A 57,671-nucleotide genomic window follows, 5' to 3' on the forward strand; every position below is an offset into this window, starting at 1 on the left:
GTTAGGAGTTGGGATTCAATCAACTCTCAGCAAAACTTTTCATTATATCATAAAATTATTTTGCAAGAGGTCTAATATTTTGATTCGTATTCTTCGATCAACAGCCCCCAGAGACTCAGTAAAGTTTCTTCTTCTAGAGTTAATTCTTCCTGGGACATTAGGGATTCGACTTCTGCGAGGGCGAACTCATAATTTTCTTGATTCAGGATGGGCTTAGGCTGCGATTTCGCCAGTAGTTGACCGTAAGCTGTTCTTTCAATTGCGATATTCATGGTTCGTTCGATTGTTGAATTAGATCGGGACTTACCCATCAAAACCAAAGAAACCGGGTTTTCCACCATTTTTAATGCCTCAAAGGCAGTATTTAGGTGAAAAAACCCGGTTTCTGCGTTCAGGACTAGATTGCCGGGATCTGTCCCATCCCCCGCTATTTCCTTGTTCCATCCAAAATCTAAAATCCAAAATCTAAAATCCAAAATCGATCGCGCACCCTTTGACATTTCAAAAAATTTGGTTTACACTTAGCCGGTTGCGATCGCCAATGGTAAGATCGGCTCAAGCTAAATATTTTTTTAAAGCGCACAGGCGCAAAGTAATTTCATGGTATACTCTGGAACTGTTTGCTGGCTTCGCTCCACTGCCCGGATTACGATCGGGGCGATCGCAGCTTTTACCCTGTTGCAACCGCTCCAAGTCCAAGCACAACAACCTTCTGCGCCAGAGAACCAACCGCAAGTCGAACCCGCCGACGACCCCACAGACCCCAACAATCTCCGCCCTCTAACACAAGACAGCAGCCTGCTGAGTGTCCAGGGAGGTCAGCGTTTGATGACAGAAGCCAGCAGTGCTATTTCCGATCAGAATTACGCACTCGCTACTCAAAAACTCCAAGAATCCCGCCAAATTTTCAATCAACTATCCAACTTCTACCAACAACTGGGGAGCAGTTTTGCCGGAATTGACATCCGCTTGGCCGAAAGCCACCGCACCAAAGCTGTAGAAACAGCCCAAATGCGCGACGAAGCTACCTACCGCCTGGCGTTGGTACACCGGGCGCAAAATAAGCCCGAACTGGCTGTGCCCCTGCTGATTCAGATTATTCGATCGCAGCAGCCAACTCGCGACTTGGGCAAGAAAGCTTACCAGCAGTTACTGGAATTGGGTTTTGTGGATTCGCCCTTTCCCCGACCCGCCAGCAGTCAACCGAGTTCATCGACCAAATAGTTCCCCTAAAATCTAAATTACAGCCGTTTATCAGAGAAACCTATGGTTACACCGTCTCAAGTAGCAGAAATGATTAAGGCAGGGTTGCCCGACGCTAAAATACAAGTTGACGATTTGACCGGCGGCGGCGACCACTATCAGGCCAGAGTAGTCTCTGCAGCCTTTGAAGGAAAAAGCCGAGTACAGCAGCACCAACTGGTTTACGGCGCTCTCAAACAGGCTATGGCTAGTGAAGCCATCCACGCTTTGGGCTTGGAAACCTTAACTCCCGCTGAATGGGAAGCGAAAAGTCAAGTTGCTTAATTGTTGAGTCGCAATTGGGTATCGCAAGTTGGTGCTGGTGTCAAGAGTTGCTTGAGAGACAACTGCTGCACTTACGCACGAAAACCAAAGAAACCGGGTTTTTTAACCGGAATCTATGGCTGTAACGAAAGATTTTCGTAAAAAACCCGGTTTCTGCGTCAGTCAACGTTTAAAAATTTTCAAACAATATTAGGAGCTACCATGACTACAGCAGCACATGAAAGAATTGACGAGTTGGTTAAGCAAAACAAAATCATGGTGTTTATGAAGGGCAATAAGTTAATGCCCCAGTGCGGTTTCTCTAATACTGTGGTGCAAATTCTCAATACTTTGGGAGTGCCTTACGAAACTGTTGATGTTTTGGCAGACCAGGAAATTCGTCAAGGCGTTAAAGAGTATTCCCAATGGCCGACAATTCCCCAGGTCTATATCAACGGGGAGTTTATTGGTGGCTCGGATATTATGATCGAGATGTATCAAAAGGGCGAATTGCAAGAAGTTGTAGAAGTTGCTTTGGCTTCTTAAATACAAGGAAGGGAAAGGAGAAAGAAAGTTGTGAGTTTTGAGTTGTGAATTTTGAGTTTTAATTTTGGGGTGAAAGACTTAAAAAAATCTTAGTTCGGAACTCAAAACTTTCCCAAATTTCTAACTTTAACAACAGTAGGGCGGACACGGCCCGCCCTACTAAACATCAATTTTGAAACTACAGCTTGCAACTTCCTGACTGAACTTTTATACCAAAACTGGATTTTCTGAGCCCTTCAATCATTCTGGTAATAGCTGTGGGTATCAAAAAAGCTATTACCAATTACCCAATAATCAGCGGGTTTATTAAACCGAATTTGGTATTAATAGTAGTCTGATTCAGTTTGTGTCTGTGGCATTGCAAAATTGGATGGGTCGTGAATGTAACGCGCTGCTTCTTCCTCTAGTCTGTGAATCAGATAGGGTTCCAGACCGTTGGAATGCCGCAGGGCTGCTAAATAGCCATCTAAGTAAAGCCGCAGGTCATCAAAGCGATAACCTCTATTCCACATTTCGACGAGGGCGTCGGTGAGTTTTTGGTAGTGCCTGATTGTTTGGGTGTCTTGTAGCATGGTGTGAGGTTGAAATCCTTTGTGGTTTGTATAATGACGGCGGGATTTAGGAACGGCCTCGATTGATGCTGATTGGCTCAGCTTGAGGCTATTTCTAAATAAAAGTTTTTACCCTGCTCAACAGGCTACCCTCCATAAAAAATTTCACTCGCTGCAATGCAGTGGCTCGACTTTTTTGCGCGCACCTAGATAATCCGCCGTGCGTTTAATTGAGTCGGGATGTTGCTGAATTTTGCGGTCAAAGTGGGTGAGTCTTCCGGCTACCGAGCGAACGGTTGGAGGAATTTTAGTTTCAGTTGCGCGATTTGTCAACCTCCTATGGGTGGCGGCTGGGCCGGGGGGTTCGGTTGTAGCAGGCGGTTGGGGCATAAGATCGATCGGCTTTACACTGTCTTATTTTCATTGTAAGCTCATCGCCAGAATGATTTAACCTTTCTGCGGACTGACGAGTCCAAATTGACCAAATTTTTAAAATTCATCCCCTCGGTTTGTTCTCCGCTTTAAAGGCAGCTCATGCTTGAGTAGCGCTGGTTACAAAACCTTGACAAAAGCTCTGTTAACCTGGTAGCCATTAGTGATAAGGGAAGCTCGCCTCTGTGGAATCTGCAAGTATTTCAATTGTTGAAGGGAATCCGCACCTGCGATCGCTCTTGGGCTGGCATCTACAGCAAGTCGGTCACTGGGTGCACCAGTCAGCGGATATCAGTCACGCTAGGGAAATATTTTTCAGCCGCCAGCCAACCCTAGTCATTCTGGATGCCCAATTGCCTGATGGGGACGGTTTGGAATTTTGCCGCTGGCTGCAACAGCAGCAGCAGTCGCTGATTTTGATGCTGTCGGCGCGGAATTCGGAATCGGATATTGTTGAAGGTTTGAAGTCGGGCGCAGACGATTACCTGACTAAACCCTTTGGGATGCAAGAGTTTATGGCCAGGGTGGAGGCTCTGATGCGCCGCAACCGCACGATGATACCGCCGGCGACCCTGGAGTGCGGGCTGCTGAAAATTGATTTGGTGCAGCGCCGAGTGAGGTTGTACGAGGAACATATTGAGCTGACTCCCCAGGAATTTAGCCTGCTTTACGTGCTGGCTCAAGCTGGAGGAGTGCCGCTGTCGCGCTCTGATTTGCTGCGGCGGGCGTGGCCCGATGCTATTGATAACCCCCGGACGATCGACACTCACGTACTCTCTCTGCGTAAAAAAATAGAAATCGACCCGCGACAGCCGAGCCTGATTCAAACTGTACGGAATGTCGGCTACCGACTGAATCTGGAGTTGTTGAATGGGAGTCAACGGCATTTACCGCTGGTACCCGGAGCTGTGAGTTCTTAAACTATTATCGGGCTATAAGTCGGATTTTATGTTGGGAATTTATTGGCGATCGCATCGGTTTTCGCCGCCATAATAAAATCATTGCGGTGCAGTCCAGAAATCGCGTGAGTCCACCAAGTAACGGTAACTTTTCCCCACTCGGTTAAAAGTGCGGGGTGATGTCCTTCAGTTTCTGCTGCTTCGCCGACGCTGTTTGTAAAGGCGATCGCACTTTTGAAATCCGGGAATTTGTATGTGCGTTCTATTTGGGGAATGCCATTTTTTTCGATGAAATTCCACTCGGGAATGTGAGGTTTGAGTTGGACAATTTCGTAAGCTGTGACGCGGGGAGAGTTTGGGCGGCAGGCGGCACAGCGTTCTTTTGCTAAAGGTTCCATAAATGGCTTGTTAGCGAGAAGATGCTAAAAGACATTATAGACATTTCTAATCTGAATGACTTAGAACAGAGCTACAGTCCGTTAAGAGTTAAGTAGACATTGTGATGAAAATCGTTCATACAAAAGATGAGCAATCCTTGTATTTGAACTATTTGTTAGCAGAAGCATTCGCAGTTTTAAAGTTTCTAGTCGCAGCAAGTAGCTGGATGGAACGAAACCAGCAAAGGAGGCAGAGGCGATCGCTGGAATGACCAGAAATGATAATATTTTTTTTCACTTGAGATAATACTCAAATGCGATTTTGAGGATAGACTTAACTACAGCGATACTTTTTTGTCAAGTGAATAAGACTTACCCACAGGTAGCCAGACTGGTTAAATTATGAAAAATCCTCAAAGTTTAGAAGATTTACAAGATGTTATAGAATCTCAAAATTTGGCGTTTCACTTGGGCAATTACAGGAAAGCATATTGGTTAATCAAGTATAATTTGAATTACTATCTCAAAAGATGGGGATACTGGACTTTACTCCAAGAGTTGTACGAAAAAATATTACTTCATGTTGACGAGCGCGAGCGTTCCTATTGTTTAAAAAATATAGGTGAAATTCATCTAAATTTGGGGAATTGGGATTTAGCACAACAATATTTTAAAGATGCGTTATCAATTGCGCAAAAAGAAGATAATAAGAGCGACATGGCTACTTCATTAGGGATGTTGGGAGGTATCGAGCGACGTCGCGGCAATTGGGATGAAGCTGAGAGACTCTACCGGCAATGTTTGGAAATGATGACAGAAGTGGGCGATCGCTCAGGCATGACATATTCTTGGGGAGCGTTGGGGGATATCGAGCGATGTCATGGCCAGTGGGATGAAGCAGAGAGACTCTATCGACAATGTTTGGAAATGATGACAGAATTGGGCGATCGATCGGGCATGGCATTTTCTTGGGCATCGTTGGGAAGTATCGAGCGAAGTCGTGGCAAATGGGATGAAGCTGAGAAACTCTATCGGCAATCTTTGGCATTGAGAACAGAATTGGGCGATCGCTCGGGCATGGCATCTTCTTGGGCATCGTTAGGATATATAGAAAAATGTCGTGGCAAATGGGATGAAGCTGAGAAACTCTACCGGCAATCTTTGGCATTGAGAACAGAATTGGGCGATCGCTCGGGCATGGCATCTTCTTGGGGAAATTTGGGAGATATCGAGAAAAAGCGGGGCAATTGGGATGAAGCAGAGAAACTTTTTCGGCAATGTTTGGAAATGACGACAGAATTGGGCGAGCGCGAAGGGATAGCAAAGTCGATCGGTTGTCTGGGAGACAATGAACTCGGTAGAGGCAATCTAGATACAGCAGAACAACTGTTAACAGAAGCTTTAGGAAAAATGCAAAAACTGGGGATGAGTTGGCATATTGCCGAAATTAACTACGATTTAGCGCGACTTGAGCGAAAGCGCGGCAACACAGAAGTTGCTCAACAACATTACGATACAGCATATATAATTTTTCAACAATTGCGAGCGGCGAAGGATTTGGAGAAAATCGAGAGAGAATGGCACAGCACCGATTAGAACAGGGATATCGGATTGAAGGAGGCGATCTTTGCTAACAACAAACACGTCAAAAATTCAGTCCGGCAGGAGTTGAAACCCCTGGCGGACTTCGGGAGAAAGAAACAGCCCTGGGGGGTGAGGGGGAATCTGGTGCTTAGGCAATATCAACCGATAACTTTCTTAATCAAATCCAACTTACCTAGATAGGGAGCGTAGCGCCATTTTAAGTCAAGTAAAAATGACTTTTGCAGCACGCTTTTTTGATGCGAAAAGGTGTCAAAACTTGCTTTGCCGTGATAGGTGCCGATGCCGCTGTCGCCAACTCCGCCAAAAGGTAAACTTGTTACTCCGATTTGCATAACCGTGTCGTTTAGACAAACTCCCCCCGAAGAAGTTTCCCGCAAAACTCGCTTTTGTTTCTCTTTATCCTTCGAGAACAAATACAAAGCTAGGGGTTTGGGACGGGCGTTGATTTGGGCGATCGCCTCCCCGAAATCATCATACTCCAAAACTGGCAAAATCGGCCCGAAAATCTCATCCTTCATCACAGGCGCATCCCAGGAAACCTTGTCGATAACCGTCGGTGCAATATATTTATCTTCGGGGTTTGTTTGACCGCCGACGACAACTTCTCCGTCTTTGATAAACTCTGCCAAACGTCCTAAATGATGCTGATTAATAATTCGGGAATAGTCGGGACTTTTCTGCGGGTCGTCGCCGTAAAATCCGTGAATAGCTGTTTTAATTGCCTGCATCAAATCGGGTTTAACTTTTTTATCAACTAACAGGTAATCTGGGGCGATACAAGTTTGACCGGCATTGATGAATTTGCCCCACGCAATGCGTTTAGCAGTGTATTCAACTTGAATATCTGAGTCTACAATGCAAGGAGTTTTGCCGCCCAATTCTAATGTCACAGGTGTCAGGTGTTTGGCGGCGGCTTCCATGACTATTCTACCGATTTTTGTGCCGCCTGTAAAGAAGATGTGGTCGAATTTTTCGGCTAATAATTGTTGGCTGATTTCGACTCCTCCTTCGACGGCGGCTACGTAGGCGGGATCGAAGGTTTTGGCAATCATGTCGGCGACAACTGCCGACGTGTGCGAGGCGATTTCTGAAGGTTTGAGGATGGCGCAGTTGCCTGCGGCGATCGCCCCGACCAAGGGTGATATCATTAGCTGAAATGGGTAATTCCAAGGCCCGATGATTAAAACAACGCCCAAAGGTTCTGGGTAAATGCGGGCTGATGCTGGGAATTGGTCGATCGAAGTAGGCACTTTTTTCGGCTTTGCCCACGATTTAACATTTTTGATGGCATAATTAACTTCTGCGATCGTAGCAATTTCAAAATAAGCCTCGTACTCCGGCCTGTTCAAATCCGCCTTGACAGCATCCACAATCCGTGATTGATTGGAAACGATCGCACTTTTGAGATTCTTGAGTTGTTCGATCCGGAAATCCACATCTTTAGTTTTCCCAGTCGCAAAAAATTGCCGCTGCTGCTGGATAATATCGCTGACTCTGATTACCATATTTAGTCCTCCATGTCTATCAATAAATGTTACAACAAGAAAACGGAACTTGGGTAAAGTGCGATCGGTGTTATATCCCCAACTTCTTCAGTAAGTCGTGGATCTTGGCTTTACAAATCCTTGAGAAATGCTATAAATTAGAAGCTAATAATTGTGGAACTGACAACGGAGTTCGCTTATGAAAATATCTAAGAACGATTTTTTTTTCTATTCCTGCTGGCTGCTTTGTTTGTTTGCAGTAGCAGGATGTACCTCTAAGCCCCAAAAGCAAGTTGTCATCTGCTCGAAAGACTTTACCGAACAAGCCATTCTCGCAGAAATTTTAGCACAGCACATCGAAGCTAAAACAGATATCAAAGTAGAACAAGAACAGAATCTCGGAGGTTCGCTTTGCCATCAATCCCTAACCGCAGGTAAAATCGACTTGTACGTCGAATACACGGGTACTGCTTACGCCAACATACTGAAACAAAAACCGATTTCTGACCCCAAAAAAGTCCTTGATTACCTCAAACAAGAATATCCCAAACAGTTTAAAGCAGAATGGACGGAACCGCTGGGATTTAATAACAGTTTTGCGATTATTTTGCGGGGAGATCAGGCTAAAACACTCAATTTGCAAACTCTCTCGCAACTAGGCAAAGCTGCACCAAAATTGCGCGCTGGTTTCGGCCCAGAATTCAAAGATAGAGAAGATGGATTTCCCGGATTAGCTAAAACTTACGGGATTAAATTTGCGGAAGAACCGAAGGAATTGTTATTAGGATTGCTTTATCAAGCGCTGCAACAAAAAGAAGTAGATGTGATTGCTGGTAATACGACGGACGGTTTGATTCAAAGTTTGGGTTTAGTAGTGCTGAAAGATGATAAAAACTATTTCCCGCCCTACGAAGCAGTTCCGGTTGTGCGATCGCAAATTTTGGAAAAATACCCAGAATTGCGTCAAGTTCTCGCAGAATTGGGCGGCAAAATCTCCGAGGAAGATATGCGTAAACTCAACTATCAAGTTGACGGGGAACAGCAAGAAGCGGGACAAGTGGCGCGGGAGTTTTTGCAGCAAAAGTTTGGCGACTCAAAGCCAGTAACTCCGGCGAAATAAAGGGTTTCATTGTTCTGGCTGTTTGCTGAACGGTATTGTAGTTAGCTATATTATTAGTTAGACTCATATAAATAAATGAAGGTATAAAGCTATGAGAACTGTCAAAACTGCTATCTCATTGCCAGCATCTTTATTTGAACAAGCCGAAACATTAGCTGGCGAAATGCAAATTTCGCAGAGTTTTTCGATCGAAATAGCGCTTGAAGAATTTATCCGCCGCCGCGAAAATCAACAACTGTTAGAAAAAATTAATGCTGCTTGCGAAACACCTCTCTCTGAAGAAGAACAAGTTTTGCTTCGCAAGATGAGTCGTTCTCATCGCAGGCTGGTGGAAGGCGAATGGTAATCAATATTTTCCAAGTTGCAAAACAGCAGCTTTTATTGCTTCTATCTGCGACTCTGCAACTTCAACCGTAATTGCTTCGACATTGAAACTCTCTAAGCTATAGCCATCTTCTTCACCTTCAGGCATCTGGTAGTGTTCTACAACAGTTGCTGTAGCACCTTTTTTTAGACCGTACTTAGGGATGTCTTCTCGCAATGCTACCTGTGAAAACAGTTTAAATTTCATGGGGGCTTAACCTCTTGTCAGCGAGTGGTAATATCAAATCCGGCGGCATCGGAATTAATATTATCCACAGTCAGGAAACGGCAGTGCCGCTTCCCTACAATTAATCGGGCGATAGTTACATCGGGTGCGAGCACTCCGGGCGTTCCGCCCCGCAAGCTACGATTATTTTAGGGTAGGGAAACGGCATTGCCGTATCCTCCCTTACTTAAGTCCCTTCACTCAGCCTGCGCAAATTCAAAATATCGCTCATCTTTTTAATTTGCATACAAGTCCGCTCGAACTGTTCCTTATCCTCAATATCCATGCACAAGTCAATTAATGCGGGCAAACCGGGATAGGTTTTTACTTGAGCGCTGCGAACGTTTACTTTGTTGTCCTTCAAATGCGACAATACATCGTTTAGAACTCCGACTCGATCGAGCGCCTCAATTTGAATGTTAACTGCATAAGTATTCGGACGGCTACCATTGCGATCGCTAGAATTCCAACTCACAGGAACTAACCGATCGCCCGGTACGCTCTCAACATTTGAACACCCTTGCCGGTGAATCGAAATTCCGCGAGTGCGAGTCACAACTCCAATAATTGCTTCCCCAGGAATCGGACAACAACAGCCGGATAAATGGTACAGCAATCCCTCTACACCTGCGATCGGCGATTTGCTCGGAGACGAACTCGGTACTGGTTTCGGTGTCGTCGATGCAGGTATTAGCTGGGGCAATTCCTGTCCTCCTCCGGGAGCAGCTTCAATTTTTTGCTGCACTTTTACTAAATCTCGCAGTCGATTTACCACGAGATTTAGGGTAACTTCGCCGTAGCCCAAACCCGCGATTAAATCTTCGACACTGTGGTAGTTGCACCGCTGAGCCACAGACTGCATGGGTTCAGATTTCAGCAAAGATTCCAAGCCGTTTTTACCTAATTCTTTTTCCAGCAATTCGCGCCCGCGAGCGAGGTTTTCATCTCGGTGCGATCGCTTCAACCACTGACGAATTCGGTTTTTTGCTCCGTTTGTCTTGACAAAATTCAGCCAGTCGGAACTAGGATGACCATTTTTTTGGGTCAAGATTTCTACAATATCGCCGTTCTTTAAAACCTTGTCTAGTGTTACCATTCGCCCGTTGACTCTGGCACCGGTGCAGCGATTGCCAATTTCTGTGTGAATGCGGTAAGCAAAATCTACGGGAGTTGACCCGCTATTGAGAGCAATCACGTCTCCGTTAGGAGTAAAAACGTAAATATCTTCGTCGAATAAGTTGTCCTTAATGCTTTGTAAATATTCCTGATCGTCTTTGAGGTCGCTTTGCCATTCTAGGAGTTGCCGCAGCCAAGTAAATTTTTCGTCGTCGCCGGTGACTGTTGTGTTAGAACCGCCAGTTTCTTTGTATTTCCAGTGCGCGGCAATGCCGTATTCTGCAATGTGGTGCATTGCTACGGTGCGAATTTGTACTTCGATGGGGCGGCCGCTGGTTCCGATTACTCCGGTGTGCAAAGATTGATAGCGATTCGCTTTTGGTAAACCGATATAATCTTTAAAGCGGCCGGGAATCGGGCGGAAAGAATCGTGGACGATCGCCAAAGCACGATAACAGTCATCATTGCTTTCTACTATGATCCGCACCGCAGCAATATCGTACACTTGCTTAAACCCTTTTTGCCGGCGCTGCATCTTCCCGTAAATCCCGTACAAATGTTTGGGACGACCGCTAACTTCATAGCATTTAATGCCTAAATTGTCAAGTCTTTCTCGCAAACTATCTGTGACTTCTGCGAGTTGAGTTTCTCGATCGGCCCGCTTCTCGGCCACCAATTCCTGAATTTCGCGATAAGCTTCCGGTTCCAGGTATTTAAACGCTAAATCTTCCAATTCCCACTTAAAGCGCCCGATACCCAAACGGTTCGCCAGGGGAGCAAAAATCTCTCGGGTTTCTAGAGCAATACTGCGCTGCTTTTCCTCGGACAAATGCTCCAAAGTCCTCATGTTGTGCAGCCTGTCTGCCAGTTTGACAACAATGACGCGAATATCTTTAGCCATTGCTAGGAACATTCGGCGGAAATTTTCAGCAAGGCGCTCTGTTTTGCTGGAAAAGTTAAACTTAGAAAGCTTGGTGACACCTTCCACCAACTGTCGCACTTCCGCGCCGAACCGCTGTTCTATTTCTTCTAGAGTAATATCTGTATCTTCAACAATGTCGTGGAGGAAGCCGGCGGCAATCATGACGTTGTTGCCGCCCATATACCGGAGTATTCCAGCGACAGCTACCGGATGGCAAATGTAAGGTTCTCCAGATTTGCGGTACTGTCCTTCGTGCAAGTCGCGGGCAAATTCAAAAGCCCGACAAATTAAGCTGTTGTCAGTCGAGCAATTCGGGTTAGGGCCAGCATCAGGCTGCGATGGAGCATTCATGCATTCTTGCAGCCAATCGGGAACTACAGCAGGATCGATGGAATGAGAGGGAGTCAGAGTGTTCGCGTTCATGAGGTACACCTTTAAAACTTAGAAATACAAATGGTTAAAAGCCGGCTTTCGGTTGAATTGCCGAAATTATGTGTTTAGCTATACTAAACTAATTGAATGCCACAATTTGCAATTCAAAAAAATAGTCGATTTTTGTGTTAACTATACCTATCTAATTCCGAGTCGCCCCCCTCTCAGGTAGGAAAATATAGTGATACCACTGCCACCGCGGTCTGTCGATCGGGTAAAATAAGCATATTTTGGCGGTAGCAGTTGAGGTAGCTGGCGCTCGGCATTCACAGGCAACGCTAAACTAAAAGCATGAGCCAGAAGGGTTTAGTCAGGGAACTCTATCAGAAAAAGTTCTCAAAAAACAGGGAATTGCTGCAAAAACGCACGGCTTCCCTTAATACGAGCAAACCTTAAGCAAGAATCTACTTTGATTATAAATACAAATTTGTTTACAAAATCATGATATTGTCCGAAGACCGCCGCCAGTGCTACCAAGAATTACAGCAAGCACTAGAACAACTACAAAGAACTGCTGCACAGGATAATCTGGATCGGGCAGCGCTGGCGATCGAATACAGAAAAGTGCAACAATTTTTCGGAAACCAAATTATGAGAGCCGAAAGCGATGAGTTAGACGCCTCAGACACACCCCCAGAGCAGTCCTATTTGACTGAAATTCACAAGCAACTGCGGTTATTGGGGACAGATGTCACGTTTTTGCAAGCGTCGCGCCAGCCAGCGACAGCAGAGGCGAGGCAAACTGCGGCGATCGCGCGGCTCAACACGCTAATTGGCTACTGCGGCGCGCTGCTGCAAAAAAATTCTGGTTCTTCAGGGCCCGCCCAGATACAGAATTAATAATTGAATTAACAGGGAATTGAGAAGGCAAGGAGAAATAAAGCGGTGGAATGTCCAAAATGTAAACATCCCAACTTAGAAGGCGGCACCTTAGCCGGCAGTATGTCGGTGCAGTGGTGTCCGAACTGTTACGGTATCTGGATTCCAGGCAGAGAATACGAAGCTTGGCAGAAAGAGCAGAGCCAGTGGTACAACAAATCCCAGAAGCCAGAGGCGGCAGGCACTCTCGGCATAGAATTCACGCCGTCTCCCTACGACAGCAAAGCAGCGCTGTGTCCCGAAGACGGTCACTATCTGTCGCGGGCGAAAGTTCCCTTCAGCAGAGTGCCCTTTTACATAGAGCGCTGTATGTTGTGCGGGGGCATTTGGTGCGATAACGGCGAGTGGGACATTCTCGAAAGTCTGGGATTCCACACCGAGATTGACAAGATGTTTTCTCCCAATTGGCAAGCTAAGGCTCGGGTTCAAGAACTCGCCTCTCGGGAACGTCAAGTGCTGACTGAGAAGCTGGGGCCGGATATCGCCGGATATGTGTTGGAACTCGCGGAAGTTTTAGCAGACCATCCTCACGCAGATTGTGCGGCTACTTACATACTGCGGAGAGCTGAGTTGAAGCGAAGGGAAATTTAGTCAGTTGGCTGTTGACAGTTGACTGTTGACGGTTGACTGTTGACTGTTGTTAGTAAGCGGTTGGTCGGTTAATGATGTAGTGATAAAATCTTTGTTTGTAGCAATTTATATTGGTATTTACAAACAGCATATCGGTTTATTGCCAATAACTAATAAGTCCTGAACAATACTAATAACTAACAACTAACCGCCAGTATATTGATAAATAATAAATAACAACAGACAACAGTCAACAGTCAACAGTTAACAGTCAACAGACAACAGACAACAGACAACAGACAACAGACTAAGGACTAATGACTAATGACTAATGACTCTTCTCTATTTTCAGTTGACAATCTGCGAGTAGCTTATCCTCAGCGGCGGGGCCAATCCGGTTGGGCCGTTGACGGGGTTTCCCTGACGCTGAAACCCGGGGAAAAGCTGGGATTAGTTGGGGAGTCTGGGTGCGGTAAGTCTACTTTGGGAAGGGCGGCGATGCGGTTGCTGCCGGATTCAACGCTGATTGAGGGGCGAGTTAGTTTTGCTGGAGAGTCGGTGTTTGACATGAATGCTTCGCGGCTGAGACGGTTTCGGGGCGAAGCTGTGGCATTGATTTTTCAAGATCCGATGACTCGTCTCGATCCTTTGATGACTGTCGGGGAACACTGCATCGAGACTTTGCAAGCTCACATACCGAATTTGGATCGCAAGCAAGCTAAGAAACGGGCGATCGACATTTTGGAAGCTGTGAAAATTCCGGCGTCTCGCTGGTCGCAATTTCCCCACGAATTTAGCGGCGGAATGCGGCAAAGAGTAGCAATTGCTTTGGCTCTTTTGCTCGATCCTAAATTAATTGTGGCGGACGAACCGACTACAAGTTTGGACGTAACTGTCGCCGCCCAGATTTTGCAAGAATTAACCAGACTTTGCGCGGAACGGGGAACGGCTATTTTGTTGATTTCTCACGATTTGGCGATGGTGGCTGAGTATTGCGATCGCATTGCGGTGATGTACGGCGGCAAAGTGGTAGAAACAGGGCCGGTGAAAAACGTTTTTGAACAGCCTCAGCACGAATATACTCGATCGCTCCTCAAAGCAGCTTTGCACATTCAAGCTGATTCGGACAAAGGGTTAGCATTCGAGGAAATCAGGACTGAAGTCGTTACTGCCAACTTAACAAATTCTCCTCTTTTGACAGTGACGGATTTGCAGCAACACTACAATTTAGAAAGCAATTTATTAGATCAGTTATTTGCCCGGAATCGCCAGGTAATTAAAGCAGTAGACGGCGTTAGTTTAGAGCTACAACGGGGAGAAATCCTAGGGCTTGTGGGGGAGTCCGGCTGCGGCAAAAGTACCTTGTCACGCACGATTTTGCAGCTAATAACCGCGACTGGCGGCAAAGTTGAATTTCAAGGGATAGATATAACTGCCCTGAACCGCGATGCTGTGAGGCAGCACCGCCGCGAAATGCAAATGATATTTCAAGACCCCCACGCTTGCCTGAATCCGATGATGACTGTCGGGCAAAGTATTGCTGACCCTTTGTTTATTCACAAATTAGCTAATGCGCGCGAAGCTAAAAAAGAAGTAATCCAAATGTTAGAGCGGGTGGGTTTAAGTCCAGGGGAGGATTTCTTTCGTCGCTATCCGGGGGAATTATCGGGAGGACAACAGCAGCGAGTTTCGATCGCCCGCGCTTTGATTACTCGGCCGCAACTGATAATTTGCGACGAACCTGTGAGTATGCTGGATGCCAGCGTGCAGACTCAAGTTTTAGAGTTGATGTTGGAGTTGAAGCAGGAATTTAATTTGACTTATCTGTTTATTACGCACGATTTGTGGGTGGCGAGATTTTTTTGCGATCGTATTGCGGTAATGAATGCTGGAAAAATTGTTGAAATCGGTAAGACTAGGGATATTTTTACTAATCCGCAGCACCCTTACACTCAGCAATTATTGCAGGCAGCTCCTTTACTGGCTCGAACTAAATAAAAAGGCCTAAAATTGGGGCGAACAGATACTAAAATTGGGGCGAACAGATATCCGCCACTAAAATCACTCACCGGCTTCTAGATGGATTTCGGAAATTTCCGGTTAAATTGGTTAAAGTGAAGGCAGACATTTCAAATCATCCCACCGACACCAAGCACCATATGCCAGAATCTGACCTAGGCAGTTTTGCGGTGGCACCCGAAGCCTCACTCCCGATCGCAGAAGATGAAGACACCGAGATCGATCGTCCGACCGTAACTCGATCGTCAGCATACAACAACTGGTCTGCCGACGATCCAGTGGGAGCTTTGTTCAAGGAAATGGCTCGGTATCCTCTACTGACAGCAGCCGAAGAAGTAGAGTTGGCGCGCCGCGTTCAAGAATTGGTAGCCCTGGATCAAGTAGAACAGCGTTTGCAGCAGGAATTGGACAGAGTGCCGACAAAAGCTGAACTCGCAGCGGCTTTGGGGATAAGCGAAACTCAACTGCAACAGCTTCGCCACCAGTGTCAGTCGGCGAAACGGAAAATGATCAGCTCGAATTTGCGCTTGGTGGTTTCGATTGCCAAACGCTATCTTAATCGTGGCGTGCCTTTTCTCGATTTAATTCAGGAAGGAGCTTTGGGTTTGAATCGGGCAGCCGAAAAGTTCGATCCGGAGAAGGGTTACAAGTTTTCTACTTATGCCTATTGGTGGATTCGCCAGGGAATTACCCGGACAATTGCCAATCAAGGGCGGACGATTCGCTTGCCTGTTCACATTGTCGAACAGTTAAATAAACTCAAAAAAGTTTATCGAGAGTTGAAGCGTTCTCTTCAACGCAATCCAACTGAAACTGAACTTGCTAGAGAAATGCAAGTTACTTGCGAACATCTTCGCTACCTCCAGCAAGTACGTCGGCAATCTTTGTCTCTCAACCACCGCATCGGCTCAGAAGAAAGTTCGGAACTTTTGGATGTTCTGGAAGATAACGCGACGCAATCTCCCGAAGCTCAGATGAATGAGATGATGATGCGCCAAGATATTTTGGAGGTGTTGGACAGTATTTTGACAGAGCGGGAAAAAGAGATTGTTGCTATGCGTTACGGTTTGCTGACCGGCGAACCTTACACTTTAGAAGAGGTCAGCAGTTTGTTCAATTTGTCGCGCGAACGAGTCCGTCAAATTCAAAATAAGGCAATGCGAAAGCTGCGCCGCCCTCAAGTGACGGAACGATTGAAGGGCTGGTTGAAATAAGAAAAAAAATTTGAGTTTGCATTTTGAAAAATCTTAAAATTATTGTGAGGGGCACTACGAGACCGCCGTAAATATGCTGGTTCAAGGTGGAAAAGCTTAATTAAAAATTACAAATTAAAAATGTCTGGATGTGGTATTTTTAATTGTTGATTGTCGCGTACTACTTACTTATTTATGTCTTCTGAGGTAATTTTGCGCCCAGCTACCCGCGCCGACGTGCCGGTGCTGTTTGATTTGATTAAAGCTTTAGCTGAGTACGAAAAATTATCTCATGCCGTTACTGGCAATGCCGTTGATTTGGAGCATCATTTGTTTGGCGATAGACCTTTTGTGGAAGCGATTTTAGCCGAGTGCGAAGGTCGAGTTGTGGGCTGGGCGCTGTTTTTTTACAATTATTCTACTTTTTTGACTCAGCCGGGAATTTATTTGGAAGATTTGTTTGTGCTGCCTGAGTTTCGAGGGCGGGGAATTGGCAAGTCTTTAATAGTTTATTTAGCGCAGTTAACAGTAGAAAGGGGCTGCGGGCGTTTGGAATGGAGCGTTTTGGATTGGAATGAATTGGCGATCGGATTTTACAAGGGTATCGGTGCTGATGTGATGCCCGACTGGCGGATTTGCCGGGTTGCGGGCGAGTCTTTGGCAACTTTGGCATCCAAACAATTGTAAAAACCCCTCAATAAGACTCGGCGACTGCAATCAATCCTACAAAAACTTTCGTCCCTTTCTAAGAGACTAAGAAATTAAGGTGTGCCACAAGCACCTTACAAGGAATCCGTAGGGTGCCACAAGCATCTTACAAGGAATCCGTAGGGTGCCACAAGCACCTTACAACAAATCTGTAGCGCCTTAAATCTTGGGTTGCCTAATCCGAGTAGATAATTGGCAAAAATATAGGAAAATTTAAGTAACAGTAGATTTTGATTGAGAGAGTAGATCGTGATTATTTGGGTAAACGAGCAAATCGATCCGTCGGGCCTTCTTTATTCTTGCATTGCTTGTTGCGATGAGACTCAAGCGAAGGATTGCCACGAATCTTTTGAGAAGAATTTGACGGCAGAGCAAAAAGAGCAGGGCTGGGTTGCTACCTTGCGCACTGTTAGTTCTTGGGATGAGGTGCCTGTTAATGCTTTGAAATTGAATTGATCGGTGCAAGTGATTAGCAGCTTTAGTCTCGCCGTATTTGGGTTCGAGCGAAACTGCACGAAAACGTTGGGCATCACTTCGGAAAAGGCAAGATAACTCGATCGCACATTGGTCAAATTCAAAAAGGTTTTGTGAATGTGAAGGTAAAAACCTGCAAGCATTTGGGGCTGCGAGTCTGAGAATTTTGCCCTGCAAGGTGCGGGAATTTGGGCGGAAATTTTCGGGCCCGCAGTGCTGCGAACAGGCTAGGACGAAAAAGGATGCAAGTGCGATCCTTTTCGAGGGCTCCGCTAACGAGAATTCGCATTTCTCAAACGGACTTTAGCATTACTATTAATAGATAAAGGCATTTCAAATTGTCAAGTTAAATTTTTATGGTTGAAACCTTATTTCACGCTTATACCCCTCTAGTTATCTGGACGGGCTTGGGACTGCTGCTGTTTCAGTACATCCCAGTTAATTTTCCCAAGCTGCTGAGCTACTTTCTTTTCTGGATTGGGATACCGCTGCAAATTCTAGTTTTAGCCCGTCAAAGCGATTTTTCGGGTGCTGTGGGATTCACGCCGGCGATCGCCATATTCGTGTTATTTCTGAGTACGAGTTGTGCTTGGCTGACTTGGGTATTATTGCGCAGGCTGAGTGCGGCCCACATGAAAAAGCCCTATTTTCAGGGCAAAAATTCTCTGGTAAATTTATTCTTATTAAATTTTAATTCCCTGAAGCGATCGAGCCAAGGGAGTTTTATCCTAGCTGCGATGTTAGGGAATACGGGCTTTGTCGGATTAGCAATCACCCCCTCTATCATCAGCACCGATAACAACAACTGGGCTGTGTTGTACAGCGTCACTAACAACGTGATCGGAACCTACTGTTTCGGTGTATTTATTGCTAGTTATTTTGGGAATTCCGATCAAAAAAATCACTGGTGGACTCAGCTCCGGGATGTGCTAACAGTTCCCGCGCTGTGGGCATTTTTAATTGGTTTTTTAACCAGAAATATCCCCCTACCCCAGACAGTGGAATCGGGATTGCAGACGGCAGTTTGGGTGGTAATTGCCAGTGCTTTACTGCTGGTTGGCATCCGGCTGAGGTCTATTAAGAAATGGGAAAGTTTTGAACTGGCGTTAATCCCGTCGCTGTTAAAAGTGATAATTGTGCCGGTGCTGATCGGATTGGGTGCTAGTTATTTCGGATTTAGCGGCGATCCGAGGTTCGTGTTGGTGTTGATGTCTGGAACGCCCACAGCTCTTTCCGTGCTGATTTTAGCAGAAGTCTACGAACTCGATCGCGATTTGTTAGCTAGCAGCATCGCCATCACTTCTGTCGGGTTGCTGTTGATGCTTCCGCTGTGGTTAGCTGGGTTTAGTTAATATTAGCTAAAGTTTCAAATCAGATTGCTCTAAAATTTTGCCGTACAATGAACAATAACTGCACGGAAAAGACGATGAACGAGCCAATAAGTGCTACAGATCTGCCTCCTGCATTCCCCGACCATACCAAATTGCCAGACGAAGACGGTACATTTGTGACAATTTTTCAGGAGCATCCCCAGAGCATCATTCTGACAGATTCGATCGGGTCGGTTGTAGAGCGGCTGCATCCAGATGGACAATATGCGATCGGGCAAGATTGTGGCATTGACTGGCGAGAAACTGACCCACCAGAGCGAGGTGCAGAAGCACCGAATTGGTTTTACGTGCCGAATGTACCGGCAACACTTGATGGTTTTCGCCGTTCTTATGTACTTTGGTGAGAACACATGGCTCCGTTCATTGCTTTAGAATTTGCTAGCGGTAATGGATAGGAAGAGCGCGATCGTACTCCCTTGACTGTGGCCGCTGACCGTACCACCACTAAACCGGGTAAGTTTTGGGTGTACGAGAGAATTATCCGCATTCCTTACTACGGCATTTATGAAATGATAACGGGCAATTTAGAGGTCAATCACTTGATAGATTTTATGTATCGAAGGATGGAGCCAAACGCACGCGGTCACTATCCCATTCCTGTACTAGATGTAGAATTGGGACTGTGGCAGGGAAGCTATCAAAATTAAGAACTGCTTTGGCTGCGGTGGTGGGATTTGCAGGGAAATTTGCTATTAATTGGCTCGGAACAAGTGGAAATTGAGCGGGATAGAACCGAACAAGAACAGCAAAAAACCGAGCAAGAACGGCAAAGGGCCGAACAAGAACGGCAAAGGGTCAAACAAGCAGAGCGAAAAGTCACCCAGTTAGCGGAGCGACTGCGATCGATGGGACTCGATCCCGATGCTGAGGATTGATATCAAATCCGATCGTAGTAGATACCGAGCCGGTGCGTCGCGATCGACAATCTCTAAATCAACTCGATTTTCTCCTAGCGACGCACCATACCTCATCGCGAGCCGGTGCGTCGCAGCAGTAATAATGCGATTAGATTAGTCTTAAAATTATTTTTGTAGTAAATGTAACTTACAAATCTGACATTACAAGCAATCATTTTAATAGGATTGAGCCAACCTCCAAAACCAAACAATTTTTCACATGGCAATTAACCAAAATTTATCTGTATCTAAAAACTCAATTAAAGCGTTTCGCGGTGCTTTTCTAGATTTTGTGGAAGATCCTTTTTATGTTGCCCAAAATCAAAGCGTTCGCTATGTTCCCGATGGTCTGCTGGTTGTAGAAAACGGAATTGTTAAAGCTTTTGGAGCTTACGATCGCCTGAAAGAGAAGTTCTCAGACATCACTGTGTCTGAATACCCAGGAATGCTGTTGATGCCTGGATTTATTGATATTCACGTGCATTTCTCCCAAACTGGAATGATTGCTGCTTACGGAAAACAGCTTTTGGATTGGTTGAATCAATATACGTTTCCAACCGAACTGAAGTTTAAAGACCGAGAATACGCCGAACAGGTTGCAGCTATTTTTCTTGATGAACTATTACGCAACGGCACGACGACGGCAGTTGTTTTAGCAGCGGTTTTTTCAGCATCAGTCGATGCTTTTTTTGAGGCCGCGAGCCGTCGAAATCTGCGGATGATTGCTGGTAAAGTGATGATGGATCGCAATGCACCGAAATATCTGATCGATACGGCCCAAGAGTCGTATCAAGATAGCAAACAACTGATTGAAAAATGGCATCACAATCAACGATTGTTATACGCAGTGTCGCCTCGGTTTGCACCGACTTCAACCCCGGAACAACTGAAGCTAGCAGGGAAACTGTTGCAAGAGTATCCTGATGTTTATCTGCACACGCATTTATCAGAGAACGTTAATGAAGTTGCTTGGGTAAAAGAACTTTTTCCCGAGTGCAAAGGCTATCTCGATGTGTACGATCGAGCCGGATTAGTCGGAGAGCGATCGATCTTTGCACACGGCGTACAACTGACAAATGCAGAATTTCAACGACTCTCTGAAGCAAAATCGACGATCGCATTCTGTCCTACGTCAAATTTGTTCTTAGGCAGTGGGTTGTTCGATCTTGAAAAAGCGAAGTCGATCGACGTTCCGATTAAAGTAGGGCTTGCCACAGATGTTGGTGCAGGAACGAGTCTTTCGATGCTGCAAACGGCAAATGAAGCGTACAAAGTCGCGCAACTGAGACAATACTCTCTCTCTGCATTTCAAGCATTGTTTCTCGCTACCCTGGGCAGCGCTAGAGCGTTATGTCTGGACGATCGCATTGGCAATTTCGAGGTGGGTAAAGAAGCAGATTTTGTGGTGCTGGACTTGCGATCGACGCCGCTCATGGCATTTCGCAATTCTGCGGCACCCGCAACAACGCTGGAAGAACTTGCCGAGCGTGCCTTTAGTTTAATCATCATGGGCGACGATCGAGCCGTTCACGCAACCTACATCCTGGGAGAACTCGCCTACAGCAAAGCAGATTAAACTATCGGCGTCGCCTAAACAACTGGTAAGTCATTCACACCTAGCAGTTGGATCTCGCCTGAGCCGGCTCAGGCTGCTGAATGATGAAACCGCAGCGACATAAAGATGAACCGAATCACGAAGATGCCCGCAATGATCCAAGTTCCCCCAGACACTTCCTTGGCTCTACCTTGGCAGGTTTTCACAATCGGATAGGCAATGAATCCGATCGACAACCCTTCCGCGATCGAATAAGTCAATGGAATCAGGAATATCGTTAGAAACGCTGGAATCACTTCCGAAATATCATCCCAGGGAATTTCTTTGACCTCAGCCAACATCATCGCGCCAACAATCACCAGCGTCGGCGTCGTTGCAAAAGCCGGAATCGCTTTAAACACCGGAATGAAAAACAGCGACACCGCAAATAATGCTGCCACAACTAAAGCGGTAAATCCAGTTCTACCGCCTTCGGCAACGCCTGCGACGGATTCAACATAAGCCGTCACGCTCGACGTACCGAAGATCGGCCCGATTGTGGTGCCAATTGCATCTGCCATCAGTGCTTTATTTGCACGCGGCAACTCGCCATCCGGGCCGATATAGCCTGCCCGCATTCCCACACCCGTTAACGTCCCGATCGTGTCAAAAATATCAACAAACAGAAATACAAACAGCACTGCAATCCAGTCAAGAAAATTGTCGGAGTTCAGATTAGCAATTCCCACAAATGCTTGACCAAAAATGTCTTTTGGCAGTTCCGGCAGCGCAAAAAATCCTTGAGGTGGGGGTGAAACCTTGAACAGCCAAGCCCAAATTGCGGTGCCAAAAATTCCAAATAGTAACGCACCTCTGACGCCCCGAACCACCAATCCGGCTGTCATCGCTAAACCCGCCACAGCGAGTAGCGTGTTCGGTTCTGCTAAACTGCCAAACGCCGTTTTTGTCGCTGGATTTGCCACAATCAATCCGGCTCCCCCTTTGGCAACATCTCCTGACATACCGATGTAGGCAATAAACAAGCCAATCCCTGCTGCGGTTGCGTGCTTGAGCGACCTGGGAATTGCCACGATCAATAACCGACGTACATCCGTGAATGTCAGAGCGATAAAAATTAACCCCTGAACAAACACGCACGACAGCGCCAATCGCCAATCGATTTTCAGTCCGATTACAACTGAGAAAGCAAAAAAGGCATTCGTTCCCATTCCAGGCGCCAGCCCGAAAGGGTAGTTTGCTAAAATTGCCATGCAGAAGGTTCCAACTGCCGCCGCAACAGCGGTTGCCACAGCCAATTGCGAAAACAAATCTCCAGGCTGTTGTAGAAAAATCGCGTTTGACAGCACGATCGGATTGACGACTAAGATGTATCCCATCGTCATGAACGTGGTGATACCGGCGAGCGTCTCTGTTTTGAAATTGGTTCTGTAGAAATCAAACTGGAAGAACTCTGCCAGTGCTGCTTGCCAACCTGTGTAGGATTGCTTTGGCGGAATCGGTTTTTGAAATTCTAAATCAGCGCTCATGGTTTCGATCTCCGAAAATCTATTGAGATAGGAGTTAGGCGGTAAACGATCGTCCTAGACCCAATGCCGCCAATCCTTTGCGATAGGCGATCGAGCTTTTATCCCCGGCAATGTGGACTTCATCTTGCAGCGCGATCGGTAAATCTTCGGGATACTGTTCTTCAACAATGTCCTTATCTTCGCCAAACACTTGATCGTTAAAGTCCAGCGTGTCTTGCAGGGGTGCATCTTTGTCAAAATTGCGGCAAATCGGCACAAACAAGCGCGTCTTGCGGGCTGAAACCGGACAGGCAGCATTCAGAATGTGTAACTGCCCGTTCGGAAAGGTAACGGTTAACTTCGCTGTGAACGGCAGCCACACTTCAAACAATCGACGCCACTTAAACCCAGGCGGACTCAGATGCTTTAGACCGTGCGGATAGTTGCTCACAGTGCTGACATAATCAGCGCGAAACCCGTGCGGTAGTCGCTCAACGGGATAATCTGGCACTTCTTGATTTTCGCGCTCGCCAAAGGATTCGGTGTGAACAAACGCAAAATGACTCACATCCAGAAAGCCTTCTACTTGACGACCTGCGGCAGCTTCGATCGCCACGCTGGCTGGGAGTACCTGAATATAGTCTGGATCGTTCCATTCCTTAAAGTCAGGAAAATGGACTGAACCGTTATCCACAAGCCTTACCCACACTAAACCATAGCGTTCGGTGACAGCGTAGGTCGTCAATTTCAGCCGAGCGGGAATTGCGGCATCCGGTTGAGCGGGAATACGCGTGCATTGACCGCTTTTGTCGTAGCAGACGCCGTGATATTTGCATTGGAGTTCATCGTTCTCAACCCATCCCAAACTCAGAGGAGCACCGCGATGCAAACACAAATCCCGTGCTGCAACGATCGAGCTATCGGAAAGTCGAAACAGCACGAGCCGTTCATCGAGCAGCTTGGCGGCAAACGGTCGATCAGTGACTTCCTGCGAGAACGCGATCGGATACCAAAACGGCGCAAGGGCTTTCCAATCAGTTTCAGTAAAGGTGCAGTTTCGAGGCAATATAAACGCAGAATTGCACGATCGTTCTTGTGTAGTGTGCATAATGCTGTATGCGAAATACCGCTGAAGCTTAAAACATTAGAAAGCTTACTTCTGTACGATTTACTACATATAGCCTGTCTCAGTAACATGAGTTAGTTGTAGGTTGGGCCCTTGGAACGAACCCTACGTTTCACTTCGCCCAAATCTCTGGGGCTAACTGGTGGCTCGCTGCTCTTTTACCTATTTCAAATGCTAGTTGTAGTCCGATCGCGAGTTGCGATCGAACGCCGAATCTCTTTCATCCTTGCCTTTGGGAATCACTTTTTCCAATCCCTTAGCAATTAATGGTAGAAATCCGATCACCAACATTACGCCCAATACGTTAAATATTAATTGAGCATTGGCGATTTCTCGGGCAACATCTTCGCCTGGCCCAAATAAGCTGGAGAACCATTGGGCGAGCGCCGCCAATTGACTAGCAAATAAAATCCCCAAAGTGGCGGTCGTCAGATTAAATAATAAATGAAAAATGCCCGTTCGTACAGCAGGTCTTTCTCGTCCAATTGTCGCGACTAATGTATCGGCGCAAGTGCCAACTTCCGCTCCTAACATTAAGGCAATCCCAGCAGGAAGTGAAATTAAACCTTGACTAGCTAGGGTAACGATAATAGCAACCGTAGCGGAGGAAGATTGAACTAAAATGGTAAACAAGGCACCAATTCCAGCTCCTAGTAAGGGTTTTTCTCCCAAAGTTTCCATTAACTTAAGAAATGGTTGGTAGGTCTCAAACGGCTCCATTGCGCTTTCAATTTGGTCTAGTCCGAAAAACAGTAAGCCAAAACCCAGCAAAACTAAACCAATATTTTTTAGTCTGTCTGTTTTACCAATAAAAGTTAATAAGAAGCCAATAAACATAACAATTGGCGCGTATTCGTTAATTTTAAAAGCAACGATTTGAGCGCCGATAGTCGTGCCAATATTGGAACCTAAAACTACTCCTAGAGACTGAACAAATGTTAGCAATCCGGCACTCACCATCGCAATTGTAATAATAATTGTGACGGATGAAGAATCTAATAAAGTTGTGGCTGCTGCGCCTGTGGCGAGTCCGGCATAGCGATTTGTAGTAAAATGTCCGATAATTTCTTTCATGCGATCGCCCGCAATTGCTTCGAGTCCTTCCGCCATCCGAGTAACACCATATAAAAATAGCACCAATCCTCCAATCGCGCCCATTGTCATTTTAAAAGGCTCTAGTTTTTCCTCTTTTTTATCTTCCCCTTCGCTGGCATTCTTAGCTGGTTGATTCTTCTGCTGTTGCTGTTCTTCAGTAGCAGCAGGCGTTGGTTCTACTTCGCTTGAATTGGGCGTTTGAGCTTGGACGCTAACTTCTAAAGATGGGTAAAATAAATTATAACGAGCGCCGATTAAGGGAGGAACAACAATCAATATTGTTGCTAAAAAGCTGAGTACCAATAGGTTAAAAATTTTATTCCTTGACTTATTTAAATACCGCATGATGTTTCCTCAATTTTTTATTTACTTTAAATTTTTACTAAATGCCAAACATCTACCTAAATAAATAGTTTAAAAGTCCAGAAAAAAGATTATAATTGGTTTATAAACAGGTTAACAAAACTTGCGCAAATCATAAACTAACGGGTGGCTTCTTCCCAGAAAGAACGCATGGCGCCATCCGTAACTAGAGCAAGATTTCGATAATTTAGAGCAAGAATCGAGGTTGAACGAACTGTTTACACTCTTTAAGCTTTAAGTAACCGCTATCAATTAACCGCAGCGGAAGGAGGAACTTATTCTGTCAGAAAATCACACGCCGCCAAATATTGACAGTCGGCGCACCAGGAATCGCAGGGCTGATATCAAATCCGGTGGGATAGGAATTATAAGCGTGCGAGCGTCCCCGCTCGCGATCGTGTTAGCCAGCCGGGACGCTCGCACTGATATTATCCAAATATATTACTCCGATGCCACCGGAAACGATATGACAGGAGCGATCGCTCCTGGTTTCACGTCTGTGCGATCGACGACCTGAAATCTGCTGTATGTAGAGGGACGGGAGGGGAAAATATCTAATCTAATAAAGCCCGTCCTCGACGCACACACGCTATCTCTAGGGCTCCACGCACACCGCACTACCTTTTACAATCACAAAAAACAAAGCTGATGGAAACTAAACCACCTCTACCGCCATTTACGTTGGAAACGGCTAAAGCCAAAGTTCAAGCTGCTGAAGATGCCTGGAATACCCGCGATCCAGAACGAGTAGCCTTAGCTTATACGGAAGATTCTCAGTGGCGAAACCGTGCCGAATTCTTCAGCGGACGGGAAGAAATCAAGGCTTTTTTAAGACGAAAATGGGCAAAGGAATTAGATTACCGTTTGCAGAAAGAACTCTGGAGTTTTACAGACAATCGGATTTCTGTTCGCTTCGAGTATGAGTGGCACGATGATTCTGGCTACTGGTATCGCGCCTATGGTAATGAACAGTGGGAATTTGCAGAAAATGGGTTAATGCGAAGACGTGAAGCCAGCATTAATGATGTTCCCATTCAAGAATCTGAACGGAAGTTTCGATAAGATTTATCTGTGAGTTGCTAGACGCATAAACCTGGTTTTTTAGGAAAATATGCAGGTTTGTAGTAAGGACTTTAATCATGATTGACTGAACGCCAGAAAGACAAATAAAGTCCTCACTACTAACGAAAGGTTTGTAGTAAGGACTTGAGTCATGATTAGAACTCTTGCAAAAATACAAAGCACCCCACCCCAACCCTCCTCTTGAATCAGGGGAGGAGGCAAGATTATTCTTGTTTCCCCCCTTAATAAGGGGGGACTTGCGGCGGGTGAATTTGACTTTTGCAAGAACTCTAGAGAAGTTTATAAAGCATCTACGATCGTGTAGAATCTGAAAAAATAATTTTAATGGAGTTTTGTTGCAAATGAAATTTTTGGCTATCGAAACACTAATTTTTAGTTCTCTCCTTCTGTCAATCTCATCGTTGTCCTCTGCTCAAAGTAATCAACAGGGCTCTACAATTCTACCCACAGGAGCTTACTACGCTCAAGGAACAATGTTCAATAACTCCCGTAGAGAGATTGCACATCAAAACAATAGAATCTGCATCAAGATCGTCGATGGTCCGGCAAATCCCTACAAAGGAGTCGAATCTATCACAATTAGCAGCGTTTCTTTGGTAAATGGGAAATTCTATATTGATGCAACTGGCACAGAGCTAGTATTAAAAAACAATGGAAAAGCATTCTCTGGCGACATTCGCGGTACATGGGAGTATAGAGGTATCTCCCCCGATCCAAGGAGTCAACCCATACAAGCTAAAAAAATGGCAGAATGTGTAGCGGCTCAAGGACGATATGTGCAGAAGATGGAAGGAATATCCATTTCAGGAATTGATTTTCCGAAGCATTAACCATGATCGAGATGGGTGGGGGCGCAACCAAAAGGTGATCTGTGGGATGCAGTAATGGGTAATCGGAGTAAGGTGCGCAGTGCGCACCCTACATCATTAGGTTATGCGTCCAAGACTGTATCCTCAATCGCAAAGCAAACTCGGAGAAGTCAGGACAAAGACATCCCTGGTTCCCACGCCTTCAGATTCCGGTTTAATCGGCGTAGTAAAGTGGAAAAACTCGTGGTCGTTAACTAACAGCAATTCTCCCGGATGCAGAATTTTATTAAAAACAGGCTTCTCTTTTTTAGCCAAGTACAAATGCGTTTCCCCGCCGACAATATTAGTTCTGTCAACCGAGAAGATGCCGATAAAATCAGTACCGTCTTGGTGAATGCCTTCCGGTGCGGGGTTCCCGAAATTGTGCGGCGAACAAGTCGTCCTGATTTGATGGATGCCGATTTCAGCTTCGGGGTGAATTTTGCAAGAATCGAAAAAAGCAAAAATCATCTGTTTGAAATTATCGAGGGCGATTAGCCGATCGTCCAATTCGGCAAATTCGCGCCTGATATCGCCCACTAGCGGATTGTATGTTTTGCTTTGATACAAATAGCCGTGAGGTAACTTAACTAACTCATTTCCGTTGACTGCAAACCGCGATAATCTTCTCGAACGATACTTACCTTTCACATACGGATCGACAGGCATATCGTCAAAAAATTCCTTGAAACCTTCTAGCTTAATCGAGTTTACTTTTTTGAAAGTAAACATGAAGGCATAATCCAAATGAATGGATTCTAATACGGTTTTCATAGATTTTTCTCCCTGAAGCCTTGCTCCCCTCCTTAGTTTTGCCTTAAGGAGGTGTATGCTTCTACTCTAGCGCAGGTTTTTTGTATGTGTCGTAAAAGACACTACGAAAATTGCAAAGATATCGTAAAGACGACGGCTAAGCTCAACAAAATTTATAGGATTAAGGCAAAAAAATCGGTTTGTTCCGTCCCAGGGCGCAAGTCCTTTCCGAGTAGAGTGCTCGCGTCCCCCCTCGCGAGTGGAGTGCGAGCGGTATCATTATTATCTAACCGGATTCGATCTATTAACTCCGCACTGCTTTGACCAGCGACTGACAGGCCCGCAGGAAAACGGCAACATCGACTCCAAGTGCGACGTACTGAACGCCAGCATCAATCCACTGCTTGGCGATTTCGGGGTTTTCGGCAAAAGTACCCGCGGCTTTGCCTGCTTTGCGGATGGTTTGCACTGCCTCCTGCATCATGTCGATGACTCGGGCATCGCGGACTTGGCCGGGAATGCCGATCGACTGTGACAGATCGTAAGGGCCCAGAAAAATCACGTCAACCTCTGGCACAGTAACAATTTCTGCTAGGTTGTCGATGCCGCCTTTGCCTTCGACATGAATCACAACTAAAGATTCTTCGTTGAGTTTGTCAGTGATATTTGTACCTGCCGCGGTGTAAAGTCCGGCCCGCGTAGCGAAGGAAAGGCCTCGCGTGCCCAGAGGACTGTATTTAGCACTTTTGACAGCGGTTTCAGCATCAATTTTGCTTTCAATTTGAGGTACTTGAACGCCTGCACTGCCGATGTCGAGAGCTCGTTGAATTTGCGGCCCGTCGTTTTTGCGGACGCGAACAATGGGTGCAATTCCGGTGCAGTCGGCCGCGCGACACAAATCTTCAGCAGCAAGGGGGTTCAGGGGCCCGTGTTCCATGTCGATGACGGCGAAATCAAATTCAGCGTGACCGCATATTTCCATGAATGCGGGATAAGCGCAGTTCATAAATAAACCCAGGACTGTTTCGCCTTGTTTAATTTTTTGTTTGAGTTGGTTTTGACGCATAAATTTGGAGTTTTTTTAACTGCCGATGAATGCCGGTGCACCCAAATTGTTTTTAATAGTACAGCTAAAACATTGCCGTTACAAATTACTTTAGGTTAAGAGAATCGACAAAAACTTTGTAGCTGCTTTTGCTTCTATTTTAAAAGGAATCAAGCACAAAAGCCAGGCACAAACAAACATTCCTAAGATTGGTAAAAATATTGGTCCCACAGAGGGTTCGACTAACCAAGCAAATAAAGAAAACATTCCAATACTGCCAGTTGTCCACAGCCAAAGAATTATAAATCCTATAACTATTTTATGTAAACTCATCCTAATTTTGATGGAACAACCGAAGGGTTGAGTATGTATATCTCCTTGTATAATTGGGAAAAATAAATAGCGGCCGATGGTAATGCGATTAATTTTGAATGTATTGCCAGAAATTGTTCCTTCATAAAGTTTAGCAGGTGGGGGGCCAAAGGGTAGAATTATTCTAAAAAGTTTGGGGAAAGTAACCACTTCGTCCAACCTGCGCAAAACTTCCGAAAAAGTTAAACTTGTGGTAATTGTTAAACTCTCAAAAGGAATGAATGACCTAAAAAATTTGACTATATTGAGCATAAGGTTGAGCCGGCTGTTCAAGAGTTGTGGCTGGTATTAATGCCTCTTATCTAAAAAAAGTTGGCCCTGACTGCACCACGAAATACCAGTATACTGCAAAATAAACATTTGGATGCGATGAGTGTTTTTTGCTGATGTCAAAATTAATTCCACAATCTCCGATGAAACTTCGACGGTATCTATTTTTGCTCAAAGGTCGATCGATCGTTAGCCTCACCCTCGGCATAATTTCCGCGATTGGGAGCATTTCGCCAGTATTTGCCGCACCTCCCCGCAATCGGGACAGTGCAGAAACTTGCGATATTCTAGTAGCAGGCGGCGGGCTCGCAGGTGCTGCTACGGCTTACGAAGGTTTGCTGGCGGGGCGCACAGTTTGCCTGACTGAAATTACTGATTGGGTAGGCGGTCAAATTTCCTCCCAGGGAACTTCCGCACTCGATGAAAGAGAGACTCAGCGATCGCTCTTATATTACCCCCGCGGCTACCTAGAATTGCGGCGGCGGATCGGGGAACATTACGGCCGGCTAAATCCCGGAGGCTGTTGGGTTAGCTATTCGTGTTTCATGCCCTACGACGGTCACAAAATTCTATTTAACATCTTGCAGGATGCTGCTAAAAAAGGCAAAGGCACACTGAAATGGTTTCCCAATACGGTTATTAAAGAACTAGCAATTACTCCTGCTGTGGCGGGGAATACGGTTGGGGGTCAACAAATTAAAAGTGCGATCGCCATTCAACACAAACCGGCCGCCAACACCCCGCCAATCAACACTGAAACTCTTTCTCAGACTATCGAAGATGCCTATCGCTACGAAAATTCGGCGCGATTTAACAAAACTATTATTGAGTTTATTCCTAAAGCATCTGGAACCCCCCCTAGCCCCCCCTTGCCAAGGGGGGGGAATTCCACCAGTTCCCCTTTACAAGGGGGCAATTCCACAAGTTCCCCCCCTTTACAAGGGGGGGCTAGGGGGGGTGCTGATTGGTACGTTGTAGATGCCACCGAAACAGGCGAATTGATCGGACTTGCGGATGTTCCTTACCGCCTCGGAATTGACCCGCGTTCCCCTCTCGAACCTTCCTCCCCCAGCCCAAGCGGCGACGCTTACTGCACTCAAGGTTTTACCTACACCTTTGCAATGCAGGCAACGAAGGAACCGCAGCAGCACCAAGCGCCGTCTTTTTATCAACAATACGCTCCTTACTACAGTTACGAATTGCAGAGATTGGCGAGCTTTCCCTTAGTTTTTACCTACCGCCAAATCAGGAGCATGAGACCAGAGCAAAAGCGACCTTCAGACCCGAAGCAATTCCCAATTTATCCGGGGGATATTTCGATGCAAAACTGGACTTGGGGCAATGACTATCGCCCCGGTTCTGCCCAGGACAATTTAATTTATTCTCGCGAGCAGTTGCAAGAGTCCGGTCAACTGCAATCAGGGGGATGGATGGGCGGTTTGCGAACGGAAACTTTGCGCAGAGGGGAGGAAAATGCCCAAGGATTTTTCTACTGGCTGGTAACAGGAACTACTGACTCGCAGCTAGGAGAGGGAGTGAAAAAGCCTAATCCAAACAATCGTTTTTTGAGCGGTTTGGATTCGCCGATGGGGACGGTGCACGGACTTTCTAAATATCCTTATATGCGGGAGGGCCGACGCATTATTGGGCGACCGAGTTTCAATCAGCCTCAAGGTTTTACGGTGTGGGAAGTTGATATGTCTCGCACTGACTTTAAGACTGATTTTTACCGCCAGAATTTGTCGGAGGAAGAGTATCGCAATTTGTGGTTGGTTGTGGGTGGTTTGAATGCGCCGGCTTTGGCTGTGGGAAGTCAATCGGTAGAGGATACAAAATCGCGATCGCGCGCTACGATTTATCCTGATTCTGTGGGTATAGGTCATTATGCGATCGACTTTCACCCCTGCATGACCAACAGCCCGCCGGAAGCACCGGGAAATACCGAACGGGAAGGTACTCGCAAAGCTCAAGGCCAAGCTTATCCGTTCCAAATTCCGCTGCGGGCAATGATTCCTCAGAAAATTGACAATATGTTAGTGGCGGGTAAAAGTATTGCTGTTAGCCACACGGCGGCGGCTGCATATCGAGTGCATTCTTTTGAATGGTCTGCCGGTGCTGCGGCGGGAGTTACGGCTGCTTTTTCCCTAGAAAAGGGGATTATACCTTATGAATTAGTGGACGAATTGCCATCTCGCGAGCCAAACTTAGAAGTGTTGCAGTTGCGGTTGCAGCAAAATAAGAATCCGATCGCCTTTCCGGGTACTTCTATTTTCAATAGTTCGTGGCAAAACTGGAAATAATCGCAGTTGGTAATCTGTAGGGTGTTCTTCTGCCGCGCACCTTACCCTAGAAACTGCTGTGCGATGTCGGAAGCAACAGGCGCACTCCGGGCTTCCGACTTGCCCTATGGTTTAACAAACTTTGTTGACTTACCTGTGGTGTCTCCAATTATTCCAGAGCCCAATTTGAAACCTCAAGAGGGTAATTGAATAGCCGAATTTTTGTAATCCGGGGGAACGGGAAGCTTTGATGTGCGATCGTCCATAAAAGCTCTTGTGCGGTAAGCATCCTCTAGCCCTTGACTTTATTTTCGCTCCCTGTGTAATGTAAAACGTAATACCATAATTGACACCAATTTTCATCCATCTTTTGACGGAAGCAATCAGCTACTACTTTAGTCCGATAATAGCAATACCATCCCCAAAAACTCATTAGAGCTAGGGTTGGTGCTGCCTGAACCCGCGCCCCGCGCCAACCAGATATCTTGCACCATCAACGCTGAAGCAGCGCCAAACCCCTTCCAATTCGCCAAAAAAGGTAACGGTCATGTCAACTGCACAGATAACAAAGCCCAATTCAAATAATGGTTATGCCAAACAGTTACTCAGAACCTTAGTAGCTGTCAAAAAAGGAGACTTTTCAGTTCGGATGCCCATAGACCAGACCGGTCTAGCGGGAAAAATTGCTGACGAACTTAACGACATTATCGAGCTCAATGAGAGAATGGCGGCCGAACTCGATCGCATCGGCACAGTTGTCGGTAAAGAAGGCAAAATCGCCCAGCGCGCCACCATCGGCAGCGCCGAGGGCTCATGGTCAGCTAGCGTAAATTCTGTCAATACCCTAATTACAGATTTAGTGCAACCAACCTCTGAAACCGCCAGAGTAATTCGGGCCGTAGCAAAAGGAGATTTATCGCAAACCATCGCCTTAGAAATAGAAGACAGACCCCTCAAAGGAGAATTCCTCCAAACAGCCCAAATTGTCAACACAATGGTAGACCAATTGAGCTCCTTTGCGTCGGAAGTAACGCGGGTGGCTAGGGAAGTAGGAACCGAAGGGAAATTAGGCGTGCAAGCGGAAGTGCGGGGAGTTGCAGGAACCTGGAAAGATTTAACGGATTCAGTTAACTCGATGGCCGGGAATTTAACAGCACAAGTGCGGAACATTGCTGACGTGACAACCGCTGTGGCAAATGGCGATTTATCCAAAAAAATTACAGTAGATGTTAAAGGCGAAATTCTCGAACTGAAAAACACGATTAACATCATGGTGGATCAGTTGAGTTCCTTCGCATCTGAAGTAACGCGAGTGGCGAGAGAAGTAGGAACCGAAGGGAAATTAGGCGTGCAAGCTGAAGTGCGGGGAGTTGCAGGAACCTGGAAAGATTTAACGGATTCAGTTAACTCGATGGCAGGCAATCTTACCGCACAAGTACGGAACATTGCTGACGTGACGACGGCTGTGGCAAATGGTGACTTATCTAAAAAAATTACAGTAGATGTTAAAGGTGAAATTCTCGAACTGAAAAACACGATTAACATCATGGTGGATCAGTTAAATTCCTTCGCATCTGAAGTAACGCGGGTGGCGAGAGAAGTAGGTTCCGAAGGCAAACTCGGCGGTCAAGCAGAAGTTAAAGGAGTTGCAGGAACTTGGAAGGATTTAACTGATAGCGTTAACTTCATGGCCGGCAGTTTGACAGCACAAGTGCGGAACATTGCTGAAGTGACAACTGCTGTGGCAAAGGGCGATTTATCTAAGAAAATTACCGTCGATGTTAAAGGGGAAATTCTCGAACTCAAAAACACTGTCAACACGATGGTTGACCAGTTAAATTCCTTCGCATCAGAAGTAACCAGGGTTGCGAGGGAAGTGGGAACTGAAGGGAAATTAGGCGTACAAGCTGAAGTGCAGGAAGTAGCAGGAACCTGGAAAGATTTAACGGATTCAGTTAACTCAATGGCCGGGAATTTAACAGCACAAGTCCGCAACATTGCTGATGTGACGACGGCTGTGGCTAACGGTGACTTATCTAAAAAAATTACGGTACAGGTTAAAGGCGAAATTTTAGAACTGAAAAACACTATTAACGTGATGGTGGATCAGCTTAATTCCTTCGCTTCGGAAGTCACGCGGGTGGCTAGGGAAGTGGGTTCCGAAGGTAAACTCGGCGGTCAAGCGGATGTCCGAGGCGTAGCAGGAACTTGGAAGGATTTAACGGATTCAGTTAATTTTATGGCGGGTAGTTTGACGGAGCAAGTACGGAATATTGCTGCTGTTACGACGGCTGTGGCAAATGGCGATTTATCAAAGAAAATTACTGTAGATGTTAAAGGTGAAATTCTGGAGTTAAAAAACACTGTCAACACGATGGTTGATCAGTTAAATTCCTTCGCATCAGAAGTAACTAGGGTTGCGAGGGAAGTGGGAACGGAAGGGAAGTTAGGCGTGCAAGCTGAAGTTAAAGGAGTTGCCGGAACCTGGAAGGATTTAACGGATTCAGTTAACTCGATGGCGGGTAATCTTACCGCCCAAGTGCGGAACATTGCGGAAGTGACAACCGCTGTGGCAAATGGCGATTTATCCAAGAAAATTACAGTCGATGTGAAAGGCGAAATTCTCGAACTGAAAAACACGATTAACATCATGGTGGATCAGTTGAGCTCCTTCGCATCTGAAGTAACGCGGGTGGCGAGAGAAGTGGGAACGGAAGGTAAATTAGGTGTGCAAGCTTACGTGCGGGGTGTAGGGGGAACTTGGAAAGATTTAACCGATAATGTTAACTTGATGGCGGGGAATTTGACGGCGCAGGTGCGGAATATTGCGGAAGTGACGAAAGCGGTGGCAAATGGTGATTTATCGAAGAAAATCACCGTCGATGTCAAAGGCGAAATTCTCGAACTGAAAGACACTATTAACGTGATGGTGGATCAGCTTAATTCCTTTGCTTCTGAGGTAACGCGGGTGGCGCGGGAGGTGGGAACTGAGGGTAAATTGGGCGGTCAAGCTGAGGTGAAAGGAGTTGCGGGAACTTGGAAAGATTTAACCGACAATGTAAACTCGATGGCGGGAAATTTGACAGCGCAAGTGCGGGGTATTGCTAAAGTTGTGACGGCGGTGGCGAATGGCGATTTGAAGCGGAAATTAATGCTGGAAGCTAAGGGAGAAATTGCGACTCTGGCAGATACGATTAACGAGATGATCGACACGCTGGCGACGTTTGCGGATCAAGTTAGTACGGTAGCGCGGGAGGTGGGAATTGAAGGGAAGTTAGGCGGTCAGGCAAAGGTTCCCGGGGCGGCGGGAACGTGGCGAGATTTGACGGATAATGTGAATGAATTGGCGGCGAATTTGACTACTCAGGTGCGCGCGATCGCCGAAGTGGCAATTGGTGTTACTAAAGGCGATTTAACGAGGTCAATTTCCGTGGCTGCTGAAGGAGAAGTGGCGATCGTCAAGGACAACATCAACCAGATGATTGCCAATCTCCGGGAGACAACGCAGAAGAATACCGAGCAAGATTGGCTCAAGACCAACCTCGCTAAGTTCACTCGAATGCTGCAAGGTCAGCGAGATTTAGAGACTGTTTCTAAATTAATTTTATCAGAACTAACGCCACTGGTTTCTGCTCAGCATGGCGTCTTCTTTATGATGGAAACTGTAGAACACGACCCCTTCCTCAAACTGTTAAGTACCTACGCCTACCGGGAACGTAAAAGCTTAGGAAATAAATTCCATTTAGGCGAAGGTTTGGTCGGACAGTGCGCCCTGGAAAAGGAACGAATACTGTTGACAGAAGTGCCGGACAACTACGTTAAAATTAGCTCGGGTCTGGGAGAATCTACGCCGCTGAATGTCGTGGTTTTACCTGTACTGTTTGAAGGGCAGGTGACAGCGGTAATTGAGCTAGCTTCGTTCCGCCGCTTCAGCGAAATTCACTTAACATTCCTCGACCAACTCACGGAAAGTATCGCCATTGTTTTAAATACAATTGCGGCGAGTATGCGGACGGAAGAGTTGCTGAAACAGTCGCAATCTTTGGCTGAAGAGTTGCAAGCTCAGCAAAAGGAACTAACGGAAACTAACAAGCGGCTAGAACAGCAAGCGCAGTTGCAGCAGACGAATGAGGAACTGCTGAAGAAGCAGCAGGAAGAGTTGCAACAAACGAATGAAGAACTAGAAGAGCAAGCTGAATTGCTAGCACTACAAAATAAGGAAGTTGAGCGGAAAAACCGAGATATCGAACAGGCGAGGGGGTTATTGGAAGAAAGAGCCGAACAGTTGGCTTTAACTTCTAAGTATAAGTCGGAGTTTCTGGCAAATATGTCTCACGAGTTGCGAACTCCGCTGAATTCGCTGTTGATTCTCGCTCGCTTGCTTTCTGACAATACTGAAGGCAATTTGACTCTGAAGCAAGTTGAATACACGCGCACAATTTACTCGGCGGGAACAGATCTGTTAGGGCTGATTAATGACATCCTGGATCTCGCTAAGATTGAATCAGGCACGATGTCGGTGGAAATTGAGCAAGTGTTGTTTGCCGACTTGCGAGATCATTTGGATCGAACTTTCCGCCAAATCGCCCAGGATAAGAAGTTGAGTTTTCAAATAGAGCTTGAGGGTGGGTTGCCAAAAGGTCTCTATACTGATGCTAAACGGCTGCAACAAGTTTTGAAGAATCTGCTCTCTAATGCGTTTAAGTTTACAGAGCGGGGTGAGGTAAAATTGCGTGTCGAAGTAGCGCGGGAAGGGTGGAGTTTAGAGATAGAAAGTTTAAGGAGTTCCCCTACTGTTTTGGCTTTCTCAGTTAGCGATACGGGAATTGGGATTTCTGCTGAAAAACACAGGGTTATTTTTGAGGCTTTCCAACAAGCTGATGGTAGCACTAGCCGCAAATACGGGGGTACGGGTTTGGGTTTGTCAATTAGTAGAGAAATCGCTAATCTATTAGGCGGAGAAATTAAATTGACAAGCCGCCCGGGTGAGGGTAGTAGGTTCACGCTTTATCTGCCCCAAACTTACCAAGAATCGCGAATAATCAATGAGGGAGAATCGGGAACGGGCAAGCAAACGGCTCAATTGCCGGCTGCTATTTCTTCAGCAGTTCCTGCGCCGAATTTCCACTTGCCGATCGCCCCTTATCCATCACCTATGATCGCTGATGACCGGGAAACTGTCGAGCTGGGCGATCGCGTGCTGTTGATTATTGAAGATGACGTGAACTTCGCTCGCATTCTTTTGGATATGGCGCGAGATCAAGGTTTTAAAGGTTTAGTGGCTTTGCGGAGCGATATCGGTTTGGCGATGGCGCGAGAGTTCAAGCCAACTGCAATTATGCTGGATCTCAATTTGCCTGTGATGGATGGCTGGACAGTGCTGGATCGCTTAAAGCACGATCCGAATACGCGCCACATTCCGGTTCACATTGTATCCGTTGAAGAAGGGCGGCAGCGCAGTTTGCAGTTAGGGGCGATCGCCTATTTGCAAAAACCTGTTAGCAGCGAAGCTCTAAGCAAAGCTTTGACTGATATTAAGGGTTTTGTCGATCGGCGAGTCAAAAATCTGCTAGTTGTAGAAGACGACGAAACGCAGCGTCTCAGCATTGTGGATTTAATCGGCAATCACGATGTTGTAACGACGGCTGTGGGGAGCGGTGCAGAGGCGCTAGAAACTTTGCTATCAGGGCATTTTGACTGCATTGTACTCGATTTGGGACTGCCAGATATGACTGGTTTTGAACTGATCGAGCAGATCAAGAAAGATGCAACTTTAAAAAGTCTGCCGATTATTGTTTATACAGGCAAAGAGTTGACGAGAGCCGAAGAAACTCAACTGAAGCGCATGGCTGAAACAATAATTGTTAAAGATGTGCGATCGCCGGAACGTTTGTTAGATGAAACAGCTTTGTTCCTGCACCGAGTTCAAGCAGATTTGCCGGAACCGAAGCGCCAAATGCTCGAGCAATTGTATCAAACTGATTCGACGCTCGCGGGCAAAAAAGTCTTGATTGTTGACGACGATATGCGGAATATTTTCGCGCTGACGAGTATGCTGGAGCGCCATCAAATGGAAATTGTGTTTGCTGAAAACGGCAGACAGGGCATTGATACATTGCAAAATACGCCTGGTATAAATATTGTGTTGATGGACGTGATGATGCCAGAGATGGACGGTTACGAAACAATGCAAGCAATTCGTAATATGCCTCAATTCGCTTCCCTGCCCATGATTGCTCTTACTGCCAAAGCTATGAAGGGCGATCGGGAAAAATGTATCGAAGCTGGCGCTTCTGACTACATTACCAAACCTGTTGATACCGAACAGTTGCTCTCGCTGCTGCGTGTTTGGCTTTATCGATAATGGAAAGAAGGAAGAAGGAAGAAGGAAGAAGGAAGAAGGAAGAAGGAAAAAAGAGCAATTATGAAACAACCAATTCCCAAGTCCCAATAATTCGGCTACGCTCGCGTACAAGTTCCCAAGTCCCAATAACCAAGTCCCAATTCCCAATAACTAATTAAAAATGCCCCCAAGTCATGAACTTGAAACAATCGAAATTCAACTCCTACTAGAGGGAATGTTTCGCTATTACGGATTTGATTTTCGCAATTATGCTCTGGCCTCTCTCAAGCGCCGCATTTGGAAAACTATTCGCTCGGAACACCTTACCAGTGTCTCGGCACTCCAGGAAAAGGTACTCCACCATCCGGGCTACCTAGACCGTTTCCTGGTGGACATTTCTGTCAATGTAACGGCGATGTTTCGCGATCCCAGCTTTTACATTAGTTTCAGAAATAAAGTGGTGCCGCTGCTGCGTACTTATCCTTTTATTCGGATTTGGCACGCTGGATGTTCAACGGGAGAAGAAGTCTATTCTATGGCAATCTTGCTGCAAGAAGAAGGACTTTATGACCGCTGTAGGATTTACGCTACTGATATGAATGAATTAGTGTTGAAAACAGCAAAAACAGGTATCTTTCCCCTGAGACAAATGCAAGAATATACGCAACTCTACCACCAAGCAGGGGGTAAAAAAGCGTTTTCTGAGTATTACACTGCTGCTTATGAAAATGCAATTTTTCGCTCTTCTCTGAAAGATAACATTGTCTTTGCTCACCACAACTTAGCAACGGATACTTCTTTTAATGAGTTTAATGTAATCTTGTGCCGGAATGTGCTGATTTATTTCAATTCATCCCTCCAAGATCGGGTACACAAGCTTTTTTATGACAGCCTGGCGATGTTTGGAGTTTTAGGGCTCGGACATCAGGAGTCTCTAAATTTTACAGTTTATGAAAAACACTATGAAGCAATTGAACGTAGTGATAAACTCTACCGCAGAATTAAATAAAAAAAAGTTTGAAATAGTGGTTGTTGGCACCTCTTTGGGAGGGCTACAGGCTCTGACTGTGCTGCTGGCAAATTTGCCGCAAAGCTTTCCTTTGCCTGTAGTTATTGTCCAACACCGCCATAAGAGTTCTCAGGATAGGCTTAGTGATTTTTTACAAAAGCAAAGTTCTCTCCAAATTACAGAGGCAGAAGACAAAGAGCCGATCGCCCCAGGACGGGTTTATTTGGCTCCTGCTGACTATCACTTGCTCATAGAATCGCCCCGCGAGTGGAAGCAAAGCGTGTCTGAAAACGACTTTACAAGTTGGGGGAGGGTTGCATTGGAGCCAATGCACAATTCAAAATCACCAATCGTCTGTCGCGGAACTGCTACATTTGCACTATCAACTGAGGGCCCTGTGTGTTATGCGCGGCCCTCAATCGATGTGCTGTTTGAGTCTGCTGCGGATGCCTTTGGGGAGAAAGTTATCGGGATAATTTTAACGGGAGCTAATTCTGATGGCAGTGAAGGGCTGGCAAAAATTAAAGCTGAGGGAGGATTGACATTTGTGGAGGAACCGGCCTCGGCTCTATGCCGGACCATGCCGGCCTCCGCGATCGCAAATGTTGAAGTAGACTGGATTTTACCCCTCTCTAAAATTGCTCCCTGTTTAGTCAAGTTGCTAAGAATTAAAGATTAAAAAATTTATGAATGTGCAGCTCCCCGATCGAGTAAATGTCCTTTTAGTTGACGATCGCCCAGAAAATTTGGTGGCTCTAGAAGCTATCCTCAACAGCCCCTCTTATAATCTAGTACAAGCTAATTCGGGCGCAGAAGCTCTGAGATGTCTGCTTAATGAAGATTTTGCGGTAATTTTGCTTGATGTGCAGATGCCGGGAATGGATGGATTTGAGACAGCAACATTGATCCGCTCTAGAGATCGATCGCGATCGACTCCGATTATTTTTATCACAGCATTCAGCAGTAATGACACCCACGTGTTTAAAGGTTATTCTTTGGGTGCGGTGGATTACCTCTTCAAACCCTTGGAACCGGAAATATTGACATCTAAGGTGCAGGTATTTGTGGAATTGTTCCAAAAAACAGTCGAAGTGAAGCAGCAAGCAACACAGTTAGCTGCTGTTAATAGTGAACTAACTAAAAGTGAAGAGCGGTTTCGCACTTTGTGCGCTTGTTCGCCGCTGGGAATTTACTTAGCTGACGTTGAAGGCCGCTGTACTTACATGAATCCCCGCTGTCAAGCGATTTCCGGTTTAATTTTGGAGTCAAGTTTGGCAGAGGTTTGGCAGCGATCGGTTCATCCAGACGATCGCGATCGCGTAGTGGCACATTTGTCAGCATGGATAGAAGAAGGGCAGGAATATTCTAACGAGTTTCGATTAGCTGTTAGCGAAACTGTGCGTTGGATTCACGTGCAGTCGTCGCCAATGTTTTCAGATTTGGGAAAACTGATCGGTCACGTGGGCACGGTGAGAGATGTCACTCACCGCAAGCAAGCAGAGGAAGAACGCGGCAGACTAATCCGCGAACAAGTGGCGCGGCAGGAAGCTGAGAGAGCTAACCAGATGAAGGATGAATTTCTCGCCATTCTTTCTCACGAACTCCGCACTCCTTTAAATGCAATTCTCGGCTGGTCCAGGCTGCTTCGTGCAAAAAAATTTGACGGCGAAACTATTGATAAAGCTCTAGAAACAATTGAGCGCAATGCTAAATCTCAAGCTCAACTTATAGAAGATATTTTAGATGTTTCGCGGATTCTGCGAGGGAAACTAAATTTAAATAAGCATCCGATTCGGTTGGAATCTGTGATCGAGCTGGCAATTGATTCTTTGCGGCCGCTGGCTGAAGAAAAATCAATACTCCTAGAATTAACGTACAGTCCAAATGTAGGTGAAGTTATCGGCGATTTCGATCGCTTGCAGCAAATTGTGTGGAATTTGCTGTCAAATGCGATTAAGTTTACTCCCCAAGATGGTAAAGTAGAGGTGCGGTTGGAGTCCGTTGGCGATGAGGCTCAAATTCAGATAATTGATAGCGGAATTGGTATCGCTCCTGATTTTTTGCCTTATGTTTTCGATCGCTTCCGCCAAGCTGATAGCAGCACAACTAGGTCTTACGGGGGATTGGGACTGGGATTGGCGATCGTCCGTCACTTGGTGGAACAGCACGGCGGTAAGGTGGATGCAGAAAATAATCCGGGCGAGGGTGCGAAATTTACGGTGGCTCTACCTCTTGCACAGAGGAAGGCCCGAGGTGCAGAGGATGGTTGGTCGCAGCTCAATGAGCCGGCAGAGGCTCCCCCAGCTCTGGTTAATTTGCAGTTGCTGGTGGTGGATGATGACGATGATACGCGGGAGTTTTTGATTGCTTTACTGGAGGAGGAAGGAGCTATGGTGCGATCTGCCGCATCGGTGGCCGAGGCTCTAGCTGCACTGGAGAGTTTTTGGCCGGATGTGCTGCTGAGCGACATTGGAATGCCCGGATCGGACGGCTACGAGTTGATCGCGCGGGTGAGAGAAATGGAAGCGCTCAGGGGTAGAAAGATGCCTGCGATCGCCCTGACGGCCTACGCCAGAGAGTCCGAGCGCCAGCAAGCGCTGCAAGCTGGTTTCCAGATGCACTTATGTAAACCAGTTGAGGTAACTGAGTTAATTGCCGGAATTGCTAACCTCGCAGGAATACTCGAAAATCCCGAGCCGACGGACTCGGCGGTTGAAACCGCTTTTCTGACCCCCCAATCCCGTGCCGATTACTGATAATAATATTAAGCTAGTTTAAAGGATAAGCGATCGACAGTTCGGAACAAGGCACCCGTTTTTCCCCAAAAAGCCGGATATTTGCTGTTTTTTTGCTTCAACCTGCCGTCAAAGTACAAAATTACCCGCCAATCAATACATGAATATTTTTAGCAGTCTGCTTTCTGGGCCAACTCAAGCACCCCAAGTCAAAAAACAGCGTCGAGGCATTGAAATTAAGTCGGAACGCGAAATCGAAATTATGCGGCAGGCCGCGAAAATCGTGGCAACGGTACTCAAAGAAATTTCCCAAATGGTGAAACCGGGAATGACTACTGCTGATTTAGATGCTTATGCGGAAAAACGCATCCGTTCTATGGGTGCAACTCCGAGTTTTAAAGGCTATCAAGGTTTTCCCGGATCGATTTGCTCTAGCATTAATAACGAAGTTGTTCACGGCATTCCCAGTGCCAAAAAGGTAATTCGGGCAGGAGATGTTCTCAAGGTAGATACTGGGGCATATTATCAAGGTTTTCACGGCGATTCTTGCATCACGATCGCAGTTGTGGAAGTGACTCCAGAATCTGCAAAATTAATCCGAGTCGCAGAAGAAGCTCTCTACAAAGGCATCGAACAAGTGAAAGCTGGAGCGTATTTGCTCGATCTGGCTGGTGCGATCGAAGATCATGTCAAAAGCAACGGTTTTTGCATCGTTGAGGATTTTACCGGCCACGGTGTGGGGCGAAATTTGCACGAGGAACCGTCGGTTTTCAATTTCCGCACCCGCGAAATGCCGAACGTGAAATTGCGATCGGGGATGACATTGGCGATCGAACCGATTCTGAATGCGGGTTCTAAGTACACTCGGACGCTTTCTGACAAGTGGACTGTTGTAACGGTTGACAATGCTATGTCGGCTCAGTTTGAGCATACTGTGTTGGTGACGGAAATAGGCTATGAAATTTTGACCGATCGTTCAAAAGTTTAAGTGGAAGGGTTCAAGAATAATTTTGAGTTTTGAGTTTTGAGTTTTGAATTAAAGATTTAATAAGTTTTTAATCGTTAGATCAAAACACAACTCAAAACTCTAGAGTTTAACAACAATTTTTTGAGCTCCTTCGAGAGATGGAGTGACAATAAGAGTTAAATGCGGCTAAATTAAAAGATACTGGTAAAGCGTAAGGGTAAGAGATATGTCAGCACGATTATTATTGGTAGACGATGAACCGGGCTTGCGGGAAGCGGTACAAGCTTATTTGGAAGATAGCGATTTTGCGGTTGAGGTTGCCAGTAATGCTCGGGATGGGTGGGAACTCTTGCAGCAGCACAATCCGGATTTGGTGATTTCAGACATTATGATGCCGCAGGTGGACGGTTATCAGTTTCTCAAGCAAGTGCGGGAAGATCCTCGCTATAAGGCTTTGCCGGTGGTATTTTTAACTGCTAAGGGAATGACGAGCGATCGCATTCAGGGCTATCAAGCAGGCTGCGATGCTTATCTTTCTAAGCCCTTCGATCCCGACGAGTTAGTAGCAATTGTAACGAATTTGCTGGCCCGCCGCGCGGCTGCTAAGGAGACGGGCGAAAGTGCTGAAAGTCCCGATATTGCTGCTTTGACAAGCCAAATGGCGAGAATTGAGTCTTTGCTGAGCGGGCGGAGTTCGATAGCCCAAAGTCCTTCGCCAATTAAAATTGATTTGACTCCGCGAGAACAAAGTGTTTTGGATTTGGTTGCTCAAGGTTTGATGAATAAGGAAATTGCCCGCCGCTTGGAAACTAGCGTGCGGAATGTGGAAAAGTACGTCAGCCGTTTGTTTAGCAAAACGGGTACTAACAGCCGTACTGAGTTGGTTCGCTTCGCTCTCGAACACGGCTTGACTAAGTAGAAGCCCTATCGACTTTGCTGGAGGCTCTGTTTCGCCGCTCTGCGTTACCAGGCTCTTCCCATTTGTGACAGCTTAAGCTTCTAGTCCGCCAAGGAATGAATTCGACGGGGTTAATAGCTAAAGTCCTCGTTATGAGGACTAATGAGTTCTTCAGTCCTCATAGCGAGGACTTTAGCTTTGAGACAGGGGTTTCAACAAGAGCCGGACTATCGGTTTGACGTTAAGTTGTCAGGAATGAGCTCTTCCTGGTAACGAGAATTATGCAAAAAATTAAAAATGTTAAGATATAAATATTGACAGATCTTCGGTGGCTGTGTTATGTCACATCAGCTTGCTGGTGGCAGCGCGGGGTGCGAAGACTGGTGTGCGATTCCCTACGGGATAGCTACGCCGCGCGTACTTCTCACTGCTTTGAGTCTGAGATGAGCACTCGCAAAGGCTGGGGAATTACTTAACGGGAAAACCTGACTGTTTAAGAGTTTTCACGTAGTAAATAGAAAGGCAAACAGTTGACCGGATACCCTCCGTAAAGCACACTTCTAGCGAAGTGTCACACATGAGGTTATATTTTCTCAGAAAAGAAACCACTATTCATTAATGACAGCGCAGGAAAGTAGCGGCGGATGTTGAATTTATAGCACTACCCAAGTTTAGTTTATACCAGGAGGATAGCATGAGGAAAATCACGGCGCGACAAACGATAAGTGCCATAGTAGCACTGCCGATCGTACTAATGGCCAATACAACTCAAGCTTTTGCCGCTGATACCAGTCAGAAAATAGAGCCAATTAAGAAAGTATCGGATTTGGGCGATGAGCTTGATTTTGATATTGGCGCACCAATAACAATCAGCATTGAAGAAAGCGAGGATTGGGATGAACCTGATTTTGCAGCTACTTTAGATATGGAGATTAGTAAATTTATGACAAACAATCTTCAAGCTGTAATTGATGAGCCGCCGCCGGTAGTTTATCTCAGTGCGGCGAGGGGTCAGTCAAGCAAGGAATGCCGCATTTCAGCGATATGCGAATAACTGAATCGGATTTGCGCGATTTGGGCGATGCCTGGGAACCCCGCAAACTACGACTCTTTGGCTGGGTACAATTTGAGCCACCATCAAGATTTCTGTAAAATCCGGTTGATTTTGCTGAGAATATGCGAATAACAGAGTATGTATTTTTTGGGTATGCTTTAATTTGAGCCGCTACAACAATAAGTATGCAGGCAGAAATAAACTTAACTAATTGATGGTTCCCGGTGATGGGAAATTGCAAAAACGGGCATAAATCAACTTAACTATGCGATGGTTCGCTGTGATTTGCGAACGCAAAAACTGGTACAAATAAGCTGATAGCAACCGCAAAAACGGTTAGTTATGACGTTTTTAATTGCACTTTCTCCTGCCGTCGATTCCTTCCATCCGTTACATCATGTCCGATCGAGTGACCGCGATTAAAAGGGCGGGTTTTTGAGATTGTCAATTATTGGCAGATATTTTTCGTGAACCCGCCCCTACCGTATTAGGGGTAATCGACCGGACATAATATTACATCCGTTAAATAATCCGTTGCCGAACTTCCATCCGTTACATCCGTTAAATAATCCGTTGCCGAACTTTGTTTCCTCAGCAGTTGACAGCACCTATTCTGAGAATATTTTTCAAATATTAATTATGATTAATTCGCACTGCCAGCAAGATACCGCAGCACAGCAAAACAAAAGTTCGCTGCAAACTCTCTCCCGAACTCTGAGAATGTCTCAGGGGCAATTTTCGCTGATTTTGGTGCGGTGCAATTACAGTGCGATGAGAGAGGAAACTGTACGGCAATTGCGAGAGGAGTCTGGTATCGAGATTCGAGAAATTGTCCTCCCGGCATCTGTTAAAACTCTTTACACGACGATAGAAACCGAACTTTCCGGCAGCCAGCCGTCAGCTTTAATGGTGTTTGGATTGGAATCGGTAAGCGCGATCGATCGAGTCCTGACTTCTACCAACTACGTTAGAGAAGAATTTCGGAATAATTTTCCCTTCCCGGTGGTGCTGTGGGTGACAGACAAAATTTTAAAAAAGCTGATTCGGTTAGTAACAGATATCGAGACTTGGACGACAACTGTTGAATTTGTGCTCGGTCCAGACGACTTGGTGGATTTCCTGGGCAAAAGTGCCGATCGCATTTTTTCCCACATTTTAGAAAGCGGCAATTGGCGTTTAAGTAATTCTGCCATTCTCGGAAGCAACTCTTTGAGTGAATTAGAGTCCGCTAGCCAAGACTTGCAAACTTGCAACATCAGGTTAGAACCAGCTATTGAAGCAAGTTTGCAATTTATTCGCGGTCGGCACGAATATGCTTGTCACCGCATCCCGGATGCTCTTGCATTGTATCAAAAAAGTCTCAATTTTTGGAAGTATCAAGTACCATTTATTGGCGCAAAGACAGAATTTAGCAATTTGTTATTTACCGTTCATCCGGCCCCGGTGTTAGAGGGAATTATGCTATTCCACATCGGTCTTTGCTACCGCTTCCAAGCAGAAATACACCGCAGCGGGAACCGTCCTTACTGGACGGAAGCTAAGAATTATTTTCAGGAATGTATAGATGTTTTAGAACGCGCCGGACGGTCGGATGCAGTTGGTATATTCATCAATCAACTCGGCGAAGTATTACAGCATTTAGAAGATTGGGATGCACTCTGGAATTTAGCTATCAAAGCTCGGAGGTTACATCAAAAGATGGAAAATTCAGCAGTTAATTTGGCTCAAGATTACGGCTTTTTGGCTAGAGTAGCCTTAGAGCAAAAGAACTGGCAAGGGGCAAAAGAATGGGCTTTAGTCGCTCTAAACGTTCTCAACTCGAATTTAGAAGCGACGGGACAGGGAACGCCTGTAAAGTCGCAGCATCAAGGCCTATATCTGTTAATTTTAGCAGAGGCCCAGAGCCAGTTGGGTGAGATGGAGGAGGCGATCGCGCATTTAGAGCTTGCTCGCTCGGAAACCGAACCTTGCTACAACCCGCAACTGTATTTGCGGGTTTTAGAAATGCTGCGATCGCTCTATTTTCAGCGGGGAGAATATCTCGAAGCATTTCAAATTAAGCAAGATTATCGAGGGGTGGAACATACATATCGGTTCCGAGCTTTTATTGGAGCCGGAAAGTTGCAGCCGCACAGAGAAGCGGTTAATTCCGTTGCCGAAACTATTGCCGATGCTGCTACTATTGCTGACGAAATTACTGCTTCCGGCAGAGAACAAGACCTGAATCGCTTGATATATAGGATGAATAATACCCCCGACAAACTGACAGTAATTTACGGTCAGTCTGGAGTTGGTAAAAGTTCAATAGTCACCGGAGGATTAGTACCGGCTCTCAAACAAAAAAAAATAGAAATGCGGACTGTTTTGCCCGTAGTGCTGCAAGTTTACAACAACTGGCCGCGGGAATTGACCAGACAGTTATCTGCTCTTAAAGCTGAAATATTCGATCCGGAAATTTCCGAAGCCTTACCAGAAACTGCTCCGGTAGATTTTCCAGTAGAAGCAGACCCAGCCAAGGAAAATCTTATTTCGGGATTTCACGGTGGAGCGATTGGGAATAATGAGGATCGAAGGGAGCAGTCACAGCCAGTAGAATTAATAATAGAACAACAGGCTATCGAATACGAAAACATTATCAAGGATCTGCAAAGAAATTCTGAACATTTAGTGACTGTGCTGATATTTGACCAATTTGAAGAATTCTTTTTTGTGTGGAAAGAGCCAGAGGCAAGACAAAGATTTTTTGATTTTTTGCGGGAATGCTTGAAAATCAAATACTTAAAAGTCGTCCTGTGTTTGCGGGAAGATTACCTGCACTATTTGCTGGAATTTTCCCGACCCAAAAACCAGAAAGAATTCGTTAACAATGATATTTTGGAGGACATTCTCAGCAAAAACATTCTGTTTTATTTGGGAAATTTTTCGCTGGTCGATGCGCGATCGGTAATTCGCACTTTAACTGAACGAGCGCAGTTTTACTTAGAACCAGAACTGATTGAAGAATTAGTTAAAGATTTAGCTGGAGAATTGGAAGAAGTCCGCCCGATCGAACTACAACTTGTCGGCGCTCAACTGCAACAAGAGAACATTAGAACTTTAACTCAATATCAGGAACTCGGCAACAATCCGCAACAAAAATTAGTCGAAAGATTTCTGGAAGAAGTCATCAAAGATTGCGGTCCTGAAAATGAAGTAGCGGCGCGCCGAGTTTTGTATTTGCTAACAGATGAAGAGGAGATACGTCCCCTAAAAACCCGCGCCGAATTAGCCTCGAATTTAGCGACATTTGCCGAAGCTGATAAATTAGATTTAGTCTTAGAACTGTTAGTAAACTCTGGCTTAGTTTTTCGGTGGACGGAACTGCCGGCAGAGCTTTATCAGCTCGTTCACGATTATTTAGTTAGCTTCATTCGCCTGCAGCAAGAATTAGATCAAAAGGCAGAATTTGAGGAACTGCGAAAGCAAAACCAAATTAACCGAGATGAAATTGAACAAATTCGCAAAGACAGAGAGCAAGATGCTTTGCTGTCGGAAGCTAGAGACAAACAGTACCAAGCGGAAGCTCAACTTTACCACGCTCGGAAATGGCAATTGCGGGCGGCGGTTTTAGGAGTGCTTGTACTCGGAGGTGTTTCGGCGATGGCATTCGAGCAAGCAAAATTAGCAGAAAGCGCACGGCAAGAAGCAGAAACCAGTCGGACTGATGCCCTAAATTCGGCGTCGGAAGCTTTGGTGCTTTCTAATGAAAAAAATCAATTAGGAGTGTTGGGAAATAGTATCAAAATTGGTCGTGGTTCTCAGAAAAGTACAGCGCTGCCTGTGGACACTAAAAATCAAATTTCTGAAAGACTCAGACAAGCAGTTTCCGGTGTGCAAGAACGCAACCGTTTCGAGCAGCACAGCAAGTTTGTTTTGGATGTGAGTGTCAGTCCCGACGGCAATTCAGTTGCTTCGGCAAGTGCTGACAAAACTGTTAAATTGTGGAGCAAAGAAGGTAAGTTATTAAAAACTTTCAATCACCCGGATAGCGTGACGAGTGTTAGTTTTAGTCCCGATGGGAAAACGATCGCTACTGGTTGTGCCGATCGCACAATTAGAATTTGGCAAGTAGATAACGACAAAAATGCGATCGGCATTTTATCCAGCCACCGCGATATCGTCACCAGCGTCAGTTTCAGTCCCGACGGTAAAAACCTAGCTTCCGCCAGTCACGACAACACCCTCAAAATCTGGAACCTTGCGAACAAAAAATTGCTGCAAACCTTAACCGGACACAAAGACTGGGTGCTCGGCGTCAGTTTCAGTCCCGACGGGCAAACAATTGCCTCAGCAAGTGTTGACAAAACTGTAAAACTTTGGAACCGAGAAAGTAAAACCCAGAAATTTAAAATTAATCCCAAAACATTAACCAATCATTCTGGAATTGTTTACAGCGTTAAGTTCAGTCCTAACAGTCGAGAACTCATCTCAGCAAGTGCCGACACCACAGCCAAAATTTGGAACCGAAATGGTGAGGAAATCAGAACTCTCAAAGGACACAACGATGAAGTTGTCAGCGCGAGTTTCAGTCGCGACGGCGAAAAAATTGTCACCGGCAGTGCAGACGATACGGTGAAAGTTTGGAGTCGCAGCGGCACTTTGCTCAACACTTTTCGAGGACATCAAGACGACGTGAGGGCCGTCAGTTTCAGCGGCGATGGCACTATTGCTTCCGCAAGTAAGGACAAAACAGTGAAACTTTGGAAACCGGACAGCACTCCGTTGAATAAGATTTTATCGGGACATGAAGACTGGGTTTATAAAGTCAGTTTTAGTGCTGATGACAAAACAATTGCTTCTGCTAGCGGGGACAAAACAGTGAGACTTTGGCACGCTGACGGTAGTTTATTCAAAACCTTAGAAGGTCACAAGGATTCTGTTACCTGGGTGAGCATTTCGCCTGATGATAAAACTGTTGCTTCGGCTAGCGACGACAAAACGGTGAAAGTCTGGAATTTAAACGGGAAACTGTTAGATACTCTCAGCCACAGCGGCATTGTCAGAAGCGTGACTTTTAGTCCAGACGGAAAGATAATTGCCGCCGCAAGTGCCGATCGCAAATTGTACCTCTGGCGCTGGAACGGTTCTAAAGCAACTTTGTTTGCAAAACTCGATCACAGCAATCCAGTAATTAGCGTTAGCTTCAGTCCCGACGGCAAAACTATTGCTACTGCTACCGCTGCTGAGGACAAGCCAACCGGGAAGAAAAAGGCTTTTGAAATTACCGGAGAAAAGAGAGTTTACCTGTGGCAATTTAACGGTTCGTCGGCGAAAATTCTGAAAACTCTCGACCACCAGGACAGCGTTAAAGATGTTAGCTTCAGTCCCGACGGGAAGACTATTGCTGCTGCTTGCGCTGACAAAAAAGTTTACTTGTGGGGGTTTGATGGAAAGGTGGCAAATTTAACTGAAAAACTCGACCACAGCGATACTGTAGAAAGCGTGAGTTTTAGTCCCGACGGCAAGTTGATTGCGGCCGCGAGTGGGGGAAATACTGTTAAACTGTGGAATTTTGACGGCAAGAAGGCGCTGCTATCTAAGACTTTAGAATCGAGCGATCGGGTGTTGAGCGTTACTTTTAGTTCGGACAGCAAAACTCTGGCTTTTGCTAGCAGGGATAGAAGTGTAATTTTGTGGCCTGTGGAGAATTTGGAATTGAATAATATTATTGCTCGGAGTTGCGAATGGTTGGGAGATTATTTGCAGAATGACCCGAATGTTGCTGAGGGCGATCGACTGCTTTGTCTTGGGTTTGGGAAACAGGCGTTAAATAAGAGGAAGTAAACCTGGTTTGTAGTGAGGAGTTCATTTCTCTCTCTGCGGATGAAGAAGGACTTGCATTCTTTACAGCTAACCTATAGTTTAATTTAGATTAAAATCTCTATCTGTTGACTGGTGTTTTTGGCTGTAAATTTGCGGTAAAATTCCAGTAATAAACTTAACTCCTTTGGCGGTTCGCCCGCCGCATCAATCCGCAATTCCACCAAAAGGTAAACCGCATGGATGTCAATTCCCAAAATGTCCAACCAATCCCGCCATTCCACGAGAAAAATGAGGAAACGCCAGACATAGGCGGCGGTTTGCCCGTAATAGAGTTTTGGGCAAAACATACATTGTCCCCGGAAGGCCCAAAACTTTGGAAAACTTTGCTGCACAAAAGTGCTTGTTTGTCCTGTTCTTGGGGCACTGGGGGGCAGAAAGGAGGTTTTACGAATGAAGAGGGCGAAAAACTTCAGCGCTGCATGAAAAGTGTGGAAGCAATCTCCGCTGAAATCAAGCCGGCTATCTCAACTCAATTCTTTGAAAAGAAGAGTATTGCACAACTTCAGCAATTAACTTCAATGGAAGCCGATAGGTTGGGAAGGCTGAGTTTTCCGATGATTTTGCGGGCTGGTTCATCTCATTACGATCGCATTTCTTGGGAAGAAGTTTATCAAATTGCCGAAGCTGCCTTTCGCAAAAACCCCGAACGAGTGGCATCCTACAGTTCTGGCCGTTCTTCCAACGAAGCGGCTTTTCTGCTGCAATTGATGATGCGGGCGATGGGTTCCAATAACTTAGCAGATTGTTCAGATCTCTGCCACGCTCCCTCGACAACCGGGTTAAGCGAAATGTTTGCCACCCGCACCTCGGTAGTGAGTCTAGAAAACTTGAAGGAAGCAGATTGCGTCGTACTCGCGGGCAGCAATTCTTCCTACAACCATCCCCGCTTGATGAACGAATTGATTAAACTTCGCGACAAAGGCGGTAAAATAATTGTAATTAACCCGGTCATGGAAATCGGGTTAGTCAAGTTTGGTTCTCCCGCATTTCCCGTCAAGTCGCTCATCCCCGGTTCCGATATTTCCTCGCTATACTTGCAACCAATTCCCGGTAGCGATACGTCGCTATTTGTCGGCATTCAAAAGTCTGTAATCGAACAAGGATTGCTAGACAAAAAATACTTGCAAGCTTATACAGAAGGCTGGGAAGCAGTAGTCCAACACGCCCGCGAAACCTCTTGGGAAACTATTACTGAAACCTGCGGAGTTTCCCGCGCAGAAATTGAGGCAGCCGCCAAAATTATCGGCACTTCACAGCGGGTTGTCTTCGGTTGGGCGATGGGAATTACGCAACACGATAACGGTGTAGATAATGTTTTCAGCATTGCCAATACTGCTTTAATGACAGGAAATGTCGGCAAAGAAGGGGCGGGATTAATGCCCGTGAGAGGACACTCAAACGTGCAAGGATTCGGCTCTATGGGCGTCACTGTGAAGCTGAAAAAAGAAATTCAACAAGCTTTAGAAAAGTTATTGAATCGTCCCCTCAGCTCTGTTAAGGGTTACGAAACTCGATCGCTCATTGAAGCAGCAGATGCAGGCAAAGTCGATACCCTGATCTGTCTGGGCGGCAACTTGTATGGGGCAAATCCAGATTCAAATCAGGCAAAAGAAGCTTTAGGTAAAATTGAAACTATTATTTACCTCGCAACTAAACCGAATTTAGGGCATTTTAGCGGCTTGGCAAAACACAATACAATTGTGATTCCTGTACTGAATCGCTTTGAAAATCCCCATAAAACAACGGTGGAATCTGGGAATAATTTTGTGCGTTTAAATGATGAGGGTGAAACTCATCTCAAAAATGCAGATCTGATTCCAGAGGTACAATTTTTGACGGAATTAGCCAGCCGAATTCACGGCGATTTTCCCGTTGATTGGCGCCAACTTCAAGACACAAAATACGTTCGGCAATTGATTGCTAAAACTATTCCGGGCTATGAAAAGATAGCAACAATAGATGAAACCAAAGAGGAATTTACCATCAGCGGTCGCATTTTTACCGAACCTAAATTCCCTACAGAGTCTGGGAAAGCGAAGATGTTTGTCGCGCCTTTACCTAAGCTGAAATTACCGGAAGCGAAAGAGTTTGGAGTATCGGAATCAACACAGGGTATTGTTGTGGCATTGATGACGGGACGCAGCTATTCTCAGCACAATACTGTCGTCTACAAAATTGATGACAAGTACCGGGGAATGCCGCACCGCAACTGCATTTTGATGAACCGTGCGGATGCAGAAAGCACGGGTTTTCAAGAACATCAGCGGGTTACGGTACAGGGAAATGTGGGGAAAATGGAAAATGTCGAGGTGATTTACGGGGCGGTTCGTGAGGGTGCTGCTTTGATGTTTTATCCTGAAGTTAATGTGATTTTTAACCCGGAAATTGAAAGGCGATCGGGTACGCCTGCTTACAAGCGCGTACCTGCTTTTGTTTATGCACAAGCGTAATCAGAGTGGACACGGCAGTGCCGTTTCCCTACCATTAATTGGGTAGGGAAACGGCATTACCGTGTCCTCCGTTTCTATCACTTTAAACAACTAAAAAATCAGATTCCCCGATCGAACTTAACGCCATTCCCGGTAACAGCGCCAAGACTTGTCCGGTGCTGCCGATCCGAATTTCAGTATCGTTGCCTGAAGGTACGATCGACAGTTGCTCGAATCTCAAACCATCAACTAACACTAACCAATCCACACCATCAGCAAAATCAACAATCGTATCCGTACCCCCATCCGGCTGCAACACAATGTCATCGAAACCGACACCGGTGATAATAGTATCGTTTCCCCGACCGCCCCGCAGCAAATCCCCCCCGCCCCCGCCAGTTAACACATCCATGCCTTTGTCGCCGTAAATATAGTCATTGCCTTCGCCACCGTCCAAACTATCGCTTTGCCGCCCCCCACTAACCGTGTCGTTCCCCGCACTGCCTAGAATACTGTTAGCTAATTCATTTCCAAGTACCTGGTCATTCCCGGGCGAACCTACCAGATTTTCGATATCCGCGCCAAAAGCAATGTACGTGCCAAAGGTTTCAGTTGTATAAAGCCGATCGAGATCAGTACCTAGCGCCCCCTGCGCAGATTGTATATAGTAGCCCAGAGATCCCAAAGCGCTCTTTGCTGTTAGCGGCTTACCCTGATTCATGTCCAAACTATAGACGTTGTTGGCCGGCAGTGCCGAAAAGTCCAAAGTATCACTGCCGCCGCCGTCCCAAATAGTTTGAACCGTATTGAAATTAGTTCTGTCGAATTTGTAAACATCGTCGCCATCGTTAAAGTCGTCGCGCGCGCCGTAGAGATACTGCAAGGCCCGGATGTCATAGGCCATCAAACTCCGGGGTTCTTCGGCGTTGGGGTCGCTAGCTCTGGCATCTAGGGGATTGTAGGACATGATCGTATTTCTCGTATTGTCCTTGTCAAACGGAAGATACGGAAGGTCTTCGGGGTTTCCTGTTAAGCCGCTGCTGGAGTCGTTGTAGTTGCCGGGGTGCTTCAAACCCATCGCATGACCGATTTCGTGAATTAAAGTAGAGTGGCCGTAACTGCCGGGTCCTGCGGAAAAAGCTCTTTCCGGATCGTTTTCAGCGAGCTTTTGGAGGTGGATGGCGACCGCGCCCAACTGACCCGGATAACCACTGTAGGCATAGCCGTCAGCACCCGGCCCGTCAGAAAACATAATTCTGATGTTGCTTTGGGCCGAGTCTGGAACTTCTACAAAGTTGAGCGGCAAGACTGTGGCATAATTGTCCCGCAAGATTTGGCGGACATTCTGTTTGATGCCATCGTTAACTTCCTCAATATTGGTTTCGCTTCTATCTGCAAAATAACTGTCCGAGCTGTCAGCAGTCACAAAACTGTAGGTGATGGTGCCGCCGGGAGCCACGTTCCATTTGTCTGGCTGTTGGGGGTTTGCTCCACTGCTTATCAGCAGAGCATCGATATCGTTAGAGTTGCTGAAGGCGGAAGCTTGAGCGGCCGATCGTTCGGCGCTGGAATCTGAGGTTTGAGCGCGGCTGCTACAGATCGGGCAGCTATGTTTTGAAGCACCTTGCAACAAATCTGAATTGTTATTAGTTAAATCACTCAGAGTGTAAACAGACATGAGGTTCCTTCCAATTCGAGGCAAGAGGATGTTGATTAATATTATTAAATAAACAGATATGAAAGTCAATTAATAAAAATCATGACTTTGACTTCATAAAAATCATATTTATAAATAAATGTTACCAACAAACGATCGGTTGTCACGAATGATTTGAGCTTGCTGCTATTAACTCTTAATTTGCAAGGCTCTACCGCGCCAAGTCCATCCCCAACCGGTTTCGGTTTTAATCGCAGAACCGATCGCGATCGCCGCCACTAACGCACCTCCCAAACCTCCCAACCACCAGTATTTCGTCGGACAGTCAGAAATCTCGGCACCCAAGCGGCGCAAATTGTAATGCTGCCAAATTACGATTACGGATAAACAAATAGTTAACCAGGTAATTGGCAATTGGTAATTGGTAATTGGTAATTGGTAATTGGTGATTGTCAGAATTTCTGCGAAGTCGCCGTTTGCCAGCAAAATACCTAATGCCAACCACGGCATAGGATAAAGAAATAACATAATTGCAGCCATGTAAACCATCAAGCCCCAACTGCGGTTAGCGCCGAGATACAGATTCTTTGTCCAGCCTTCCCACAATGCGTTCCAAGACCGATACATCCGCACGGATGCCAAATTTGACCCGGCATAAAGTCCGAGCTTTAAACCCGCACGTTTGATGCGTCTAGCTAATTCCACATCTTCCACAATTTCGCCGGCAACTGCTTCGTGACCGCCGATTTTTTCGTATGCCGATCGCCTAAATAGCATAAACGGGCCACCCGCAAAAGCGCTGTCAGTTGTCGGATTGTTGACTGCGGTGAAGTCGTAGCAAACTGCTAGGTGATTGAACATTATCGGCTGCACCAACCACTCGGCAAAACACTCGCAAACCAGCGCTGGCATACAGGTTAGCAAGTCTATTTTCTCGGTTTCTGCTGTGGCGATAGCGGTTTCGATCGCCCCCGATTTGAGCCGCACGTCGGCATCGATAAATAATAAGAAGTCTCCGGTTGCTACCTGAACAGCTTGGGTGCAGGCCCAGTTTTTGCCCGCCCAATATTGGCTCGCAGGTCGCGGCTGACCTGCTAATATTTTAAGGCGGGGGTCGTTGAGCTGCTGTTGCAGGGTTTGCCCGATCGCTAGCGTGTCATCTGTCGATCGATCGTCTACAATCAAAACCTCTAGGTTGTCCACAGACAGCGGTGTACTCTCCAAAATGGCGATCGCGCAATCCCGAATATTCTCCGCTTCGTTGTATGCTGGTACGATTACCGAAACTTTGGGGAACTGCGCGGCCCGCCCAGGTGAGAGCGGCGCTGAAATTCTGTCGGTTCGAGGCGCATTTTTGACCGATCGGCGCAAATTCTTAGTGTAAGCTCTACTTACTATGAGAGAAAAGATTAGCAGGGTTAACAATATCAAAGCGAACTGACCTCAAAATTTTGGTGCACAATTTGTCTCCTTAAATATTAAAAAATATTAAAACAAAAAGTTAGCCGATCGCCCGGAAAGTTATTTTGACCGAAAGCATCCAGGATACAAGCCCCCGGATTCATCCGTGGGGTCAATGCTTCAATCTAAAATCTAAAATCTAAAATCTAAAATCGATTGACCGCCTCTTTTGCTATAATTTGTGAGCATCTTTCGGCTCGCCCGCAGCGAGGGGCAAGACCCCTCATCCGGTCAGCGACCGAAAAGCCGAGGATAGATATCAGTTGTCAGAGGAGATTGCAATGGGCGAATTTTTTACAGTCGATGTGTTGGCGAACACGATAGCGATACTCGGCGCTTTGGGTTTTTTCTTTTTGGGATATCAAGCTTTGCAGATGTTGAAAAAATAAAGTATTTAGTAAATAAAGCCGAGTTTGCAGTGGCGGTCGCATCAACTTAAATTCTTGTGAGGTGGGCATCCGGCCCCCCAAAATATGCAATTTAAATCGATCGCAGCGATACATAGAGAGAAAGTAAAGAGCGAGGCTGCGAAGGGTAAAAATAGCAATTCCTGCCGGCAGTGCAACTGTTTCTTGCGAAAATCAACCAAAAAAAGGCTGCGTTATTATCATGGTGAGCCAACTTTTAGATGGACGCTATCAAATCATTGAAGTCATAGAAACAGGAGAATTTGGACAAACCTATCTGGCCAAAGATATTCGCCGTCCGGGGGAACCGCAGTGCTTTGTCAAGCACCTGCGTCCCGGTACCACAGAACCGAAATTAATTAATACTACGCGCCGTCTTTTTCAAAAAGAAGCAGAAGTTCTAGAAAAGCTCGGTCAACACGACCAAATCCCTCAGTTATTCGCTTATTTTGAAGAAAATGAAGAATTTTTCTTAGTTGAATCCTTTGTTGCCGGTCACTCGCTATCAACCGAGATTGTACCGGGAAAACCTCTAACAGAAGAAAAAATGATTTCTTTGCTGAAGGAACTGTTAGAAATTTTAGTGTTTGTACACGGACAGGGAGTAATTCACCGAGATATTAAACCGGCAAATTTAATCCGCCGCTATTCAGACAACAAGTTAGTTTTGATCGATTTTGGCTCGGTGAAAGAAATTCACATCGCTCAAAGGCAAGCGCCGGTAACTGTGCGGATTGGCACGCTGGAATATATGCCGATCGAACAATTTCAATACAACCCGCAACTCAACAGCGATATATACGCTTTGGGAATGATTGGCATCCAAGCAATGACGGGTTTGCCGGC

The 57,671-nt window shown here is 46.0% G+C and carries 45 protein-coding genes and 1 pseudogene (1 of these 46 running past the window's edge); 31 read left to right on the forward strand and 15 right to left on the reverse strand.

The annotated features are described in order from the left end of the window. Nucleotides 1–71 precede the first annotated feature (71 nt). Complete coding sequence (locus tag QUA54_RS20715) at nucleotides 72–500, reverse strand: hypothetical protein (RefSeq protein WP_333416105.1); 429 nt, start codon at nucleotides 498–500, stop codon at nucleotides 72–74. 100 nt (nucleotides 501–600) lie between these two features. Here QUA54_RS20715 and QUA54_RS20720 point away from each other — a divergent pair, with 100 nt between their 5' ends. The 3 genes from QUA54_RS20720 to grxD all read left to right on the forward strand — a co-directional run bounded on the left by QUA54_RS20720 (nucleotide 601) and on the right by grxD (nucleotide 2,052). After that, nucleotides 601–1,224 carry a hypothetical protein gene (locus QUA54_RS20720; RefSeq protein WP_172192606.1) on the forward strand — a complete coding sequence of 208 codons (624 nt, stop codon included), beginning with the start codon at nucleotides 601–603 and terminating at the stop codon, nucleotides 1,222–1,224. Between the two features lie 42 nt (nucleotides 1,225–1,266). After that, on the forward strand, nucleotides 1,267–1,527 hold the full coding sequence (locus QUA54_RS20725) for a BolA family protein (RefSeq protein WP_172192604.1): 261 nt from the start codon (nucleotides 1,267–1,269) through the stop codon (nucleotides 1,525–1,527). Between the two features lie 201 nt (nucleotides 1,528–1,728). Then, nucleotides 1,729–2,052, forward strand: coding sequence for a Grx4 family monothiol glutaredoxin (grxD, locus tag QUA54_RS20730; protein WP_172192602.1), 324 nt, complete (start codon nucleotides 1,729–1,731; stop codon nucleotides 2,050–2,052). A 323-nt stretch (nucleotides 2,053–2,375) separates the two neighbouring features. Here the strand turns inward: grxD and QUA54_RS20735 are convergent, their stop codons facing one another. Next, nucleotides 2,376–2,624 (reverse strand): DUF6761 family protein, encoded by a 249-nt coding sequence (locus QUA54_RS20735; RefSeq protein WP_172192600.1) that lies wholly within the window; start codon nucleotides 2,622–2,624, stop codon nucleotides 2,376–2,378. A gap of 144 nt (nucleotides 2,625–2,768) precedes the next feature. Beyond that, a complete protein-coding gene (locus QUA54_RS20740) occupies nucleotides 2,769–2,993 on the reverse strand; it encodes a hypothetical protein (RefSeq protein WP_333193178.1) in 225 nt (74 codons plus the stop codon). A gap of 227 nt (nucleotides 2,994–3,220) precedes the next feature. Between QUA54_RS20740 and QUA54_RS20745 the strand changes: the two genes are divergently transcribed. Continuing rightward, a complete protein-coding gene (locus QUA54_RS20745; protein ID WP_333416106.1) occupies nucleotides 3,221–3,955 on the forward strand; it encodes a response regulator transcription factor in 735 nt (244 codons plus the stop codon). Nucleotides 3,956–3,981: 26 nt separating this feature from the next. Here the strand turns inward: QUA54_RS20745 and QUA54_RS20750 are convergent, their stop codons facing one another. Next, nucleotides 3,982–4,332: a 4a-hydroxytetrahydrobiopterin dehydratase gene (locus tag QUA54_RS20750; RefSeq protein WP_333416107.1), complete on the reverse strand. Its 351-nt coding sequence runs from the start codon at nucleotides 4,330–4,332 to the stop codon at nucleotides 3,982–3,984. 104 nt (nucleotides 4,333–4,436) lie between these two features. On the opposite strand from QUA54_RS20750, the gene QUA54_RS20755 reads away from it, so the two are divergent. Continuing rightward, nucleotides 4,437–4,583, forward strand: coding sequence for a hypothetical protein (locus QUA54_RS20755; RefSeq protein ID WP_333416108.1), 147 nt, complete (start codon nucleotides 4,437–4,439; stop codon nucleotides 4,581–4,583). Between the two features lie 130 nt (nucleotides 4,584–4,713). Further along, on the forward strand, nucleotides 4,714–5,907 hold the full coding sequence (locus QUA54_RS20760; RefSeq protein WP_333416109.1) for a tetratricopeptide repeat protein: 1,194 nt from the start codon (nucleotides 4,714–4,716) through the stop codon (nucleotides 5,905–5,907). Between the two features lie 146 nt (nucleotides 5,908–6,053). Here the strand turns inward: QUA54_RS20760 and QUA54_RS20765 are convergent, their stop codons facing one another. Continuing rightward, on the reverse strand, nucleotides 6,054–7,421 hold the full coding sequence (locus QUA54_RS20765; RefSeq protein ID WP_333416110.1) for an aldehyde dehydrogenase: 1,368 nt from the start codon (nucleotides 7,419–7,421) through the stop codon (nucleotides 6,054–6,056). Nucleotides 7,422–7,599: 178 nt separating this feature from the next. Between QUA54_RS20765 and QUA54_RS20770 the strand changes: the two genes are divergently transcribed. Both QUA54_RS20770 and QUA54_RS20775 read left to right on the forward strand, forming a co-directional pair. After that, nucleotides 7,600–8,520 carry a glycine betaine ABC transporter substrate-binding protein gene (locus QUA54_RS20770; protein ID WP_333416111.1) on the forward strand — a complete coding sequence of 307 codons (921 nt, stop codon included), beginning with the start codon at nucleotides 7,600–7,602 and terminating at the stop codon, nucleotides 8,518–8,520. Between the two features lie 91 nt (nucleotides 8,521–8,611). Continuing rightward, a complete protein-coding gene (locus QUA54_RS20775) occupies nucleotides 8,612–8,866 on the forward strand; it encodes a hypothetical protein (protein ID WP_333416112.1) in 255 nt (84 codons plus the stop codon). On the opposite strand, the gene QUA54_RS20780 is transcribed toward QUA54_RS20775, so the two are convergent. Both QUA54_RS20780 and QUA54_RS20785 read right to left on the reverse strand, forming a co-directional pair. Further along, complete coding sequence (locus QUA54_RS20780; protein WP_333416113.1) at nucleotides 8,867–9,091, reverse strand: DUF4926 domain-containing protein; 225 nt, start codon at nucleotides 9,089–9,091, stop codon at nucleotides 8,867–8,869. It lies immediately after the preceding gene. A gap of 205 nt (nucleotides 9,092–9,296) precedes the next feature. After that, the gene (locus QUA54_RS20785; RefSeq protein WP_333416114.1) at nucleotides 9,297–11,570 is read right to left on the reverse strand and encodes a bifunctional (p)ppGpp synthetase/guanosine-3',5'-bis(diphosphate) 3'-pyrophosphohydrolase; all 2,274 of its coding nucleotides are present in this window, start codon (nucleotides 11,568–11,570) and stop codon (nucleotides 9,297–9,299) included. Between the two features lie 450 nt (nucleotides 11,571–12,020). Between QUA54_RS20785 and patD the strand changes: the two genes are divergently transcribed. From patD to guaD, 9 genes and pseudogenes are all read left to right on the forward strand, one after another. Beyond that, nucleotides 12,021–12,419, forward strand: a complete 399-nt coding sequence (gene patD / locus QUA54_RS20790) for a heterocyst frequency control protein PatD (protein WP_172192385.1) — start codon at nucleotides 12,021–12,023, stop codon at nucleotides 12,417–12,419. 45 nt (nucleotides 12,420–12,464) lie between these two features. After that, entirely contained in the window at nucleotides 12,465–13,049 is a 585-nt protein-coding gene (locus QUA54_RS20795; RefSeq protein ID WP_172192383.1) for a zf-TFIIB domain-containing protein, read from the forward strand. A 303-nt stretch (nucleotides 13,050–13,352) separates the two neighbouring features. Continuing rightward, nucleotides 13,353–15,026: an ABC transporter ATP-binding protein gene (locus QUA54_RS20800; RefSeq protein ID WP_333204297.1), complete on the forward strand. Its 1,674-nt coding sequence runs from the start codon at nucleotides 13,353–13,355 to the stop codon at nucleotides 15,024–15,026. Nucleotides 15,027–15,187: 161 nt separating this feature from the next. Continuing rightward, nucleotides 15,188–16,261: an RNA polymerase sigma factor, RpoD/SigA family gene (locus QUA54_RS20805; protein WP_333416149.1), complete on the forward strand. Its 1,074-nt coding sequence runs from the start codon at nucleotides 15,188–15,190 to the stop codon at nucleotides 16,259–16,261. A 174-nt stretch (nucleotides 16,262–16,435) separates the two neighbouring features. Next, entirely contained in the window at nucleotides 16,436–16,927 is a 492-nt protein-coding gene (locus tag QUA54_RS20810) for a GNAT family N-acetyltransferase (protein WP_333204299.1), read from the forward strand. A gap of 270 nt (nucleotides 16,928–17,197) precedes the next feature. Then, on the forward strand, nucleotides 17,198–17,404 hold the full coding sequence (locus QUA54_RS20815) for a glycogen debranching protein (protein WP_333204301.1): 207 nt from the start codon (nucleotides 17,198–17,200) through the stop codon (nucleotides 17,402–17,404). Nucleotides 17,405–17,778: 374 nt separating this feature from the next. Next, nucleotides 17,779–18,774 (forward strand): AEC family transporter, encoded by a 996-nt coding sequence (locus QUA54_RS20820; RefSeq protein ID WP_333416115.1) that lies wholly within the window; start codon nucleotides 17,779–17,781, stop codon nucleotides 18,772–18,774. A gap of 74 nt (nucleotides 18,775–18,848) precedes the next feature. Then, nucleotides 18,849–19,688, forward strand: a pseudogene (locus tag QUA54_RS20825) (Uma2 family endonuclease). A 241-nt stretch (nucleotides 19,689–19,929) separates the two neighbouring features. After that, nucleotides 19,930–21,285 carry a guanine deaminase gene (gene guaD, locus QUA54_RS20830; RefSeq protein WP_333416116.1) on the forward strand — a complete coding sequence of 452 codons (1,356 nt, stop codon included), beginning with the start codon at nucleotides 19,930–19,932 and terminating at the stop codon, nucleotides 21,283–21,285. Nucleotides 21,286–21,353: 68 nt separating this feature from the next. Here guaD and QUA54_RS20835 read toward each other — a convergent pair whose 3' ends face one another. The 3 genes from QUA54_RS20835 to QUA54_RS20845 all read right to left on the reverse strand — a co-directional run bounded on the left by QUA54_RS20835 (nucleotide 21,354) and on the right by QUA54_RS20845 (nucleotide 25,335). Further along, a complete protein-coding gene (locus QUA54_RS20835; RefSeq protein WP_333416117.1) occupies nucleotides 21,354–22,790 on the reverse strand; it encodes an NCS2 family permease in 1,437 nt (478 codons plus the stop codon). A 34-nt stretch (nucleotides 22,791–22,824) separates the two neighbouring features. After that, nucleotides 22,825–23,877: an aromatic ring-hydroxylating dioxygenase subunit alpha gene (locus QUA54_RS20840; RefSeq protein WP_333416118.1), complete on the reverse strand. Its 1,053-nt coding sequence runs from the start codon at nucleotides 23,875–23,877 to the stop codon at nucleotides 22,825–22,827. 192 nt (nucleotides 23,878–24,069) lie between these two features. Next, nucleotides 24,070–25,335: a Na/Pi symporter gene (locus QUA54_RS20845; RefSeq protein WP_333416119.1), complete on the reverse strand. Its 1,266-nt coding sequence runs from the start codon at nucleotides 25,333–25,335 to the stop codon at nucleotides 24,070–24,072. A gap of 391 nt (nucleotides 25,336–25,726) precedes the next feature. Here QUA54_RS20845 and QUA54_RS20850 point away from each other — a divergent pair, with 391 nt between their 5' ends. The 3 genes from QUA54_RS20850 (at nucleotide 25,727) to QUA54_RS20860 (ending at nucleotide 27,266) form a co-directional block, all read left to right on the forward strand. After that, entirely contained in the window at nucleotides 25,727–25,870 is a 144-nt protein-coding gene (locus QUA54_RS20850; protein WP_333416120.1) for a hypothetical protein, read from the forward strand. Between the two features lie 131 nt (nucleotides 25,871–26,001). Next, nucleotides 26,002–26,415, forward strand: a complete 414-nt coding sequence (locus tag QUA54_RS20855) for a nuclear transport factor 2 family protein (RefSeq protein WP_333027583.1) — start codon at nucleotides 26,002–26,004, stop codon at nucleotides 26,413–26,415. 362 nt (nucleotides 26,416–26,777) lie between these two features. Next, nucleotides 26,778–27,266, forward strand: a complete 489-nt coding sequence (locus QUA54_RS20860) for a hypothetical protein (RefSeq protein ID WP_333416121.1) — start codon at nucleotides 26,778–26,780, stop codon at nucleotides 27,264–27,266. Nucleotides 27,267–27,389: 123 nt separating this feature from the next. Here QUA54_RS20860 and QUA54_RS20865 read toward each other — a convergent pair whose 3' ends face one another. The 3 genes from QUA54_RS20865 to QUA54_RS20875 form a co-directional block, all read right to left on the reverse strand. Continuing rightward, a complete protein-coding gene (locus tag QUA54_RS20865) occupies nucleotides 27,390–28,058 on the reverse strand; it encodes a 2OG-Fe dioxygenase family protein (protein WP_172190452.1) in 669 nt (222 codons plus the stop codon). Between the two features lie 283 nt (nucleotides 28,059–28,341). After that, complete coding sequence (locus tag QUA54_RS20870; protein ID WP_333416122.1) at nucleotides 28,342–29,103, reverse strand: aldolase/citrate lyase family protein; 762 nt, start codon at nucleotides 29,101–29,103, stop codon at nucleotides 28,342–28,344. A 90-nt stretch (nucleotides 29,104–29,193) separates the two neighbouring features. Continuing rightward, on the reverse strand, nucleotides 29,194–29,604 hold the full coding sequence (locus QUA54_RS20875) for a hypothetical protein (RefSeq protein ID WP_333416150.1): 411 nt from the start codon (nucleotides 29,602–29,604) through the stop codon (nucleotides 29,194–29,196). A 263-nt stretch (nucleotides 29,605–29,867) separates the two neighbouring features. Between QUA54_RS20875 and QUA54_RS20880 the strand changes: the two genes are divergently transcribed. From QUA54_RS20880 to QUA54_RS20925, 10 genes are all read left to right on the forward strand, one after another. Next, entirely contained in the window at nucleotides 29,868–32,024 is a 2,157-nt protein-coding gene (locus tag QUA54_RS20880; protein ID WP_333416123.1) for an FAD-dependent oxidoreductase, read from the forward strand. 526 nt (nucleotides 32,025–32,550) lie between these two features. Beyond that, nucleotides 32,551–38,367 carry a HAMP domain-containing protein gene (locus QUA54_RS20885; protein WP_333185674.1) on the forward strand — a complete coding sequence of 1,939 codons (5,817 nt, stop codon included), beginning with the start codon at nucleotides 32,551–32,553 and terminating at the stop codon, nucleotides 38,365–38,367. A gap of 160 nt (nucleotides 38,368–38,527) precedes the next feature. After that, nucleotides 38,528–39,355 (forward strand): protein-glutamate O-methyltransferase CheR, encoded by an 828-nt coding sequence (locus tag QUA54_RS20890; protein ID WP_333416124.1) that lies wholly within the window; start codon nucleotides 38,528–38,530, stop codon nucleotides 39,353–39,355. After that, nucleotides 39,327–40,034 carry a chemotaxis protein CheB gene (locus QUA54_RS20895; RefSeq protein ID WP_333416125.1) on the forward strand — a complete coding sequence of 236 codons (708 nt, stop codon included), beginning with the start codon at nucleotides 39,327–39,329 and terminating at the stop codon, nucleotides 40,032–40,034. Before QUA54_RS20890 ends, QUA54_RS20895 begins: the two co-directional genes overlap by 29 nt. A gap of 7 nt (nucleotides 40,035–40,041) precedes the next feature. Continuing rightward, nucleotides 40,042–42,111 carry a response regulator gene (locus tag QUA54_RS20900; RefSeq protein ID WP_333416126.1) on the forward strand — a complete coding sequence of 690 codons (2,070 nt, stop codon included), beginning with the start codon at nucleotides 40,042–40,044 and terminating at the stop codon, nucleotides 42,109–42,111. Nucleotides 42,112–42,250: 139 nt separating this feature from the next. Then, on the forward strand, nucleotides 42,251–43,078 hold the full coding sequence (gene map / locus QUA54_RS20905) for a type I methionyl aminopeptidase (protein ID WP_333416127.1): 828 nt from the start codon (nucleotides 42,251–42,253) through the stop codon (nucleotides 43,076–43,078). Nucleotides 43,079–43,283: 205 nt separating this feature from the next. Beyond that, nucleotides 43,284–43,976: a response regulator transcription factor gene (locus tag QUA54_RS20910; protein WP_172190442.1), complete on the forward strand. Its 693-nt coding sequence runs from the start codon at nucleotides 43,284–43,286 to the stop codon at nucleotides 43,974–43,976. Between the two features lie 673 nt (nucleotides 43,977–44,649). After that, a complete protein-coding gene (locus QUA54_RS20915) occupies nucleotides 44,650–45,009 on the forward strand; it encodes a hypothetical protein (RefSeq protein WP_172188516.1) in 360 nt (119 codons plus the stop codon). A 639-nt stretch (nucleotides 45,010–45,648) separates the two neighbouring features. Then, nucleotides 45,649–50,832 carry an nSTAND1 domain-containing NTPase gene (locus QUA54_RS20920; RefSeq protein ID WP_333416128.1) on the forward strand — a complete coding sequence of 1,728 codons (5,184 nt, stop codon included), beginning with the start codon at nucleotides 45,649–45,651 and terminating at the stop codon, nucleotides 50,830–50,832. 215 nt (nucleotides 50,833–51,047) lie between these two features. Next, complete coding sequence (locus QUA54_RS20925; protein ID WP_333416129.1) at nucleotides 51,048–53,321, forward strand: FdhF/YdeP family oxidoreductase; 2,274 nt, start codon at nucleotides 51,048–51,050, stop codon at nucleotides 53,319–53,321. An 82-nt stretch (nucleotides 53,322–53,403) separates the two neighbouring features. Here QUA54_RS20925 and QUA54_RS20930 read toward each other — a convergent pair whose 3' ends face one another. Both QUA54_RS20930 and QUA54_RS20935 read right to left on the reverse strand, forming a co-directional pair. After that, entirely contained in the window at nucleotides 53,404–54,978 is a 1,575-nt protein-coding gene (locus QUA54_RS20930) for a M10 family metallopeptidase (RefSeq protein ID WP_333416130.1), read from the reverse strand. A 168-nt stretch (nucleotides 54,979–55,146) separates the two neighbouring features. Beyond that, on the reverse strand, nucleotides 55,147–56,388 hold the full coding sequence (locus tag QUA54_RS20935) for a glycosyltransferase family 2 protein (RefSeq protein WP_333416131.1): 1,242 nt from the start codon (nucleotides 56,386–56,388) through the stop codon (nucleotides 55,147–55,149). A gap of 639 nt (nucleotides 56,389–57,027) precedes the next feature. Here QUA54_RS20935 and QUA54_RS20940 point away from each other — a divergent pair. Further along, nucleotides 57,028–57,671, forward strand: the start of a protein-coding gene (locus QUA54_RS20940) for a protein kinase domain-containing protein (protein WP_333416132.1). The gene runs 1,858 nt beyond the window's last position; the window shows 644 of its 2,502 coding nt (coding positions 1–644); its start codon is at nucleotides 57,028–57,030; its stop codon lies off the right edge, out of view.

The organism is Microcoleus sp. MOSTC5 (assembly GCF_036701825.1).
GTDB classification, from domain to species: Bacteria; Cyanobacteriota; Cyanobacteriia; order Cyanobacteriales; family Microcoleaceae; genus Microcoleus; species Microcoleus asticus.

Excerpts from the sequence above, each read along its gene's own strand:
- QUA54_RS20715 (WP_333416105.1), bottom strand. The coding sequence starts at position 500 with ATGTCAAAGGGTGCGCGATCGATTTTGGATTTTAGATTTTGGATTTTA.
- QUA54_RS20720 (WP_172192606.1), top strand. The coding sequence starts at position 601 with ATGGTATACTCTGGAACTGTTTGCTGGCTTCGCTCCACTGCCCGGATT.
- QUA54_RS20725 (WP_172192604.1), top strand. The coding sequence starts at position 1,267 with ATGGTTACACCGTCTCAAGTAGCAGAAATGATTAAGGCAGGGTTGCCC.
- grxD (WP_172192602.1), top strand. The coding sequence starts at position 1,729 with ATGACTACAGCAGCACATGAAAGAATTGACGAGTTGGTTAAGCAAAAC.
- QUA54_RS20735 (WP_172192600.1), bottom strand. The coding sequence starts at position 2,624 with ATGCTACAAGACACCCAAACAATCAGGCACTACCAAAAACTCACCGAC.
- QUA54_RS20740 (WP_333193178.1), bottom strand. The coding sequence starts at position 2,993 with ATGCCCCAACCGCCTGCTACAACCGAACCCCCCGGCCCAGCCGCCACC.
- QUA54_RS20750 (WP_333416107.1), bottom strand. The coding sequence starts at position 4,332 with ATGGAACCTTTAGCAAAAGAACGCTGTGCCGCCTGCCGCCCAAACTCT.
- QUA54_RS20755 (WP_333416108.1), top strand. The coding sequence starts at position 4,437 with ATGAAAATCGTTCATACAAAAGATGAGCAATCCTTGTATTTGAACTAT.
- QUA54_RS20760 (WP_333416109.1), top strand. The coding sequence starts at position 4,714 with ATGAAAAATCCTCAAAGTTTAGAAGATTTACAAGATGTTATAGAATCT.
- QUA54_RS20765 (WP_333416110.1), bottom strand. The coding sequence starts at position 7,421 with ATGGTAATCAGAGTCAGCGATATTATCCAGCAGCAGCGGCAATTTTTT.
- QUA54_RS20770 (WP_333416111.1), top strand. The coding sequence starts at position 7,600 with ATGAAAATATCTAAGAACGATTTTTTTTTCTATTCCTGCTGGCTGCTT.
- QUA54_RS20775 (WP_333416112.1), top strand. The coding sequence starts at position 8,612 with ATGAGAACTGTCAAAACTGCTATCTCATTGCCAGCATCTTTATTTGAA.
- QUA54_RS20780 (WP_333416113.1), bottom strand. The coding sequence starts at position 9,091 with ATGAAATTTAAACTGTTTTCACAGGTAGCATTGCGAGAAGACATCCCT.
- QUA54_RS20785 (WP_333416114.1), bottom strand. The coding sequence starts at position 11,570 with ATGAACGCGAACACTCTGACTCCCTCTCATTCCATCGATCCTGCTGTA.
- patD (WP_172192385.1), top strand. The coding sequence starts at position 12,021 with ATGATATTGTCCGAAGACCGCCGCCAGTGCTACCAAGAATTACAGCAA.
- QUA54_RS20800 (WP_333204297.1), top strand. The coding sequence starts at position 13,353 with ATGACTAATGACTCTTCTCTATTTTCAGTTGACAATCTGCGAGTAGCT.
- QUA54_RS20805 (WP_333416149.1), top strand. The coding sequence starts at position 15,188 with ATGCCAGAATCTGACCTAGGCAGTTTTGCGGTGGCACCCGAAGCCTCA.
- QUA54_RS20810 (WP_333204299.1), top strand. The coding sequence starts at position 16,436 with ATGTCTTCTGAGGTAATTTTGCGCCCAGCTACCCGCGCCGACGTGCCG.
- QUA54_RS20820 (WP_333416115.1), top strand. The coding sequence starts at position 17,779 with ATGGTTGAAACCTTATTTCACGCTTATACCCCTCTAGTTATCTGGACG.
- guaD (WP_333416116.1), top strand. The coding sequence starts at position 19,930 with ATGGCAATTAACCAAAATTTATCTGTATCTAAAAACTCAATTAAAGCG.
- QUA54_RS20835 (WP_333416117.1), bottom strand. The coding sequence starts at position 22,790 with ATGAGCGCTGATTTAGAATTTCAAAAACCGATTCCGCCAAAGCAATCC.
- QUA54_RS20840 (WP_333416118.1), bottom strand. The coding sequence starts at position 23,877 with ATGCACACTACACAAGAACGATCGTGCAATTCTGCGTTTATATTGCCT.
- QUA54_RS20845 (WP_333416119.1), bottom strand. The coding sequence starts at position 25,335 with ATGCGGTATTTAAATAAGTCAAGGAATAAAATTTTTAACCTATTGGTA.
- QUA54_RS20855 (WP_333027583.1), top strand. The coding sequence starts at position 26,002 with ATGGAAACTAAACCACCTCTACCGCCATTTACGTTGGAAACGGCTAAA.
- QUA54_RS20860 (WP_333416121.1), top strand. The coding sequence starts at position 26,778 with ATGAAATTTTTGGCTATCGAAACACTAATTTTTAGTTCTCTCCTTCTG.
- QUA54_RS20865 (WP_172190452.1), bottom strand. The coding sequence starts at position 28,058 with ATGAAAACCGTATTAGAATCCATTCATTTGGATTATGCCTTCATGTTT.
- QUA54_RS20870 (WP_333416122.1), bottom strand. The coding sequence starts at position 29,103 with ATGCGTCAAAACCAACTCAAACAAAAAATTAAACAAGGCGAAACAGTC.
- QUA54_RS20880 (WP_333416123.1), top strand. The coding sequence starts at position 29,868 with ATGAAACTTCGACGGTATCTATTTTTGCTCAAAGGTCGATCGATCGTT.
- QUA54_RS20885 (WP_333185674.1), top strand. The coding sequence starts at position 32,551 with ATGTCAACTGCACAGATAACAAAGCCCAATTCAAATAATGGTTATGCC.
- QUA54_RS20890 (WP_333416124.1), top strand. The coding sequence starts at position 38,528 with ATGCCCCCAAGTCATGAACTTGAAACAATCGAAATTCAACTCCTACTA.
- QUA54_RS20900 (WP_333416126.1), top strand. The coding sequence starts at position 40,042 with ATGAATGTGCAGCTCCCCGATCGAGTAAATGTCCTTTTAGTTGACGAT.
- map (WP_333416127.1), top strand. The coding sequence starts at position 42,251 with ATGAATATTTTTAGCAGTCTGCTTTCTGGGCCAACTCAAGCACCCCAA.
- QUA54_RS20910 (WP_172190442.1), top strand. The coding sequence starts at position 43,284 with ATGTCAGCACGATTATTATTGGTAGACGATGAACCGGGCTTGCGGGAA.
- QUA54_RS20915 (WP_172188516.1), top strand. The coding sequence starts at position 44,650 with ATGAGGAAAATCACGGCGCGACAAACGATAAGTGCCATAGTAGCACTG.
- QUA54_RS20920 (WP_333416128.1), top strand. The coding sequence starts at position 45,649 with ATGATTAATTCGCACTGCCAGCAAGATACCGCAGCACAGCAAAACAAA.
- QUA54_RS20925 (WP_333416129.1), top strand. The coding sequence starts at position 51,048 with ATGGATGTCAATTCCCAAAATGTCCAACCAATCCCGCCATTCCACGAG.
- QUA54_RS20930 (WP_333416130.1), bottom strand. The coding sequence starts at position 54,978 with ATGTCTGTTTACACTCTGAGTGATTTAACTAATAACAATTCAGATTTG.